General features: G+C 41.9%; 55 protein-coding genes and 1 pseudogene (2 of these 56 cut by a window edge). 27 read left to right on the top strand and 29 right to left on the bottom strand.

Annotated elements, in window-relative coordinates; genetic code table 11:
* On the bottom strand, positions 1 to 884 hold the 5' portion of the coding sequence (purM, locus tag AACQ38_RS06315; RefSeq protein WP_011146980.1) for a phosphoribosylformylglycinamidine cyclo-ligase. Its footprint begins 157 nt before the window's first position; 884 of the gene's 1,041 nt are visible here — the first part of the coding sequence; the start codon lies at positions 882 to 884; its stop codon lies off the left edge, out of view.
* A 226-nt stretch (positions 885 to 1,110) separates the two neighbouring features.
* On the opposite strand from purM, the gene upp reads away from it, so the two are divergent.
* Positions 1,111 to 1,737 carry a uracil phosphoribosyltransferase gene (upp, locus tag AACQ38_RS06310; RefSeq protein ID WP_011146979.1) on the top strand — a complete coding sequence of 209 codons (627 nt, stop codon included), beginning with the start codon at positions 1,111 to 1,113 and terminating at the stop codon, positions 1,735 to 1,737.
* A 67-nt stretch (positions 1,738 to 1,804) separates the two neighbouring features.
* A complete protein-coding gene (gene uraA / locus AACQ38_RS06305) occupies positions 1,805 to 3,097 on the top strand; it encodes a uracil permease (protein ID WP_165577692.1) in 1,293 nt (430 codons plus the stop codon).
* A gap of 129 nt (positions 3,098 to 3,226) precedes the next feature.
* On the opposite strand, the gene AACQ38_RS06300 is transcribed toward uraA, so the two are convergent.
* The 8 genes from AACQ38_RS06300 to AACQ38_RS06265 all read right to left on the bottom strand — a co-directional run bounded on the left by AACQ38_RS06300 (position 3,227) and on the right by AACQ38_RS06265 (position 7,993).
* Positions 3,227 to 3,475, bottom strand: coding sequence for an AbrB/MazE/SpoVT family DNA-binding domain-containing protein (locus AACQ38_RS06300; protein ID WP_113025623.1), 249 nt, complete (start codon positions 3,473 to 3,475; stop codon positions 3,227 to 3,229).
* Positions 3,476 to 3,477: 2 nt separating this feature from the next.
* Positions 3,478 to 3,645, bottom strand: coding sequence for a hypothetical protein (locus AACQ38_RS06295; RefSeq protein ID WP_207631795.1), 168 nt, complete (start codon positions 3,643 to 3,645; stop codon positions 3,478 to 3,480).
* A 174-nt stretch (positions 3,646 to 3,819) separates the two neighbouring features.
* Positions 3,820 to 4,167 (bottom strand): type II toxin-antitoxin system HicB family antitoxin, encoded by a 348-nt coding sequence (locus AACQ38_RS06290; protein ID WP_011146978.1) that lies wholly within the window; start codon positions 4,165 to 4,167, stop codon positions 3,820 to 3,822.
* Positions 4,164 to 4,412, bottom strand: a complete 249-nt coding sequence (locus tag AACQ38_RS06285; protein WP_036777623.1) for a type II toxin-antitoxin system HicA family toxin — start codon at positions 4,410 to 4,412, stop codon at positions 4,164 to 4,166. Before AACQ38_RS06285 ends, AACQ38_RS06290 begins: the two co-directional genes overlap by 4 nt.
* A gap of 217 nt (positions 4,413 to 4,629) precedes the next feature.
* Entirely contained in the window at positions 4,630 to 5,937 is a 1,308-nt protein-coding gene (locus tag AACQ38_RS06280) for a 6-phospho-beta-glucosidase (protein WP_165577690.1), read from the bottom strand.
* On the bottom strand, positions 5,934 to 6,311 hold the full coding sequence (locus tag AACQ38_RS06275) for a PTS lactose/cellobiose transporter subunit IIA (protein ID WP_207631794.1): 378 nt from the start codon (positions 6,309 to 6,311) through the stop codon (positions 5,934 to 5,936). The genes AACQ38_RS06280 and AACQ38_RS06275 overlap by 4 nt, the downstream gene beginning before the upstream one ends.
* Positions 6,312 to 6,329: 18 nt before the next feature.
* Positions 6,330 to 7,658 (bottom strand): PTS cellobiose transporter subunit IIC, encoded by a 1,329-nt coding sequence (locus AACQ38_RS06270; RefSeq protein WP_011146975.1) that lies wholly within the window; start codon positions 7,656 to 7,658, stop codon positions 6,330 to 6,332.
* A gap of 29 nt (positions 7,659 to 7,687) precedes the next feature.
* Positions 7,688 to 7,993: a PTS sugar transporter subunit IIB gene (locus AACQ38_RS06265; protein WP_011146974.1), complete on the bottom strand. Its 306-nt coding sequence runs from the start codon at positions 7,991 to 7,993 to the stop codon at positions 7,688 to 7,690.
* A gap of 280 nt (positions 7,994 to 8,273) precedes the next feature.
* Between AACQ38_RS06265 and AACQ38_RS06260 the strand changes: the two genes are divergently transcribed.
* Positions 8,274 to 8,879, top strand: a complete 606-nt coding sequence (locus AACQ38_RS06260; protein WP_165577739.1) for a hypothetical protein — start codon at positions 8,274 to 8,276, stop codon at positions 8,877 to 8,879.
* 276 nt (positions 8,880 to 9,155) lie between these two features.
* Entirely contained in the window at positions 9,156 to 9,863 is a 708-nt protein-coding gene (gene hda, locus AACQ38_RS06255) for a DnaA inactivator Hda (protein ID WP_011146972.1), read from the top strand.
* A gap of 154 nt (positions 9,864 to 10,017) precedes the next feature.
* Here hda and arsC read toward each other — a convergent pair whose 3' ends face one another.
* Both arsC and AACQ38_RS06245 read right to left on the bottom strand, forming a co-directional pair.
* On the bottom strand, positions 10,018 to 10,374 hold the full coding sequence (gene arsC / locus AACQ38_RS06250; RefSeq protein ID WP_165577689.1) for an arsenate reductase (glutaredoxin): 357 nt from the start codon (positions 10,372 to 10,374) through the stop codon (positions 10,018 to 10,020).
* Between the two features lie 9 nt (positions 10,375 to 10,383).
* Positions 10,384 to 11,847, bottom strand: a complete 1,464-nt coding sequence (locus AACQ38_RS06245) for a beta-barrel assembly-enhancing protease (protein ID WP_165577688.1) — start codon at positions 11,845 to 11,847, stop codon at positions 10,384 to 10,386.
* A 136-nt stretch (positions 11,848 to 11,983) separates the two neighbouring features.
* Here AACQ38_RS06245 and AACQ38_RS06240 point away from each other — a divergent pair, with 136 nt between their 5' ends.
* A complete protein-coding gene (locus AACQ38_RS06240) occupies positions 11,984 to 13,063 on the top strand; it encodes an AI-2E family transporter (RefSeq protein WP_011146969.1) in 1,080 nt (359 codons plus the stop codon).
* Between the two features lie 125 nt (positions 13,064 to 13,188).
* Here the strand turns inward: AACQ38_RS06240 and bcp are convergent, their stop codons facing one another.
* On the bottom strand, positions 13,189 to 13,659 hold the full coding sequence (gene bcp / locus AACQ38_RS06235; protein ID WP_011146968.1) for a thioredoxin-dependent thiol peroxidase: 471 nt from the start codon (positions 13,657 to 13,659) through the stop codon (positions 13,189 to 13,191).
* A 26-nt stretch (positions 13,660 to 13,685) separates the two neighbouring features.
* A complete protein-coding gene (locus AACQ38_RS06230; protein WP_011146967.1) occupies positions 13,686 to 14,231 on the bottom strand; it encodes a glycine cleavage system transcriptional repressor in 546 nt (181 codons plus the stop codon).
* A gap of 383 nt (positions 14,232 to 14,614) precedes the next feature.
* On the opposite strand from AACQ38_RS06230, the gene dapA reads away from it, so the two are divergent.
* From dapA to AACQ38_RS06175, 11 genes are all read left to right on the top strand, one after another.
* Positions 14,615 to 15,514, top strand: a complete 900-nt coding sequence (gene dapA / locus AACQ38_RS06225; protein ID WP_011146966.1) for a 4-hydroxy-tetrahydrodipicolinate synthase — start codon at positions 14,615 to 14,617, stop codon at positions 15,512 to 15,514.
* A 16-nt stretch (positions 15,515 to 15,530) separates the two neighbouring features.
* Positions 15,531 to 16,580 (top strand): outer membrane protein assembly factor BamC, encoded by a 1,050-nt coding sequence (bamC, locus tag AACQ38_RS06220; RefSeq protein ID WP_165577687.1) that lies wholly within the window; start codon positions 15,531 to 15,533, stop codon positions 16,578 to 16,580.
* A 267-nt stretch (positions 16,581 to 16,847) separates the two neighbouring features.
* Positions 16,848 to 17,291 (top strand): type III secretion system chaperone, encoded by a 444-nt coding sequence (locus AACQ38_RS06215; RefSeq protein ID WP_165577686.1) that lies wholly within the window; start codon positions 16,848 to 16,850, stop codon positions 17,289 to 17,291.
* Positions 17,278 to 18,444 (top strand): VopS family T3SS effector adenosine monophosphate-protein transferase, encoded by a 1,167-nt coding sequence (locus tag AACQ38_RS06210; RefSeq protein WP_165577685.1) that lies wholly within the window; start codon positions 17,278 to 17,280, stop codon positions 18,442 to 18,444. Before AACQ38_RS06215 ends, AACQ38_RS06210 begins: the two co-directional genes overlap by 14 nt.
* Positions 18,445 to 18,680: 236 nt before the next feature.
* Positions 18,681 to 19,394, top strand: coding sequence for a phosphoribosylaminoimidazolesuccinocarboxamide synthase (gene purC, locus AACQ38_RS06205; RefSeq protein ID WP_011146964.1), 714 nt, complete (start codon positions 18,681 to 18,683; stop codon positions 19,392 to 19,394).
* A gap of 260 nt (positions 19,395 to 19,654) precedes the next feature.
* On the top strand, positions 19,655 to 19,777 hold the full coding sequence (locus AACQ38_RS06200; protein ID WP_255562911.1) for a hypothetical protein: 123 nt from the start codon (positions 19,655 to 19,657) through the stop codon (positions 19,775 to 19,777).
* Positions 19,778 to 20,015: 238 nt separating this feature from the next.
* Positions 20,016 to 21,731, top strand: coding sequence for an ABC transporter ATP-binding protein (locus AACQ38_RS06195; RefSeq protein ID WP_228956915.1), 1,716 nt, complete (start codon positions 20,016 to 20,018; stop codon positions 21,729 to 21,731).
* A complete protein-coding gene (locus tag AACQ38_RS06190; protein ID WP_165577684.1) occupies positions 21,728 to 23,383 on the top strand; it encodes an ATP-binding cassette domain-containing protein in 1,656 nt (551 codons plus the stop codon). Before AACQ38_RS06195 ends, AACQ38_RS06190 begins: the two co-directional genes overlap by 4 nt.
* A 91-nt stretch (positions 23,384 to 23,474) precedes the next feature.
* Positions 23,475 to 23,741: an antitoxin of toxin-antitoxin stability system gene (locus AACQ38_RS06185; protein ID WP_088374396.1), complete on the top strand. Its 267-nt coding sequence runs from the start codon at positions 23,475 to 23,477 to the stop codon at positions 23,739 to 23,741.
* Between the two features lie 169 nt (positions 23,742 to 23,910).
* On the top strand, positions 23,911 to 24,012 hold the full coding sequence (locus AACQ38_RS06180) for a type II toxin-antitoxin system RelE/ParE family toxin (RefSeq protein WP_242685529.1): 102 nt from the start codon (positions 23,911 to 23,913) through the stop codon (positions 24,010 to 24,012).
* A 16-nt stretch (positions 24,013 to 24,028) separates the two neighbouring features.
* On the top strand, positions 24,029 to 25,204 hold the full coding sequence (locus tag AACQ38_RS06175) for an alpha/beta hydrolase (protein ID WP_165577683.1): 1,176 nt from the start codon (positions 24,029 to 24,031) through the stop codon (positions 25,202 to 25,204).
* An 11-nt stretch (positions 25,205 to 25,215) separates the two neighbouring features.
* On the opposite strand, the gene AACQ38_RS06170 is transcribed toward AACQ38_RS06175, so the two are convergent.
* From AACQ38_RS06170 to AACQ38_RS06125, 10 genes are all read right to left on the bottom strand, one after another.
* Positions 25,216 to 25,446, bottom strand: coding sequence for a phosphopantetheine-binding protein (locus tag AACQ38_RS06170; RefSeq protein ID WP_011146958.1), 231 nt, complete (start codon positions 25,444 to 25,446; stop codon positions 25,216 to 25,218).
* Positions 25,447 to 25,480: 34 nt separating this feature from the next.
* Positions 25,481 to 26,704 (bottom strand): ABC transporter permease, encoded by a 1,224-nt coding sequence (locus AACQ38_RS06165; protein WP_011146957.1) that lies wholly within the window; start codon positions 26,702 to 26,704, stop codon positions 25,481 to 25,483.
* A gap of 2 nt (positions 26,705 to 26,706) precedes the next feature.
* A complete protein-coding gene (locus tag AACQ38_RS06160; protein WP_165577682.1) occupies positions 26,707 to 27,372 on the bottom strand; it encodes an ABC transporter ATP-binding protein in 666 nt (221 codons plus the stop codon).
* Positions 27,356 to 28,513, bottom strand: a complete 1,158-nt coding sequence (locus tag AACQ38_RS06155; RefSeq protein WP_165577681.1) for an efflux RND transporter periplasmic adaptor subunit — start codon at positions 28,511 to 28,513, stop codon at positions 27,356 to 27,358. Before AACQ38_RS06155 ends, AACQ38_RS06160 begins: the two co-directional genes overlap by 17 nt.
* A 24-nt stretch (positions 28,514 to 28,537) precedes the next feature.
* Positions 28,538 to 32,929 (bottom strand): condensation domain-containing protein, encoded by a 4,392-nt coding sequence (locus tag AACQ38_RS06150; protein ID WP_165577680.1) that lies wholly within the window; start codon positions 32,927 to 32,929, stop codon positions 28,538 to 28,540.
* Between the two features lie 17 nt (positions 32,930 to 32,946).
* Positions 32,947 to 33,441 (bottom strand): hypothetical protein, encoded by a 495-nt coding sequence (locus AACQ38_RS06145; RefSeq protein WP_165577679.1) that lies wholly within the window; start codon positions 33,439 to 33,441, stop codon positions 32,947 to 32,949.
* Positions 33,438 to 34,448, bottom strand: coding sequence for a hypothetical protein (locus tag AACQ38_RS06140; protein ID WP_011146952.1), 1,011 nt, complete (start codon positions 34,446 to 34,448; stop codon positions 33,438 to 33,440). The genes AACQ38_RS06145 and AACQ38_RS06140 overlap by 4 nt, the downstream gene beginning before the upstream one ends.
* Before the next feature lie 35 nt (positions 34,449 to 34,483).
* Positions 34,484 to 34,654: a hypothetical protein gene (locus AACQ38_RS06135; RefSeq protein WP_165577678.1), complete on the bottom strand. Its 171-nt coding sequence runs from the start codon at positions 34,652 to 34,654 to the stop codon at positions 34,484 to 34,486.
* 536 nt (positions 34,655 to 35,190) lie between these two features.
* Positions 35,191 to 36,255, bottom strand: a complete 1,065-nt coding sequence (locus tag AACQ38_RS06130; protein WP_011146951.1) for a radical SAM protein — start codon at positions 36,253 to 36,255, stop codon at positions 35,191 to 35,193.
* Between the two features lie 17 nt (positions 36,256 to 36,272).
* Entirely contained in the window at positions 36,273 to 36,428 is a 156-nt protein-coding gene (locus AACQ38_RS06125) for a hypothetical protein (protein WP_158538096.1), read from the bottom strand.
* A 205-nt stretch (positions 36,429 to 36,633) separates the two neighbouring features.
* Between AACQ38_RS06125 and AACQ38_RS06120 the strand changes: the two genes are divergently transcribed.
* The 5 genes and pseudogenes from AACQ38_RS06120 to AACQ38_RS06100 all read left to right on the top strand — a co-directional run bounded on the left by AACQ38_RS06120 (position 36,634) and on the right by AACQ38_RS06100 (position 42,463).
* On the top strand, positions 36,634 to 38,253 hold the full coding sequence (locus tag AACQ38_RS06120) for a (2,3-dihydroxybenzoyl)adenylate synthase (protein ID WP_165577676.1): 1,620 nt from the start codon (positions 36,634 to 36,636) through the stop codon (positions 38,251 to 38,253).
* 22 nt (positions 38,254 to 38,275) lie between these two features.
* Positions 38,276 to 38,896 (top strand): annotated as a pseudogene (locus AACQ38_RS06115) (isochorismatase family protein); the annotation flags it as partial.
* 76 nt (positions 38,897 to 38,972) lie between these two features.
* Positions 38,973 to 39,743 carry a 2,3-dihydro-2,3-dihydroxybenzoate dehydrogenase gene (dhbA, locus tag AACQ38_RS06110; protein ID WP_041380111.1) on the top strand — a complete coding sequence of 257 codons (771 nt, stop codon included), beginning with the start codon at positions 38,973 to 38,975 and terminating at the stop codon, positions 39,741 to 39,743.
* A gap of 213 nt (positions 39,744 to 39,956) precedes the next feature.
* Positions 39,957 to 40,409 carry a DUF441 domain-containing protein gene (locus AACQ38_RS06105; protein WP_165577738.1) on the top strand — a complete coding sequence of 151 codons (453 nt, stop codon included), beginning with the start codon at positions 39,957 to 39,959 and terminating at the stop codon, positions 40,407 to 40,409.
* Positions 40,410 to 40,414: 5 nt separating this feature from the next.
* Positions 40,415 to 42,463, top strand: coding sequence for a tRNA(Met) cytidine acetyltransferase TmcA (locus AACQ38_RS06100; protein ID WP_165577675.1), 2,049 nt, complete (start codon positions 40,415 to 40,417; stop codon positions 42,461 to 42,463).
* Here AACQ38_RS06100 and AACQ38_RS06095 read toward each other — a convergent pair.
* The 5 genes from AACQ38_RS06095 to AACQ38_RS06075 all read right to left on the bottom strand — a co-directional run bounded on the left by AACQ38_RS06095 (position 42,414) and on the right by AACQ38_RS06075 (position 45,654).
* Positions 42,414 to 42,602 carry a YpfN family protein gene (locus AACQ38_RS06095; protein ID WP_058588387.1) on the bottom strand — a complete coding sequence of 63 codons (189 nt, stop codon included), beginning with the start codon at positions 42,600 to 42,602 and terminating at the stop codon, positions 42,414 to 42,416. The two genes, AACQ38_RS06100 and AACQ38_RS06095, sit on opposite strands and share 50 nt — an antisense overlap.
* Positions 42,602 to 43,279, bottom strand: a complete 678-nt coding sequence (locus AACQ38_RS06090) for a D-alanyl-D-alanine carboxypeptidase family protein (protein WP_165577674.1) — start codon at positions 43,277 to 43,279, stop codon at positions 42,602 to 42,604. Before AACQ38_RS06090 ends, AACQ38_RS06095 begins: the two co-directional genes overlap by 1 nt.
* Positions 43,276 to 44,403 (bottom strand): succinyl-diaminopimelate desuccinylase, encoded by a 1,128-nt coding sequence (gene dapE, locus AACQ38_RS06085; RefSeq protein WP_165577673.1) that lies wholly within the window; start codon positions 44,401 to 44,403, stop codon positions 43,276 to 43,278. The genes AACQ38_RS06090 and dapE overlap by 4 nt, the downstream gene beginning before the upstream one ends.
* Position 44,404: 1 nt before the next feature.
* Positions 44,405 to 44,788, bottom strand: coding sequence for an ArsC family reductase (locus tag AACQ38_RS06080; RefSeq protein WP_041380902.1), 384 nt, complete (start codon positions 44,786 to 44,788; stop codon positions 44,405 to 44,407).
* A gap of 230 nt (positions 44,789 to 45,018) precedes the next feature.
* Positions 45,019 to 45,654, bottom strand: a complete 636-nt coding sequence (locus tag AACQ38_RS06075) for a response regulator (protein ID WP_011146941.1) — start codon at positions 45,652 to 45,654, stop codon at positions 45,019 to 45,021.
* A 687-nt stretch (positions 45,655 to 46,341) separates the two neighbouring features.
* On the opposite strand from AACQ38_RS06075, the gene maeB reads away from it, so the two are divergent.
* The 5 genes from maeB to AACQ38_RS06050 all read left to right on the top strand — a co-directional run bounded on the left by maeB (position 46,342) and on the right by AACQ38_RS06050 (position 55,272).
* On the top strand, positions 46,342 to 48,621 hold the full coding sequence (maeB, locus tag AACQ38_RS06070) for an NADP-dependent oxaloacetate-decarboxylating malate dehydrogenase (protein WP_011146940.1): 2,280 nt from the start codon (positions 46,342 to 46,344) through the stop codon (positions 48,619 to 48,621).
* 101 nt (positions 48,622 to 48,722) lie between these two features.
* Entirely contained in the window at positions 48,723 to 49,598 is an 876-nt protein-coding gene (locus AACQ38_RS06065) for a ChaN family lipoprotein (RefSeq protein WP_165577737.1), read from the top strand.
* A gap of 278 nt (positions 49,599 to 49,876) precedes the next feature.
* The gene (locus tag AACQ38_RS06060) at positions 49,877 to 50,677 is read left to right on the top strand and encodes an energy transducer TonB (RefSeq protein ID WP_058588390.1); all 801 of its coding nucleotides are present in this window, start codon (positions 49,877 to 49,879) and stop codon (positions 50,675 to 50,677) included.
* A gap of 131 nt (positions 50,678 to 50,808) precedes the next feature.
* Positions 50,809 to 52,866, top strand: a complete 2,058-nt coding sequence (locus tag AACQ38_RS06055) for a S9 family peptidase (protein ID WP_165577736.1) — start codon at positions 50,809 to 50,811, stop codon at positions 52,864 to 52,866.
* 129 nt (positions 52,867 to 52,995) lie between these two features.
* Positions 52,996 to 55,272 carry a TonB-dependent receptor gene (locus AACQ38_RS06050; RefSeq protein ID WP_165577672.1) on the top strand — a complete coding sequence of 759 codons (2,277 nt, stop codon included), beginning with the start codon at positions 52,996 to 52,998 and terminating at the stop codon, positions 55,270 to 55,272.
* An 87-nt stretch (positions 55,273 to 55,359) separates the two neighbouring features.
* Here the strand turns inward: AACQ38_RS06050 and xseA are convergent, their stop codons facing one another.
* On the bottom strand, positions 55,360 to 56,733 hold the full coding sequence (gene xseA / locus AACQ38_RS06045; protein ID WP_165577671.1) for an exodeoxyribonuclease VII large subunit: 1,374 nt from the start codon (positions 56,731 to 56,733) through the stop codon (positions 55,360 to 55,362).
* 172 nt (positions 56,734 to 56,905) lie between these two features.
* On the opposite strand from xseA, the gene guaB reads away from it, so the two are divergent.
* On the top strand, positions 56,906 to 57,671 hold the 5' portion of the coding sequence (gene guaB / locus AACQ38_RS06040) for an IMP dehydrogenase (RefSeq protein ID WP_011146934.1). Its footprint extends 701 nt past the window's final position; only the first 766 of its 1,467 coding nucleotides appear in the window; its start codon is at positions 56,906 to 56,908; its stop codon lies beyond the right edge, outside the window.

Raw genomic sequence — 57,671 nt, 5'->3', positions numbered from 1 at the left:
TACATTTCATGACGGCTGACATTGCCTGTCTGTTGCAGCCAGTTAAATATGGCCGGCCATTGCCAACTGGATTCGTTAATCTGTGCTTGGGTATTTTCAGGCAGGACACGCGGAATATTTTCCCAGAAACCGCCACCGGTTAGATGAGCAATAGCGTGAATATCAACCTGTTCAATCAAGGATAAAAGGGATTTCACATAAATTTTTGTCGGGGCGAGTAGGTGATCTGCCAATGATTTACTTTCAAGCTCGGTTGCTTCTGGATCGGTGTTGCTGACGGCCAGAATTTTGCGTATCAGAGAATAGCCGTTTGAGTGAGGGCCACTGGCGGCGAGGGCAATCAAGGCATCACCCGCCTGAACTTTACTGCCATCAATGATTTCTGATTTTTCAACCACGCCAACGCAGAAACCGGCAACATCATAATCTTCACCGTGGTACATTCCCGGCATTTCTGCGGTTTCGCCGCCAACCAGAGCACAGCCGGATAATTGACAGCCTTCTGCGATACCGCTGATAACGCTGGCAGCCGTATCAACATCCAGTTTCCCGGTTGCATAGTAATCAAGGAAAAACAGGGGTTCCGCACCTTGAACAACCAGGTCATTGACGCACATTGCAACTAAGTCAATGCCGATAGTGTCATGGCGTTTGAGATCCATTGCCAGACGCAACTTGGTGCCGACACCATCAGTACCAGAAACCAGAATTGGCTCGCGGTATTTTTGTGGTAATGCACATAAAGCGCCAAACCCACCTAAACCGCCCATTACTTCTGGGCGACGGGTCTGTTTTACAACACCTTTAATACGGTTGACTAAGGCATTACCGGCGTCGATATCGACACCGGCATCTTTATAACTGAGAGAGGTTTTGTTGGTCACTCGAAGCCCCCAAGGCGGTTGCGTTTGATAAATTAAGACAGAATAGTAGCAATTCTAACAGTCTAAGCAAACGTTTGCGAGACTCTTGTTTAGGATCTCGGTTCTCGGCAATTAGGGCTATGTTTGATGAAAATCAACGGATTGGTAGTGGTGTTATGGGTAAAAGACGGTATAATCTCGCCGTTTTTTTGTCTGCTGGCGACATGACATACAGTAGGAGAGGTCCATGAAGATCGTTGAGGTGAATCACCCACTTGTTAAACATAAACTCGGTCTGATGCGAGCGCATGATATCAGCACCAAACGCTTTCGTGAACTGGCCGCAGAAATTGGAAGCCTTTTGACTTATGAAGCAACTGCTGATTTAGAAACAGAAAAAGTCACTATTGATGGCTGGTGTGGTCCGGTGGTAGTTGAGCAGATTAAAGGTAAAAAAATAACTGTCGTACCTATTTTGCGTGCGGGATTGGGGATGATGGATGGCGTATTAGAGAATGTTCCCAGTGCCCGGATTAGCGTCGTAGGGGTTTATCGTAATGAAGAAACCTTAGAACCTGTCCCTTATTTTCAGAAGTTGGCTTCCAATATTGATGAACGTATGGCGCTGTTGGTTGACCCGATGTTGGCAACCGGTGGTTCCATGATTGCAACTATCGATTTATTGAAAAAAGCAGGCTGTCAGTCGATTAAAGTGCTAGTTTTGGTGGCTGCTCCTGAAGGTATTGCCGCGTTGGAAAAAGCCCATCCTGATGTGGAACTGTATACAGCTTCTATTGATGAGAGACTCAATGAACAGGGATACATTGTGCCCGGCCTGGGGGATGCAGGCGATAAGATATTTGGTACGAAATAATAAGTTAGCCGACTGTTGAGTCGGCTTTTTTTGGTCCTGACGCGATAATATTAAGAGGATAAATAAGATGACCCGTCGCACGATTGGGGTAGATGAGCGGCCTCCTTTTTTACAGACCATTCCACTCAGCTTCCAACATCTTTTTGCTATGTTTGGTGCGACGGTATTGGTGCCGATTTTGTTTAAAATCAACCCGGCGACAGTTCTGCTATTTAATGGTATCGGTACATTGTTATATCTGGTGATTTGTAAAGGAAAGGTTCCGGCGTATTTGGGATCGAGCTTTGCTTTTATTTCTCCGGTCTTATTGTTGTTGCCTCTAGGATATGAATTAGCCTTGGGCGGTTTTATTTTATGTGGCGTACTGTTTTGTCTGGTTTCACTGATTGTTAAGGTAGCAGGGCGAAGTTGGATTAATGTGCTGTTTCCACCTGCGGCAATGGGGGCGATTGTTGCGGTTATCGGTCTGGAACTTGCCGGTGTTGCTGCAGATATGGCGGGTTTGCGTCCGGCGGAAGGTGCCGATATTGATTCAACAACATTGACTATTTCTCTGGTAACGCTGGCGGTAACCATTCTTGGTTCAGTGATGTTCCGTGGATTCCTGGCTATTATCCCGATTCTTATTGGCGTATTGGTAGGTTATGCGTTGGCGTTCCTGATGGGGGTAGTTGACCTGACGCCGGTACGTGAAGCACCGTGGTTTGCATTGCCAACTTTTTATACACCACGTTTTGAATGGTTCGCTATTATGACGATCTTGCCTGCGGCGCTGGTGGTTATCGCTGAGCATGTTGGTCATTTAGTTGTAACGGCGAATATTGTGAAGAAAGATTTGCTAAAAGAGCCGGGTTTGCACCGTTCTATGTTCGCAAATGGTTTTTCAACCGTGATTTCCGGTTTTTTTGGTTCAACGCCAAATACGACTTATGGCGAGAATATTGGTGTCATGGCAATTACCAAAGTTTACAGTACCTGGGTTATTGGCGGCGCTGCGGTATTGGCGATTCTGCTCTCCTGTGTCGGTAAATTGGCGGCGGCCATTCAGGCCGTACCGGTTCCGGTCATGGGCGGTGTTTCTCTGTTGCTTTATGGGGTGATTGGTGCATCAGGTATTCGGGTGCTGATTGATTCCAAAGTAGATTACAACAAAGCACAAAATCTTATTCTGACTTCCGTTATTCTTATCATCGGTGTCAGTGGGGCGAAAATTAATATCGGTGTTGCTGAACTTAAAGGTATGGCGCTGGCAACGATTGTTGGTATCGGTATGAGTTTGATTTTCCGCTTGGTCACGGTTTTCCGTCCCGAAGAACGGTATATTGAATCTTCTGTTGGGTCTGTTAAGCAAAATAATTAATTGAAGCAATAAATTCGATTCATTTCCCCGCTTTGAATGATTTAATCAGGGCGGGGATGGGTTGAGTAATTAATCTTATTCCGTGGAGGAGATCAGGAAAGCAAATACCACCACGTTTAGGTACGAACATCAGTAATTAAGTTCCTTGTGATTCGGAGCTGCCAGTTCATCAGCATGCGCAGTGTAAGCGGATAAGCCATTTAATAAATCAGACTCGGTCAACCGTTTCTTGACGGCTTTTTGAATAACTAATCCTTCTTCACTGATGTTAATGTTTACGATATCACCCGCTTCAAAATTAGGTATCGTTTTCAGATTTCCCGATAATCGCAGAGCAATACTGTTTCCCCATTTTTGCAAAACTGCTTGAGTGCGCATATCTATGCCTCCATAAATGCTTCTTCATGTCTAGTAAATATATACCCGTCATCTTTCAAGTTGCTTCTTTGTTGGCTGCACTCACTCACCCCGGTCACATAGTTATCTATGCTCCCGGGGATTCGCTCCCTTGCCATCGCGATGCATCTTGAAATCCATAGGGTATACATTATAACCGTATGAGTATCTACTAAGTAGATACAAAAGAAAGCCATTATCTAGGGTATCAGATTTGTTTAGTGTGGGGTCTTTTAGTATATCAAGATACCCATTTTCCAGTTTCTCTATTAGATCAAAGAATTGGTCCCGATAGCTAGACTTTTATCATTAATCCGATGGGGCTATTAAGGCCCTACATAATGTTTACTGACTTCATTTTCTAGCGCTTGATTCACGAAAGCGTTAATCGTCACATCTTCTTCAAGTGCTAGTTCTGCAATTTTTCTATGCAATTCTGGATTAACTCTAACATTAAAAATCCCTTTATATGGTATATCAGGATTCTTATTTAATTCCTTGCAGTCTTGCAAATACAAATCAACCGAGATTTTAAATTCATTTTCCAATTCTGCAATTGTTTTTGCTTCATAAGTCACTAAATCGCGGATATATTCCAATTTACCAAAAAGAGTATTGTTTTCCAGGTCAAATTCAATTGTACCTAAATAACCTTTATATTTTAAATATTTCATATCAACCCCACTTCTTTTAAAGTCTGTTTCACGGCTTTTAGTGTACCACCTTTAATGTAATTTTCAGGATGAGGGCGGTGCATTAAAATCGTGTGATTCAATGATTCATTGAAGAATCGTACCCTCGAACCTTGCTTTTCTTGTTTCTCATAGTTTAATAGGCTTAATAACACAACAAGTTCAGACCATTCAAAAGTTTTTTGGCTATTAAGAAACTTTTCTATCAGTTTCTCTGCTTTGCTCATGTACTCTTCCTTTCCCTCAATAATGTAACTAACAGTAGTTACAAATATCAAATAAGTCAAGTTTCTTGTGCATTAATGTGAAAGATAAATGCGTACGGCGCCGCAAAAAAAAGAGGTTACAAAGTCAGTTAGCGATATCTATTAGTCAGAAGTAACAGATATCGCTTTAATTTTATGTTTGTTCTGATTTCAAATTAACTGATCAGGTACCGCTTATTCATTGAAATTGTGGCAGATAATCACGGTTTATCGTTAATACGTCATCCAATAGTGGTGAAGCAATGTCTATATCGGCAACCAGCGGGTTGGTGATCAGTGCCAACAGTGCAGCATTGCGATCGCCATGAATCGCTGCTTTGATCGTTAAGCGTTCATAGGTTTTTATCTGTTGTGTTAGAGCATACATACTGTCAGGCAGGCGGCCGAACGTCAGCGGGTGGGCACCTTCTGCATTAATAATACAATTAGTTTCAATGACAGCATCGTCCGGTAAACCTCGAATAGCGCCGTGGTTTGTGGTATTGACCACCAATTGACTATTGAGATTGTTATGGATGGCGCAAATCAGATCCAGTGCAACCTCAGAATAGAATGCACCACCGCGGAAACTGAGTTGTTCTGGCTTGTGATCGAGTTCTGGATCCGCATACAGTTCAAATAGTTCCTGTTCTACTTTCATGACCTGTTCTGCTCGTGTGCCTTGCTCGAACGCAGCCTCGCGCTCCTCCTGTAACATATTGCGGGTTTGGTAGAAGTAGCGATGATAAGGGCAGGGGATGGCGCCTAGTGCCTTGAGTAGCGGCGGGGGCCAGGGTGCTTCTTGAATATTATTCATGGTTAAGATTGCACCATTGCATAGCATATCAAGTACCTGTTGAGTTTTATCCTGACCTGAAACCAGTACTTGATGTACCCAGACCATATGATTCAGCCCGGCAAAGTGTAACTGCACGTCCTGATAAGGGCGTTGTAGCATATTCGCTATCATGTGATGCATGGTAACCGGGACATTACATAGGCCGATAATTTTTGCTTTGCTATAGCGGGAAATCGCTTCGGTAACGATCCCGGCTGGATTGGTGAAGTTAATAATCCATGCGTCGGGTGCAAGTTGCTCAACTTTATGGGCAATATCTAGCAATACGGGGATGGTGCGTAATGCTTTGGCAAAGCCACCTACGCCAGTAGTTTCCTGACCGATCAAGCCATATTTTAGCCCCAGACGCTCGTCCGCAACGCGAGCCGGAAGCTGACCGACCCGTAGTTGAGTTAAAATAAAATTGGCACCGCGAATGGCGTTATCTGGTGTGAAATGGACGCTGACAATAACGTGTTCCATGCCGTAACGAGCTAACATACGGCGAGTAAGCGCGGCGATAATTTCTACTTTCTGTTTTCCACTGTCAATGTCAACTAGTGCCAGTTCAGATAGTGGAATCTCTTTTTTATGTTGAATAAGCCCTTCGACTAATTCAGGTGTGTAGCTGCTACCGCCACCAATAATGGCTATTTTGATTTGTTTCATGTTTTTTCCTCTTGTGATGACATTCGGCGATAGAGTTCAATCATATCGCTGGCAAGATCTTGAATAACCATTGCGTTCATTAAATGATCTTGCGCATGGACGGTGATGAGATTGACAGGTAATTTACCGCAGCCTTCATCTAATCCAATTAGGGTAGTCTGAATGGTGTGTGCTTCTTTGATCGCCTGTTGAGATTCAGCCATCAGTGTTTGTGCTGTTTGAAAATCACCGTTTCTGGCATGTTGTAATGCCATTAGTGCATGACTGCGTGCGCTTCCGGCATAAACCAGCAGTTCTACAATAGTTTTTTCTAAATCAATAGTTTTTTCTAAATCAATAGTTTTTTCTAAATCAATAGCTTGTTCTAAATCCATGTGTAAATCCTCCGAAAATTAGGGTTGGGATTGAGTTTCTACACCTGTGGATGCTGTGTTTTCTTGCTGTTTATTTTCTTCGTCGATCAATTGTTTTTCATAAATTTTGAAGAAGGGATACCAGATAAAGAGATCGATTATCGTGAGTATGATAACTAGCACTGCCGCCCGATAATCCCAAGCGGCGGAAATCATTGCGCCGATGGGTGCCGGCGTAGTCCAGGGCGAAATGGCGACCATTTTATGCACCAGATCAAGATGCAGGACGCTGTAGGACAATACTGCATTGACCAGTGGCACAACCAATAGTGGAATAAATAAGGTCGGATTCATCACAATCGGTGAACCAAACAGCAGTGGTTCGTTAATATTGAATATGGATGGAACCACGCTCAATTTTCCGATAGTACGCAAATGTATAGAGCGGCTGCGCAGATACAGAATCGCCAGAACCAACGTAGAACCAGAGCCGCCAATACAGATATAAAACGCCCAGTAAGGATCGGTGAGAATTTGTGTTGCAGCAGTACCGTGGGCCATTAATGTTGCATTGGTAGCAATATTTGCCATAAAAATAGGGGCCATCAAGCCAGTGACAATGTTGGCGCCATGAATACCGGCAAACCACAGTAAGTTAGCAATGAGTAGCGCCAGTATAATGGCAGGCAGAGTATCACCGACGGAAATGAGGGGTTGGAACATCTGCATTATGGCTGCGGGAATAAGTAGATTGAATTCACTCTGTAATAGCAAGCTGGCAGGATAAACGGTTAACAAGATACCTATGACTGGATATAGAAGTTCAAAAGAACGGGCAATGGCTGGTGGCACTTGTGTTGGCATTCGGATGGTGATGTTATATTTTTTTAGTAAACGTGTTAGTTCAACTGACCAGATAGCGCAAATTAATGCGGTAAATACACCTGCGCCACCGAGGAAATCGAGTGCTATTTTGTTTTCTATTTGTGGTGCTGCTGCTAGCAAAAACGCCATGAGTGATAGTAAAGCCGAAGTTAACCCGTCCAGACCGTAGGATTTAGCTAAACTGTAGGCGGTACCGACCGAAACAAAGACACTCATTAATCCCATCGTCATAAAGTAAGGCATTGTGATGGTGTCCCAGTGAGTTTTGGCAAAGGATAACCAAGCCTGGCCGAATGAGGATGTAGTCTGTAAATCGAAGGGGGGATTTGCCACAATTAACATCATGCTGCCGATGATCAAAAATGGCATGGCTGAGATAAAGCCGTCACGCATTGCTGTAATATGCCGCTGGTTACCGATTCGCCCGGCAAACGGGATAATGTGGTTTTCTAAGACACGCATAAAAGAGGTATAGAGACTCATGAGGGTACTCCGCGTGATGATGAAATTGTTTATTCCAACAGGCTTAATGCCTTATCGAGAACCTTATCACCACGAAGAGTGCCATAATCCATCATGTCAATAACGTCTATTGGTTTACCGAGTGGTTTGGCAATAGCGGAAAAATGGGCCAATTGATATCTCACCTGTGGGCCGAGTAAAATAACGTCAGCGTCGGCTATCAGGTGTTCTAATTCAACCGTGGGAACAGCCTTGATCTCAATGTCCAATGCCCGTTTTATCACTTCTGCCTGCATGCGTTGTACTAGCATGCTGGTGGACATACCGGCCGCACAACACAATAGGATTTTTTTCATTGTTCAGTCTCCAGTTTGTTATATCGTTTCTTATGGGATAAGTGGTTGATGAGAACTTTCACTGTTTATTAAGACTAGCAACTTATGTTAAATATGTTGCGATTTTGTTCGCATATTAATCAAGAATAGTTTAAGGAATAGCGATAGAGTGTGATCTTCGTTTGTATTGTACAGAGTGTGAAAATTTTAGGTTGTATAGGATGTTGCAGCGAGATTTTTCACTGATGGAATAAGGGTGAATGTTTGGATACAGTAAGTATTGGCAACTAGTGATGAAGCAATGCTAAAGTTAATCTCTGAATCAGATTTCGATATCAAACTTAACATGACAGAGAAAAATGTAGAACACACCCAAGCTTTCATTGAACGCGGGGTGCAAGACTTTTCTCTGCCTGGATTTGTTACGCCATATGGTTACCGTTTGCTGGCATCTGTTTCTGGCAATCAATATAGATTGGTGACTGATGCAGATATGCCGGAGACGGTTTACGTGGTAAAGCTCGAATTCATGGAACATATTGTTCCATCGAAGAAAACATGCACACAGATACTGGTGTGGTGTACAGTTCTTCCTCAACATGACGGGGCAGTGAGAGGTTTGCCACAAGAGTTTTTTAGGTTTTTCCTTGAAAGATACTCCATCATTGTGTCTGACAGTGAGCAAACGCTAGATGGACGTAGGTTTTGGGAACGTATGATTGCTTGGGCTATCAGTATTAATGGCTATCATGTGTATGTTTCTGATGGCACCAAAGAGGAGCGTCCACTGAGCCTGATTACCTCATGGGATGACTTCTATGTAACCTGGGCTAACTATTGCTGGGGCCATGACAAGGATTATCACTATCATCGCCTTTTTGTTATCAGTAAAGAGCGATTACATTGATCTCTGCTAAGAATGAATAAAACTCACTATCTGATAGCTTTTTCTTAAATAACATAGGACTGAAAACTTAAATTTTTCATGTTGTTACATGTAGAATATTTTATAGGCGTTTGCGGTCTGTTCTGTGCTATGACGAGATATTATGCGCTTCTGAGCCTGAAAAGGATTTAACTTATTGAATCCTAAAAATAGTTTTTTTATTATTTACCTATACAGTTCATTTACAACTATTTTCTGTGATAAACTTGTTGGCGTTTATTACCAGCTCTGTTTGAGGTGCTTCTGAACACACCATCGCAGCTTTCGTTACCTTTGTATCTTCCCGATGATGAAACTTTTGCCAGTTTCTTTCCGGGGGAAAATGCCACCCTGTTAGCTGCAATCAAATTGGCCATTAATCAGCCGCATGGCAGCTATATTTATTTCTGGTCCCGTGATAGTGGGGGCCGAAGTCATTTGTTGCATGCCGCCTGTGCTGAATTGTCCCTGAAAGATGAAGCTGTGGGTTATGTTCCGCTGGATAAACGTGCCTATTTTATCCCTGAGGTGCTTGATGGCATGGAACACTTATCACTGGTTTGTATCGATAATATTGAGAGTATTGCTGGTGATGAAGAGTGGGAAATGGCGATTTTTAATCTTTATAATCGCATTCTGGAGATTGGCCGCACTTGTTTGCTTATTAGCGGCGATCGGCCACCTCGCCAGATTAATCTTAAGTTACCTGATTTGGCTTCTCGTCTGGATTGGGGGCAAATTTATAAATTACAACCGCTTTCCGATGATGAGAAATTACAAGCCTTGCAATTGCGAGCGAAGTTACGCGGTTTTGAATTGCCGGAAGATGTAGGGCGCTTTTTACTGAAAAGATTAGACAGAGAAATGCGGACCCTGTTTATGGCATTGAATCAGTTAGATCACGCTTCGATAGTGGCCCAGCGCAAGCTGACGATTCCATTTGTGAAGGATATTTTGCACCTTTAAAGGTGATGGTGATATCACATCTATACCCGTCATCTTTTAAGTTGCCTCTTTGTTGACTGCATTCGCTCACCCCGGCCACATAGTTATCTATGCTCCCGGGGATTCGCTCCCTTGCCGCCGCGATCCATCTTGAAATCCATTGGGTATATTCTTATCAATCAAGAATTTCTTTTACTTTTTCCGGTGGGCGTCCAAGTCTGGCTTTATCACCGCAAACCACGATTGGGCGCTCAATCAGTTTAGGATTGACAATCATCGCTTTCAGTAAATCATGCTGAGTGAGTTTTTCATCAGCCAGATTCAACTCCTTGTATAGATCTTCTTTCGTTCTCATCAATTGGCGTGCATCATGAAAACCAAGCTGTTCTAGCAGAATGGATAATTGCTCTACCGTGAGAGGAGCCTCCAGATAGAGAATAATCTGTGGCTTAATTGCCCGTTCTTCAATAAGTGTCAAAGTTTCACGGCTTTTTGAGCAGCGGGGATTATGATAAATCGTCACCTGTTGCATGAGAATTCCTTAACGTTTGTATTGACTGTAACGCTGTTGTAGCTGGCGTAATTGATCGATACGAGCATCATAACGTGCTTGATCGTAACTACCTAATTTTACGAGTGCACTGGCACTGCTGAGGTATTTGATAGCATTGTCAAACTGACCGCGAAGTGCCATTTCTTCAGCTTGTGCTGATAATTCTTCATGGCGTTTACCTTGTTTGGCGGCGGCTTCGGCTATCAGGTGCCAACCGTTGGGATCATCTGGATTATTGAATGTATAGCGATGAAGTAGTTTTAAAGCCTGTTGATATTGTTTTGCGTGAATAAGTGCATTAGCGAGATTGATTTGCAATACCAAATTGTCCTTTTGTTTCTGCAAAGCGTTCTGTAACCGGGTGATAGCCTGAGCAATTCGGTTCTGTTCAATGTCGATATCAGTCATTGTGTCAATGAACCAGACATTATCCGGTTGTTTTGCTAACAGTGGTTCTAAAATAGCCCGTGCCTCAGGGTATTTTTTATCTTGAGAAAGCAAGATTGCCCGGCCATAAGCAGCGGCAAGTTGCTCTTTAGCTGTGCCTCTACGGTAGTTTTCTAAAATTTGCTCAAGATAGCCGCGTTGCTCGGTGGTGTACATGCCCATAACACGAACTCTGGCGAACAGAAAATCTTGAGATTGTGGAATGTTTTGGGCCGGGTATTGATTAGCACGGTTACGTGCATCAGCAAGGCGGCTGTCCGGTAACGGGTGAGTGAGTAACATTTCTGGTGGCTTAGAACTGTAACGGGTTTGATCTACCATGATCTGCATAAAATCTGGCATACCTTGAGGATCAAAGCCAGCTCTACGTAATGTCTGCATGCCAATACGATCAGCTTCTTGTTCATTGGATTGAGTAAAACTGATCATGCCTTGTTGTATACCGGCAATAGTGCCGCTGAGGGCTGCCATCCCTGCTTGTGGGCTCGCCATTAGCAAAAGAATAGAACCCAACGTACCCGCCCAGGCTAGCGGTGCTGTACGTTGCTGATCTTCCATCATTCGTGCCAGGTGGCGTTGAGTAACGTGGGAAATTTCGTGAGCCATTACCGAGGCAAGCTCGCTTTCATTACGACTATAACGAAAAAGTGCAGCATGGAGTACGACATTACCGCCAAAGAAAGCATAAGCGTTGATATTCGGGTTATCAATCAGATAGAAATGGAAAGGCGTTTTAACTGAGTCTGCATGAGCTACTAGCCTTTGTCCAAGGGCATTAATGTATTGTGTCAATAATGGGTCATAAATCAGCGGAGCGTTGTTACGTATCTGGCGAACGTAGAAATCGCCCATTGCCAGTTCCTGATTGATGCTCAGGATTGAACCTGCCGTGGTACCGATATCCGGCAGTGAATCTTCAATAGAGGCGCTGAGAACAGGGGAGCTTGTTAGCAATAATGTGCTGATTAATATTGCTGTCAGAGATTGATTAGACATTATTTTCATGAAACAAAAATGCTCTCATTTGACCATCGTTTTAGATAATGCGTGTATGATAAACAAGGGTACCTTAAAATTAATCAATTAGTACAATTTTTAAGAAAAATAGAAATATGAATATTGCTATCAAGGAGCCTGGTCAATGCTGGATATGATTATACAGTGGTATCGCCGTCGGTTTACTGATCCGCAAGTTATTGCGTTATTTGTCATCCTGTTGGCAGGGTTTTGCATTATTTATTTCTTACATGGCATTTTGACACCTTTGCTGGTGGCGATTGTTCTTGCCTATTTGTTGGAATGGCCAACGGCTAAACTTGAAAAACTGGGGTGTTCGCGCACAGTGGCTGTTTGTATTGTGCTGATTATTTTTTCCAGTATTAGTTTGTTGGTCATCTTGATTGTGGCGCCAACTGTATGGCAGCAGGGAATTAATCTGTTGTCAGATATACCCAATATGCTTAATCGGTTTAATGAATATGCTCAGACATTACCAGCCCGTTATCCGGCGTTGGTTGATGCTGGCATTATTGATATGATGGCCGAAAATTTGCGCAGTAAGATTTCAATTGCCGGAGAGTCTGTAGTGAAATTTTCGGTGGCTTCGCTGATTGGTCTGTTAACGCTGGCTATCTATCTGATTCTTGTGCCACTGATGGCCTTCTTCTTGCTAAAAGATAAAAACCAGATGTTGCAAGCATTGCAACGGGTCCTGCCACGTAACCGCATTTTGGCCGGGCAGGTATGGCGCGAGATGAACCAGCAAATCACTAACTATATTCGGGGTAAAGTCACCGAGATGGTGATCGTCGGTATTTGTACCTACGCGGTGTTTGCATTTCTTGGATTGGATTATTCATTGCTGCTTTCTGTTTTGGTTGGGCTATCAGTGTTAATTCCTTATGTGGGTGCGTTGATTGTCACGATTCCTGTTGTACTGGTTGCGCTATTTCAATGGGGAGTCGGAACAGATTTCTGGACTTTGATTATTGCTTATTTGGTTGTTCAGGGGCTGGATGGTAACTTGCTGGTGCCGATTTTATTCTCTGAAGCCGTAAACTTACACCCGTTGGTCATCATTCTCTCTGTGATTACTTTTGGTGGTTTGTGGGGGTTTTGGGGCGTATTTTTTGCTATTCCGCTGGCGACGCTGATTAAAGCGGTGATCCAAGCCTGGCCGGAAGAGATCGTTATAATAGGAGACGATGAAATAAAAGAGTAAATTTATTTTTAATGATGCTGGTACCCGTTATTAGAGGAAGCACGGGTGGTGATATCCCTCCCGTACTTGCCCCTGGCATCTTGAGCTGTTAAATGAGCGTGATTAAGTTTTGAGTCATTTTCTATTTAAGGGTGCAGTTTCAGATAATCCACCACGATTTGGTGATGATCACTGGTCTTAAATTTATCAAAAACGTGCTCAATATTACCGTTGGTATCAATCAGGAAACTGATACGGTGGATACCATCGTAGGTTTTTCCCATAAATTGTTTCTTGCCCCAGACACCAAACTGTTCAGCAACTTGGTGATCCTCGTCGGACAATAATGTGAAGTTCAGCATTTCTTTCTCCACAAAGCGTGACAATTTACTTGGGCTATCTGTGCTAATGCCTAGCACTTCTACACCTGAATCCTTTAATGTATCCATTTCATCGCGCAGACCACAGGCTTGTACAGTACAACCAGGAGTCATTGCTTTAGGGTAAAAATAGACTAAAACACGCTGGCCTTCGAAATCAGATAAATTGATTGTTTCTCCATCTTGGTCAGGAAGGCTGAACTGAGGGGCCTTATCACCGGCTTTCAATGGGTTCATCCCGTATTCTCCGTTTAATCTTTCAACTAAAGTGGTTCAAGAATACTAATACTGCCTTGTGCATTTAGATCTGTACATAACTTATTAAACGCCTGCTTAATAATTATGCCATCATCCTCTAATAGGCTGTGGGCGGTAATTTGGATTTGCAATCGAGCAGGGATATTGCCTTCTGGTGGATGTGTTTTTGATACCAGTTCAGCAATATTAAAATCCTGTGTAGTAAACAGATTAGTAAACTGCTCAACAATACCGGATGAATCATCAACATCAACCTTAACGGAAACCGTAGCAGGAAATGTTGTGTGGGTATCGCACTTTGTGCGTTTCATGACGATAAGAAGATCGAGCTCGGCCCCTTTCTGTGGCAGTGAGGATTCAATCATTGTGATAGCGTTCCAGCTACCGGAAAGTAGCATAATGAAGGTGAATTCCTCGCCAAACATGGCTAAGCGGCTGTCTTCAATGTTACAACCACACTCACTCACAAGACGAGTAATGGTGTTGACGATACCAGAACGGTCAGCACCTAAAGCGGTTATAACGAGAAAATGTTGTTCTGATTGTGGCAAAGTCACTTTTCCTTCTCTACTGTGGTTTCGTTAAGGTAAACATAAAAAGGCTATGCTGCCAAGGTCAATTGCATCAAAGTTGCTCTATACCCGTTATCCTTCAAGTTGCCTCTTTGTTGGCTGCACTCGCTCACCCCGGTCACATCGTTTGCTATGCTCCCGGGGATTCACTCCCTTGCCGTCGCGATGCATCTTGAAATCCATAGGGTATATGGTATTCCCATTCTCTATCATTGAATTTCAATAAATTACTTTGGTTATCACATCTTTTTAACAGAGGTTATCTGGTATTAACAAAATTCATTGAAATCCTGTGTTAAATAGTTTCCTTCTGAATGACTAAAAAGTACCATGGAGCTCTTGTTTGTATAGGGGGTTATGTAATGTCTAGCGGGAGATTTGAATTTACAGGTAGCATTGTTGCGCTGGTAACACCAATGGATGCGAGTGGTCAGGTTGATAAGGCCAGTTTGAAAAAGTTAATCGATTACCATGTTGCTAGTGGGACATCAGCGATAGTCTCGGTAGGGACAACCGGAGAATCTGCCACATTGAGTCATGATGAGCACGGTGATGTTGTTTTGACAACCATAGAATTGGCTGATGGGCGTATTCCGGTTATTGCCGGAACAGGTGCAAATGCGACTGCTGAGGCAATATCCCTAACGAAACGTTTTGAAAACAGTGGCGTTGTTGGTTGCCTAACGGTAACGCCTTATTATAATAAGCCGTCGCAGGAAGGTTTATATCAGCATTTTAAAACGATTGCTGAAAATACGGATTTACCACAAATTTTGTATAATGTGCCTTCTCGTACCGGGTGTGATCTGCTGCCATTAACTGTAGCGCGTTTGGCGAAGATTAAAAATATTGTCGCAATTAAAGAAGCTACAGGGAACTTAAATCGTGTTAGTCAAATCCAAGAATTGGTTAATGATGATAGTTTCATCTTATTAAGTGGTGATGATGCAAGTGGGTTGGATTTTATTCAGCTCGGTGGTAAAGGGGTTATTTCTGTTACTGCAAACATTGCAGCGCCTGACGTTGCTAAGTTTTGTGAATTGGCATTAAACGGCCAGTTTGCAGAGGCGCGTAAGTTAAATAATCGCCTGATGGATTTACACCGTCAGCTATTTGTTGAACCTAATCCGATTCCAGTTAAATGGGGATGTCAAAAATTGGGTTTGATTGCTGATGACACCGTGCGTCTGCCGATGACGCCATTGACGGATGCAGGAAAAGTCTCAGTTGAAAAAGCCTTGAAAATGGCCGGATTATTGTAAAATTTAGGGAATTTTAATGGCAATATTGTTGCAAAAATCGAAGGTGATGACGGTTGCTGGTATGTCACTTGTCATGTTATTGGCAGCTTGTTCCAGCGACCAGAGCTATAAGCGCCAAATCAATGATGATGAGACATATCTTGAAGCACCTCCCCGAAAGGCGTTGAAAGTTCCTGCGGGTATGGTATTGCCATTGCAGAATGGTGAATATGATATTCCAGCAATAGCCTCTCAAGGGCAGGTTGGGAAAGCGCTTGATATTCGCCCGCCATCTCAGGCACTAGCCCTATTGAGTGGTTCCCGTACTGAAAACAGTGCAAAGAGCAGTAAGTTGCTACTTGAAAGCACTCCTGAGAATAGTCATCTGTGGTCACAGATTAACAATGTGCTATTGAAAAAAGGTTTCCAAGTTAGCCAACGTGATGATGCTAGCCAGACATTGACAACTGATTGGATCGATTGGCTGCGTGCAGATGAAAATGTTCCATATCAGGCTCGTCATCGTATTAGTGTTGCACGCCAGAGCTATCAGATTGAATTATCCGTTACTAATGAAGGGCTGAGACAAGGTGATCATCAGATAACTGATCCTCTTGAAATCCAACGTTATAACACACTGATGCTCAATGAATTAATTGAAGGTGTGAACCAGCAGCGTGAACGTATTAGCGATGACTCTGTAGCGCGTAATCTAGGTTCATTGGATGTACAGAGTGGTGGTGATACATCTGGATTACCTCAGATGATTGTTCGGGCACCCTATAATATTGTTTGGGATAGATTACCGGCAGCACTGGAAAAAGTCGGTATGAAAGTGGGTAGCCGCAGTCGTTCAACGGGCTCTATTACTGTAACTTATAAAAGTCTCAGTTCATCTAGTTGGAAATCAATGGGTGTTAATGAACCATCCATTAGTGAAGGTGATTACAAATTACAGGTTGGTGATTTGAATAACCGGAGCAGCTTACAGTTTATTAGTGATAAAGGTAAGCCGTTGACCCAATCACAAAATGATGAATTGGTTGCAGCGTTGAAGGCGGCTTTCAGCCAGACCACAGGATCATAGATCTAGGAAAGCCCCTCATATTATTGACAAAGCGCTGGCTGTTTAGTGAGCGCTTTGATTTCATTAAAAATTCGTACGAAAAATGAGCCCGGCGCAAGGTTAAGAAGACTTCCTACAGCGCAACTCCTTCCCAAAAGGTATCCCCTGAAAAGGGGGCGCTTTTAATATCGGCTGTTAATATACAAAAGACAGACTAGATCTGACAGCCAGCATATTACTGAAAGCTTAAAATCCAACCATCAAAATCATTGGATTTTCTTTCCCACTATGAATGATTATCTCACTAATATATTAATGACCGAACTGGCAGCCAAATTGGGTATGGATGGACTCTCTTTTGATGAAGAGGGAAATTGCTTCTTACTCATCGATAACGCTATGCCTGTTATTTTGCGTCGTCAGGAAGACTATTTAGTCATTATTGGCCAGATAGATATGGTACTTCCAGATTCAGCCGATGCTGACACTCTTCGTTATTTGCTCAATATAGCACTTAATCCATTAAATAATCAGTTACCTGGTGTTGGTTGGCATCAAGAGCTTGGGGTCGTTGCGTATAGAATATTACCCTTGCTACATCTAACGGCCAATAAGTTGGAGCATGAATTGTCTGAGTTTATTACTTGGGCAAATACATTTCCATCATCACTATCACAGAAAAATACCTTGCCGTCGTCTTATGACAGGAGAATAATTTATGATCGAATTTAAAAATCTTACCGCATTACAACATGCCTCATCACAAATACAAGAGCAGGTTCGTAACGAAGGTAAATTGCAAATTGCAGGCCATGAATACCATATTAATGCAGATCTGCAACAAGTTTTGCGTACGCATCCAAAAAGCAATCAACTTGCCCGTTTCTTTGAGGGGGTAAGTAAATTTTTCTTGCATGGCAGTAGTGCCTCAGTGGCTAAAGAGGTGACTAAAACTCTCTTTTCTACCGAAGGGGCGCAACAGCAGCGTCTACAGAGCACAGATTCGGTTAGCCATGCTCGTATGTTGTTTAAGGATGGTAGTTTGCAGACTCCAGAACAGGTACTAGAGAAATTAAGGACAGTAGACACACATAAAATGACAGAAGCCATGTTGGCTGAACATACGCTTTTGCTACAGCGAACTATGTCAGAGTCGCTACAAAATACAGAAACCGGTAAAAAATTACAGGATCTGATGGGACATCAGGCAACAGCTCAATTGACCGACAAATTGGTTGCCCCTAAACAGGAGTTTGTCAGTCTTGAACAATTGCGTAAGCAACCTTCGGCTGCTAATGCTGTTGCCAGCCTTGAGCCAGTTTTGATGATGGAAGAGAAGAACTTGCTGGCAGCTCAACATCATCAAGAAGTAATAAGAGGGCAAGATCTTAATCAGGGCATTTATGCAGAAATTCTTTCTGAAGAGTCTTATAACCCAAATAAGCTAACTGATAATGCTGACCGCGCTGCCGCTTGGATCCTTAAGGCATCCAGTTCAAAGGGGAATGAATGGAGTAACTTCACCGCACTACTCAAGGAGTATACCCATAATGGAAAAGATCTCACTGATAGCCAAGTCCTTAAGGAGCTTCATCATAGATTGGTTCCAAATATAGAGCGTGATTATCGTGGTCCAGCAATTAGCGGTGGGAGCCTTCCTTCCAGTATAGGCGGTGCAGCAATGCTGGCACATCATTTAGAGACATTGGATAAGGCAGATCCTCAGATTGGGAAACAGCTCTTTGCTGCTGTCGTCGGTTTTCACGGTTTCACTGATGGTAATGGCAGGATGGGACGTCTCCTCTATGCGCTGACAGAACTGAGAGCGGGTCAATTTTCGCCCCTTTCTCTCCAGACAGAAAATGCTTTGCATGGAATCAAGTGAAAAGAGGCCTGCGTATGCAGGCCAACTTATTGATAGGGCGCTTTTTTTTAAATCAGTGTTTGATCGCTAAAATCTCGGATAAAAAAACAAACTAGCGTAGTGTGAAGAATATCCTCTCCACATCATTTCTTTTCGATATAGAAAAAATCGGCCCTTTGGGCAGGATTTTGTCAGCAATCTGTTTTATTATTTATCTTTGGTATTTGTATAGTAGTAATATCTCTGGAGTATATAAAATGCAAAAAAAAGCTGAGTTGTATCGTGGAAAGGCAAAAACGGTGTACACCACGGATGATCCTGATTTGCTAGTGCTGGAGTTCCGTAATGATACATCAGCATTGGATGGCGAACGTATTGAGCAGTTTGATCGTAAAGGGATGGTGAATAATAAATTTAACCATTTCATTATGAGCAAATTGGCAGAAGCAGGGATTCCGACGCAAATGGAACGACTATTATCGGACACTGAGGTATTAGTTAAAAAGTTGGATATGGTGCCGGTTGAATGTGTTGTGCGTAATCGGGCTGCGGGTTCATTGGTCAGACGCCTTGGTATTGAGGAAGGTTTGGTATTGAATCCACCGCTGTTCGATCTGTTTCTGAAAAATGATGCTAAGCACGATCCAATGGTGAATGAATCTTATTGTGAAACTTTTGGTTGGGTTAGCAAAGAACATTTGGCTGAGATGAAAGAATTGAGCCTCAAGGCCAATGAAGTATTGAGCAAATTGTTTGATGATGCGGGTTTGATTTTGGTTGACTTTAAACTGGAATTTGGTTTGTTCAAAGGGCAGATAGTTCTAGGGGATGAATTCTCTCCTGATGGTAGCCGTTTGTGGGATAAAGAGACATTGGACAAAATGGATAAAGATCGCTTCCGCCAAAGTCTTGGTGGCCTGATTGAAGCGTATGAAGAGGTAGCACGCCGTATCGGTGTTATTTTGGACTAATTACGCAAACGATTACCTGGGCCGAAAGGCCCTTTTATTTGCACGAGCTATTTGAGATGCGTTAATATTGAATAGGAATTCATTTATATAGTCGCGATATATTTGTGAAAATCATTATAATTCGGTGGAATTATTGCTATTTTTTACTCCATTTATGATTCATTGATTGGAATAAGTTATTTATTGTTCATTATACCCTATGGATTTCAAGATGCATCGCGGCGGCAAGGGAACGAATCCCCGGGAGCATAGACAACTATGTGACCGGGGTGAGTGAGTGCAGCCAACAAAGAAGTAACTTGAAAGATAACGGGTATATTCATATTGAGAATGTTTTTGATGATAGGTTGTTAAATGACCTAATAAAGGGATTGACATGGTAGAATAAGCTATTAATTTTATTTTTTGGCTATTTTCTTGTGATAGCGTTTATAAACATTTCAATCAGATCGTGATAAATGCGGGTATTCTGCGATAATTGCACATTCGCTAAATGTGAACCAGATCTTGCTGTTGTGAACGATCTGTTATTAATAACTTTGATGTTGGCTGCATATACTGATGTTGCAAATAACATTTTTAATTTGAATGAGGTGCCATAACCTAAAAATGAAAAGCGTCATGTCAAAGAATTTAACTGTATGGCGGATACTGCTACAGAGTGCCGTACCATTTAAGGGGACAGTTGTATGTGCGTTTTTGGCCTTAACCGTTACATTATCGTGCGATCTAAGCGGCCCTTATATTATCAGGAATTATGTTGATAAGGCGACATCAGGAACGACTGTTGATCAGCTTATCATGTTGGCAATCATTTATGTTTTTATTGCGTCGATTGGTGTTATCGGTAGTCTGGTAACCAGTTACATGAGCACCAAGGCTGGTTGGGGTATTGCTGATACCATTAGATATAAGCTCTTTCACCATGTGATGACAGTTTTACCTGTATTGGAAATAGAACGGCGATCACAGGGAGAATTGCTGGAAAATATCGAAGGTAATGCTGATATTATAGGAAAAACGATTTCTAAAGCAGGCTTTAAGGCTATTGCTAATGTAGCGCTGACATTAGGGACATTGGTCATTATATTCAGCGTCATGCCTCAGGCTGGTATTGCCATAGCAATCGTCGTCATACTCGTGGCGTATGTGTTGATTCAATTAACCAGACTTTCTGTTCGTCGCTGGCTAATTGCACGAAATGAAAAAGCCCGAATCTTTGGTTTTGTCGGTGATTCATTACATGCAATGGATGATTTACAGCCATTGTCGCAGGCGCATTGGCCTGCCATTGCATTTCGTAAAATGTTGTCAATGTTGCTCAAATTTGAACGCAGTGCTTATATTGGTGGCCGGGCTTTTTGGCCAATTACCCAGATCTTCTTTGCACTCTGTTTCGGTATAGGTTTTGGTTTTGGGCTTCAATTACTTGGTGAGAACAGCTTAAGCATCGGCACATTAACGATGGTTTATCTTTACGTTGATAAACTGCGGGAGCCGGTGGAGGATATGTCATCAGAAATAGAGCTAATACAGAAATTATTTGCTGCTTTATCACTTTCAGCAAAAATGTTAAATGAAGGCACCCCAGATAAATCATCGGATAATTTATTGCCTGATGGTCCTCTCTCTATCCATTTCGATAATGTTGATTTCAGTTATAACGGAGAAGAAACGCAGGTTTTGCACGGTGTTAATTTTTACGTCGCTCCGGGGAGTAAAATTGGCATTATTGGTAGAACGGGGGCGGGGAAAAGTACCATTCTTAATTTGATGTGTGGATTTGCGCGACCCGATTCAGGAAGAGTGACCATTGGCAATGTCGATGTTTCAACGATTAAGCCGGAAGAGTTTGCGAAAAAGATTGCTGTTCTTAGTCAACGGTCTCATCTGTTTTCCGCAACATTGCGGGAGAATTTAACGCTTTTCAGTAATGAAATATCTGACGATCAAATTTGGGAGGTTCTTCAAGAATTAGATGCGCTTGAATGGGTTAGAGCACTGCCAGATGGCCTTGATACACAGGTTGGTACTAATGGTCTGATGCTATCAGCAGGAGAAATTCAAATGATAGCGGGAGCCAGAGTGATGTTACAGCATTGCTCGTTGGTGATTATTGATGAGGGAACTTCTCAACTTGATCCCCGAACAGAAGAGAGTTGGCTGAAATTGCTTGAAAAGTTAAGTCACAATTGCACGGTTGTGATGGTCGCACATCGCCTTCACACACTTTCGGTCGTTGATGAAATTATCATTATCGATGATGGGCGGATTCAACAGCGAATCCCTGAAACAGAAATCGCAATGTTAACGAGTAATCATGGGCTCATGGTATGACTATATCCAATGTATCAACTAAAGTTAAAATGTTACCGGCCTTGACTGAGCTGATAAAAAAGTTTGCTCCTCTCTATTTCATTACCATGTTTGTGTGGACATTGATGCATGGTTTTCCTCTGTTGATTGGTTACCAAATCAGCAAATTACTCGATAGGGCGATGAATGAGCCAACTAACCCTGTGGTCTGGTGGTTGCTTGCCTCTGCGATTGCTACAATGGTCTTGCGATCACTATTTCTGTTCTTGGGGTTAACCTTTGATTTTACGTTAATCTTCAAAGTCAGCGCTTACCTGAAAGAGCGGGTTTTATGGGGAGTAAGCCACTGTTCCCGCAATCAGAGACAGACTTTTTCTCAAGGCGATATTCTGAACCGTATTCGTGATGATAGTGATGAAATTGCGGAGTTTCTAAGTTGGACCTCTGATTTTATTTACCGCGCATTACTTTTAATTATCGCATTGGTTGTGCTTATCAACACTGACATAATAACCACACTTGCTCTTATGCCTATGATTGTGGGCCTTTGGGTTGGAGCGATACTTAAACGCAAGGTAGGGAATTTACAGAAGAGTAAACGTCAATCGCAAGGGGATATTGCCGGCAAGATTACTGACGTCTTAACGGGTATACGCGACTTGCGCCTTGGCAACAAAATGGAAGGGCAGATTGAGCGATTATCGCAGAAATTTGTCAGTCGACGGGCGATTCAAGCCAAACATCAGGTATTTACTGACCTTCTTTCTGGGCTGTTCAAAAATATTGTCATACTTGGGACGTCGGCTGTTTTATTGATAGTGAGTAAACGGATCGTTGATGGCAGTTTTACTGTAGGGAATCTGGCACTATTTTTGACCTATATCGGTTGGATCAGTGAACAGATACTCTTCTTTGGTCGGTCAGTTGCCTATTATAAAAATGCTGATGTGTGTTATGGGCGAATCAGACAGTTTCTGGCAAATAATAAAGTAGATAAAAAAGAGACCAAAGAATATGAGCCAGATGAAATTCTGCATAAGTTAAGTGTTAATCATCTCGCTTACTCAAAAACTCAGCCCCCAGTTTCGTTTGAGGCAACGGCTAATCAGGTTATTGGCATTGTCGGTGATATTGGTTCGGGTAAAACCACTTTTTTGCGTTACTTGATTGGTCTGGAAAAATCAAGTTCCGGCAGTGTACTGTGGAATAATCGAGAGGTTTTGGGCAATGAAAACTGGTGGCGGAATCCACGTATTGGATATGCCAGACAGAAAGCCGGTTTTTTTGGTGGAACTGTAAGGCAAAACCTCGCGTTGGGTGATAAGGATATCGATGATGATGTCATGGTACGGGCGCTGGAGGCGGTAGGTTTGACGCCCGGCTCATATGAATTGCCAGACGGGCTCGATACTGTCATTAATTCTGGCCGTGCCGGTCAATTATCTGGCGGTCAGCGTCAACGTTTGGCATTGGCCCGGATGTTATGCCGTCCCGCTGACGTTTATATTGTTGATAACTGCGATTCGTCATTAGATACGGATACGGCCCGTCGTTTATGGACTGTTTTACCTGAGCATTGGCCTGGTTTGTGGATTGTTGTCTCGCATAATGCCGATCTTCTCGCTAAAGCGGATCATATTGTTACCGTTCAACAGCGGAGAGAATTAGCATAATCCATTGGATATCCACTCCTGGCTAAGTCGGTAGGAGTGGATGTCAATAATGAAATGGTATATATTTTTTTATATCAAACGAGGAGGGACTATGGGTAAACAAGCTGTTTTTACTATGAAACTTGAATCAGATCTGCGTGATCACTTTATGGCTGCTACGGCAGCAGAACACCGCCCAGCTTCTCAAGTTGTCCGTGAACTGATGCATGAATATGTCCAGCGTCATAAATATCGTGCTTTCCTTCAGGAAAAGGTTGATATCGCACGCCAATCTGTAAAAGAGGGTAATGGTGTTGAACATAGCGACGTAAAAGCGATTTTTGCGGCTCGAAGAGAACAGGTTAAGGCTCGTAAGTGAACGTAATTTGGACACCTCAGGCGCTTTGCGATAGCGAGGCAATATGGGAGAGTACCTTATTGTAAGAAATCCGGACGCTGTACTCAAAATGGACGAACTGTTTGAGTTAGCGGCTGATTGATTAGCAGATTTCCCTTATATCGGTCATGCCGGAGAGATCTCTGGTACTTTGGAGTTTTTTCCACACGAACACTATCGACTGGTTTATGAGATTAGTAGTGAAACTGTCTGGATTTTAGCTTTAGTGCATACATCACGGTTGTGGCCGTAGGAAGTTGAGTAATTACATGCTTATTAAGAAATTAATTGCCACATTGGAAGGTGAAATACAGATATTAATAACCACATTGCTTAATGAGCAATGGGAAGCCGCTAGGGAATTAATGAATGAATCATTGCGTATGGCGGCTGATGATTTAGCTTTAACTGTATTGGCAGACAGTTTGTGTAACTCAGATATCGATATTATTTATCAGCAGCAAGGTGCTTGTCATCTGCGGCTAAATACTCTCAATGGAAAGTTCAATCTTTATATTGGGATTAAAGATCGGCAAATTGATTCGCTCACGTTATCTCGATGCCCAATACCTGATGCATATACAAAACAGGGTATTTTTATCGAAAAAACGTTAAAGACGTTTGGTCTTAGAGATGTCCCGGATGGTTTGGTCTGTTTGCCATCACCACATAATGATGCCAAAGCACTTGTACTATTGCTTGCAGGTTCTGGTCCTCATTCGATGGATTATGATGTTGGGCCTAATTCACTGTTTCGTATGCTGGCACATGAATTAAGTCAATATGGAATTGCGAGTGTACGTTTTGACAAACGCTATTACCGTATCCGGCAGAGAAATATGGACCCTGAGGTTGTCGATCTCAATACGGAAATTGTTGACGATGCTTGTAATATACTGACCGGTTTAATGGGACATATTGAATTTCACGATGTGCCAGTATTTCTGGTTGGGCACAGTTTCGGCGGATATGTCAGCCCATTAATTGCAGAGAACTTACAGCAAAAATCGGGTTTAAATGTTACGGGTATTGCGATGTTAGCGGCGCCTTTCCGTAATTTACTCCGGGTGATTTTATCCCAATTACCCAGTGGGAAAGAGCAAGATACGATATCTCTTGCGAGCTTTTTATCAGTGCCGGATAGTTATCTCAAACAGATTGAGAATTATCATGCATTTGACTGCTTAAACAGCTTGCCTGCCATGCCGTTATTTTTTGCTCAGGGAGATCAGGATTTCCAGATTTTGCATGATGTTGATTTCACGATGTGGAAAACTGCACTGCAAAATAATAGGCAGGCAGAGTTCAAACTCTACACTGGATTGAATCATATTTTATTGCCCACAATGGGGTGCGATGGTGGAGAGGATTATCTGCACCCAGGTCAGATCCCGGTGCAGGTAATTGCAGATTTGACTGCATGGATCATCCACCATTCGTCATGAAATAGGCAGCGCTATTCATTTTTTGCGAGCAGCTTGACCCAATCATTGATTGTCGGCCAGCGGGCTAAATCTGCAAAGTTAATTGGATACCCCACATCATTTAGCCGATCAACCAGCATCAGCATTTTTACCGAATCGAAACCGATATCAAAAAGGTTTTCATCCTCCGGTATTGTCTCTGCTTCTGGATGAAGCGCTTTGATTTCTCGATGTAAAATTTCATAGATAAGCTGATTTTTCATTGTGCCTCCAAAAAGTTTTATGAAACAAAACAAACTACAATTCTCTGATACCTTCGATTGGCGCTGATGCGGCTGCACGATGTGATGGATATACACCAAACACGACGGTAATAAAGCAGGCTGCAAGGGAAGCGAGTAAAAAGGAATAGAAAGAGAAGCCAACCGTAATATCAAATAGTAATAAAATTCTGAAACCGATAAATGAAAATAACAATCCTAATAATGTTCCCAATAATGAAATCAAAAATGCTTCGGTAAGAAACTGGTAAAAAATGTCGGAATAACTGGCTCCTACGGCAAGCCGTATACCAATCTCTCTTCTACGTTCTCTAACACTAATGAGAATGGTATTCATGACACTGACACCCGCAACAAAGAGAGTCACTGATGATATTGATAAGAGGAAAAGGTTAATTTTTGATTGGGTTTCATGCAAGGTTTTCAACAATTCGGTGGTATTACGTATCTCGTAACTTTGTTGATGTTTAAACCGTGACAACCGTTGTTCAATAGCGTATTTAACCGGTTCAATATGAGAGGCATCTTTGGCTTTCAACACCATGCCACTAGGCGGCGTATGACCGAACAGCCGTACCAGATAGCTGTTGCTTGGCAAAAATGCGGCATCATCTACCCCTGCGTCCATACCTTCGCCTTTCTGTGTCAGGATACCGATAACTTGCATCGAGATGTCGTTAATCTTGATGCTCTGCCCAAATGCGGTTTCTTTTTGCGGAAAAAGTCTCTCGGCCAGAGATGCTCCCAAGACAACGACATTTGCTAGGGCAGTATTGTCTTGTGGTGTGTAAAAACGTCCACGATCAATCACCAGATTACGGATAATCGCGATATCTGCATTGGCACCAATTAATTGAACATCAGCAGAGCCTTGTGGAGAAACGATTGTTCCTGGCGCAGTATAAAATAGAGTGCTGTGGCTAATATGGGGATTACCTGAAAGTGACGTTATATCCTCTTGTGTCAGATAATCATGATGGGAATCGAAAGCGCCGTTTTCTTGTCCCTTATATTTTACTGAAATGATATTACTTCCCATTGAGGAGACCATCTTAACAATATGATGCTTGGTTTCTTCGCCGATTGCTTGCATGATCACAATCGAAGCTACGCCGATGGCAATGCATAATAGCGTCAGGAAGACTCGTGTTTTATGGGCGGCAAGAGAGCGTACTGTCATCTTGAGATTAAATAGGATGACGGTTGAATAAATATTAAATTTTAAAGTTATTTTACTCATGCTCATTGAGCCACCAAAGAACCACTGTCCAGATATAGTCGGCGTTTGGAATATTCGGCAACAACTTGGTCATGTGTTACTAGAATGATGCCGCATCCATTATGATGTAACTCAGTAAAAAGTTGCATGAGGTTGGTCGCATTAGTGGTATCTAATGCGCCGGTAGGTTCATCGGCAATAATAAACTTTGGATTGTTGATCAAAGCGCGAGCGACAGCAACGCGCTGCTGTTCTCCTCCTGATAGATGGCGCGGGTATTTATCTAATAAATTGTCAAGCTGGAGACGATCGATTAAGTAACGGAAATGTTCTCTGTCATAATCGAAGTTTCTTTTTAAGTAGTACATGGGCATCAAGATATTTTCATCAATGCGGTAGTTTTCCAGCAGGTTATAATTTTGAAAGACAAAGCCAAAATATTTTCGCCGTAAAAGCGCCAATGAGTGAATCTTTTGCTGAGTTACCGTGAGATCATTAATAAGATATTCTCCCGCACTGGCGATATCCAAAAGTCCTATTATATTCAATAAGGTACTTTTCCCTGAACCGGAGCGACCAAGAATAGCAACATAATCATTTTGGTCTATGGTTAAGCAAATATCTTTCAGGACAAGATGTTGTTTACCCTCATTACCATAGGTTTTGCAGATATTATTTAGCGTTATCATTTTGGATCTTCCCAAGATTATCTTGTTTGGAAAGTACAACGATCTGCTCGTTATTCTGCAATCCGCTGACAACGACTGAACGCCTTCCATTGTTATGACCGATCAATAATTGTCTTACTACGATGTTTCCATCTTTCATCTCACGTAAAAAATAGGTAGTTAGATCATCGTTCAAAGGTTGATGCCGTTTATTATTCAGTATATCACTGGGTATAGTCACTACTCCGGTGCTTTCGTGGGTCACAATAGTGACATCCGCACTCATACTGGGTTTAAGCAGGAAATTATCATTAGGGACATCAAATAGCACAGTATAATAAACAGCATTATTAATGAGATCGGGTTTATACATAATCTTCTTAACATTACCGTGCCATATATGCTGATTTGTACTATAGATCTTGAAGGAAGCTTTTTGCCCTGTCACGATTTGGTTAATATCTGCTTCGGAAACCTTTGCATAAACCGTCATATTTTTGAGGTCGGCAATTTGCATGAGAACCGGTGTCTGTTGATTGACATTTAGTGTTTGCCCGGGGTCAACATGAATTGCGGTCACGACGCCAGCAATAGGCGAATAGATTTGGCTATAACTGAGGCTGACTTCTTCACTGTGCAAAATATGTTCATTTTGCCTGATGTCTGCTTTGAGACTTTCAATTCTTGCCTGACTTTTTTTGACGCCAAAAGCAGCCTCATCCAGCAGTTGCTGGCTGGTTGCGGAACGCAGGTTAAGCTCTCTTTGGCGTTTTTCCGTGATGACCAGAAGTTGATAAGCGTATTGTTCTTCTTGCAACATGGCTCGCAATTTTTCCAGTCGCGCTCGGCTTGCCTCAACTTTAGTACGATAAAAAGTATCATCAATGCTAGCGACCAGCTTACCTGTTTCAACAATATCCCCGACTTCAACATATAACTTGGTTAACTGGCCTGAAATTTGGCTACCAACATTGACTTGACTGGTTGGTTGTACAATACCGGCAGCATTAACCGTAGTAATAACATCACCTAACGTTCCGGTGACGATTTGTTCTGTCATCACCGTAGATGTCTCTTTTTGGCTAAAGTGGTTATAAGCCACGGCAAGAAAAGCGATCATGATGATGGTGATAACAACCCATTTCTTTTTTTTGACCAGCACAATCAGCACCCATTTTACGATTTGTTATCGTTCCGTATCGCCAGGCATCAAGTCATGCTGAGCGCCTATGCAATCCAATAAATCAATCAAAAACAGCCCCATGTCGCTGATGATATCTTCAGAGAAAATATCATCATCGTAGAGCCATTCCAGACCTATTCCAGTTGGCAAATTGATTAGTTCGAGCGCAATATCTCCTTTAGGCTTAAGCCCCTTGATTTTTTCTTTGGTGCAACGGGTTTCACCAAGATATAAACCGGTTTCAAACCCTATTTGAGAAGAAAAATAATAAGTGACTTCTGGCAATTGCATACCGTGATGGTGATGAAGATGTTGTTTTAAATAGGCCAGTGAGATATTGGAATGAGTATTCGCGTCGGCCAGAAATTCGCGGACATATATGGATAGGTTAATCAGCGAAGTTTCCGCAGTAACGTAGGGCAGCAGTAGTGTGGTTGCGAAGCTACCAACACTGTCAAACGATATGGGAGGAGCTCGGTTGGCACAAGGAATACCGACGATAATCTCATCTTTATTGAGTAATGAATTAATGGTCATCAGAAATGCGCCAATCATAATATGTTCCAGAGTCACCGCATATTTTTTCTGCGTGCTGGATAGTTCGGCCATTAATTGTGGAGGCAACGGCATTGAATAACGTCGGCCTCGGACCCTAAGATGAGTTTCCGATGACTCATTATTCTGTCCGACAACCGAAAGGACGTTGAATAATTTTTCTGTCCAAAAATTTAATGTTTCGTCTGACATGCGCTGATTAATGACATTAATGCCTGTTTCCGTCGCAGCTTCAATCTTCGGTACATTATCTGCGTAAGCGGAAGATAATTTTTGCAACACATGAGCAATCGACATCCCGTCACAAAACGCATGATGGAAATTTAATAAAAGGTAGTGCTCATGTTCTGCTATTTTTAATAACTTAAAATATACCGGTGGATTATCCTGTAACGCCATCGGCTTAAATGCCATATCATTTAAGATTTTGCGGAATGAAATTTCAATATTAATGCCGGTAGCATGAGTTAAATCAATATATTCGAAAGGCAGGTTCTCTTCAATAGCAGGCGAGAAGGTTAAAGAGAGCTGCCCATCTATTATGGTGACTCTTTGGCAGAGAGCAGGGAAATATTGCATGATATACAGCAAAGCGTAACGTAATTTCTTTAAATCAATCTCGCCGATCAGATGATAATATAGCGGGATATTATGAGCGCCGGAACGATTAGAGATAGTATCGATGATCCAATAATATTGGTCGTGTTGTTCTGTCAGGCAAGTACTATTTTTATCGATTAAAACCGGTATTTGCCCTTGTTGAATGACAGATTGTAATAGATAACCTAATCTAGGGGCGTGATAGAAATCTTCCAGGTGAATAGAACAATTAAAACGTTGCTGGATCTTGTTAATTAATAATAATGCCTTAAGCGAAGTACCGCCGGCATCAAAGAAATTAGTCTCTTCATCAACAATGCCGTCGCTATCGCCAAAAACTTCCCGCCATAAAGTAAAAAATATTTCTCGTTTTTCTCCTTTAATCTGCGAAATATTATCTTCTTTATTCAATTCTGATATTGGAGCAGAATTGTTGGATGATGATAATTCGACAATAAAAGGTACCTGCAATTTTGGATAACATCCACGCAAGAATGAGACGATTTCGTGACGTGTAATTGAGCATGATCTATCAGGTATAAATATATTAATATATTGGTAGCCAGTTTCATTTTCTTTTATCGCTAAATGAATGTCATCAATATTAATCGCCGCCGTAAGTAATTTTTGCATTTCATCCAGATCGACACGTTTCCCGTCAATTTTATGTTCTTTATCCAGACGGCCAATGAAATTTAAATTCCCTTGGGCATCATAAAATCCACGGTCTCCGGTTAAATAATAGATTTCTCCATCGTTCAACTGTAAGAACCTACGTGAAGTTGACTGATTATCGTTAATATATCCGCTACAGATAGAATCGCCACGGATGCATATTTCTCCATTACTGCCATTAATGATCTTATTAGTTCCATATTCCCGAATAACGATATTGGTATTGGCTAGTGCTTTACCAATGATATTACCGGGTTGAAATTTATCAGCTATTTTGTGACTGCTAGCCACAACGCAACATTCTGTTGGGCCATAAGAGTTAATCAGAGAAATACCACATCCGACTTTTTCCAACCAATGATGAATGGCTTTATCCATTGCCAGATCGCCACCGATAATTGTCATTCTAATTGAAGGTGCGAGTTCTTTAATGGCTGCATGTAGGAAAAAGACAATTTGATGCCAATAATTGGTAGGAAAATTAACTATAGTGACCGATTGTGCATGGCAAAATGAAAACAGTGTCTCAAGTTCAACGATCATATTATCGTTGGCAATGGCTAATGTGGCACCTTGATAAAAACATCCGAACACTTCTTCAATATAAGCATCGAAAACGGGTGTGCTGAAATTGAGAATAACGTCATCTTGTTTAATATCATACTGCTCTGTCATTGCAGCCAAATAGGCATAAAGCCCCTTAAACGTTATTGGTACTGCTTTCGGTACACCTGTGGTGCCTGATGTGAAAAAGATATAGGCTTCGTCTTCTTGAGTCGCCGGACGTTTTATATCATGCCCCAGAAATATCTCGGAAGGGCGAGTTTCTATATCTTCAATAAAGAGAATATGCGTATTATTAACACCGTTTATTTTTTCATGGTAATGACGAGCAGTGATTAATAAAGAAATATTCAGACTATTTAATATGTTATTTATCTCTTCTTGACCAAATGTCATATTGATTGGGACAAAACATAATCCCGCAGTATGGATTGATAATATAGATAATAAGGAATCCATCCCTCTGGGTAATAATACGGCTACCCTTCGATTTTGTAGTGGGCAGGATAATAGCAATTGACTGAAAGTGAATAATTTGTGGTAAAGTTCACCGTAATTAAGGCAATGCACGGTGTTTATTTCTGTTTGATCTCCATGAATGACTGATTTTTTATCCGGCGATACTGCAACGATTTGTGCTATTCGGGCAATAATATTCTCTTTGATAGGGTGATTAATAACAATATTTTTTGGGTTATCCAGGCTAGATATAATATTATCCGTTGGTTCAATTTCTTTATATTTCACCCAATATGCCTCAACGGTTTCATTAATATTTTCTGCAATCGTACTATAAATATGTAAATAATCGTCGATCAGAGTATGGGCGGCAAAATGACTATACAGGCGGCTCCCCACATCCAATTCAACTAATGCTGATATCCCATCAGGAGAAAACCGGATGTTAATACCATAATTATTGACCGCGCCAGAAGTCATACAACCGCGTATAGCGCGATTATCTTTCATAAGATCATGTTCAAGCTCATGCAGCAAATTAACATAGGGGGCGGCAATGAATTGATCTGCCCGATTGATTGCTTCATCATTCAAATCATTTATATCAATACGGCTATGCTTGCTATGCAGACTAATTTGCGACTGCATTGCTACGAGGATCTGTTTTATGGTTGCCTGTGGGGCCAAAGAAACCATCAGAGGTAACGTGTTCATTGCCGGACGATAATAGCGGTATTCTCCTTTATCACGTCGGTTAGAGAAAGGTAAATTGATGATATTTGTTGATACGCGGCCTCGTTTGCTCATTTGCAGACATAAAGCCAACATCATCATTAATTTATCATTGAAAGTAAAACTATGGTTGTTTGCGGTGAGCGGCCGGCTTACTTTAATTGCTTTTGAGGGAAATAGACGTTTACGGGTATAATCCTCTAATTTGGGCAGTTGGTTGAGGTAATTATTCCAATACTCTTTGTTGTTAGCATAATGCACGTTTGCTTTATATTTAACCTCGTCAAGATAAGCCTGATAGGTAAAGATCGGTGCTGATGTTGGGTGGAATGTTTGTTGTTCATAGCAAGACAAAACATCATGAATCAACTGACCTATGCCCCAATAATCTGTGGCAATATGGTGAGCGATGATTCCCCAGAAACAGCACCCAACATCATTAAAGTAAAGATAATGCCTTATCGTCACACCCTTTTCAGGCGCTAGCGGTTGAGTTGTTCTCTTTGCAAAATCCGCTTTTGCCGCTGGTTCTACTGCTGGATCTGACAGTTTTATTGGTATAACGTCGACCGGCGTAGAGCTCTTTTCCTGAAAAATATTGTGTTCGGCAATACGGTAACGTAAGGAAAAACCATCATTGAATTGATGAATGGTAATAATGGCCTGCTTCAATCTTGCCAGACTAATATTATCACTGAAGCTGACGAATTCACCGACATTGAAGACAGACTTATCGTCAGCAACAGTATTAGCAATAGCTAAGCGGAGCTGTGTATAATTCAACGGCCAATAGTTGTTATTATATTCCATTATTGTGCGGCTCCACGCTATATTTTATCTTGCAACTCGCCCTTTATTTTTTCAAAAATAGATTCATCTATGCATAATCCAATATTACCTTCTGAATTAAAGCAGATCAGAGGGCGTTTGCTTACACGTAGAATGAAATATTTATTTTTTCCCTTGTGATAGTATCCAGACGAATAATGGATAATATGTATACCATTGCTTCGGCTAAAATCTTCCAAGGAAACGCCTGCTTCCCGGCGTAATGAGGAAATAACCCATTCGTGTGAATATACCCCGGACTTCATCAATAATTTTCCTTCCTTGGCCACGGCTTTATTTGATAACAGTTGATAGCCTACAAATAAGGCAATGATGATAAAGAGAGTCGTCGCAATACTTGCCGCCAGCTTGTTGGGATTGCTGTTACTGAGCCAGTATGGCACAGGCAGAAAAACTAAAGCGATCAGGACGAGCATAGCGGCATTCATTAATATGACTTTGAAGTCTGGATTTAATCCCACGATATTATTCATGCTGCTGCCATTCCTAAAGATAATTCGGTAAAGAGATGAATCACTTCTTTACGTTCTTCACGTGTTGCGGGCAGATTGATATAACCACACTTTTGCGCCGCAAACAGGCAAGCGGTGATTTCCCTTCTGACAGCTTCTTTAACCAGTGTATCGACCATTTCTTGGTTGTTATAGAGTCTGGCAAGATGAAGAGAAGCCGTGCCGGCTGAAAGGTCGCTATGATCAAGTTTGGGTAAATAATTTGCCATACATACAGTCACCGCTGTTTGTACCGCGAGGCTTAAGTAGGCTACTACGTTAACTGCCGCCGCCGCATTCACTGCTGCGACAACTCGGGTGCCGACAGCCACGTTGACCGCAGCAACGACATTGGCCCCTACGGCAAGGCGAGCAATCTCAATACTGGTATCATCTTCACTGTTTAAGGGCTCCAGAATTTCTTTCAGCCGGAGAAGAGGAGGACTGTTTGTATCTTGGAGCTGATAGGATTCGATGTTTTCTTTAAAATGTGCGAACAGGCTGGCATCTTGATTGAGATGGTGATTGATTCGGCTTCTCAGACTTGAGCCCCTTTCGTTTAAACCATAGGTTTTTAGGCGGGAAAAGAGCGCTTCATAGTCGTTGATTTTTACCGCATTCATTAAGTCTTTATCATAAGTGATGAATAACAGTAATTCCTCTGCGGAACCGGGGCTAACGATATCTTTGTCTATGCCAAATTCAGCTAACACTTTTTCCGGTGACTCCCGGTATTCTAATGCTAAATTGGGCTGTTGTTGTAGGGTTTCCCAGAATCGGTTATAGGTGATGATCTCTTCCCAAACTTCAACCGGGAGTTTGGCGTTTGACATTGACAACCTTAGCTTATTTTCTTCAACCTCTCCCGGAGAGAGTAATGAACGTGGCACGCCAAACAGGCGGTTGCTATCAGTGCTAGCATTGACGGTGGGTATGACACTGCCAATAGCTGCACCGGCAGCCACGCCAATAAATGTACGTCTTTTCATCATTCGTTCCTTTATAAGTTAACGGAATTCTTTTTTTATTGAGCTTTATACCCGTCATCTTTCAAGTTGCTTCTTTGTTGGCTGCACTCACTCACCCCGGTCACATCGTTATCTATGCTCCCGGGGATTCGTTCCCTTGCCGTCGCGATGCATCCATAGGGTATATATAAGATAATATGTAACCTTTCCTTATTAAGCTTCTTCATTACTGAGATAATTTCATGAAATAATTATCTAACTGATATTTCTTACCTGCTATATTAATTGTAAGTGTATATTGTGATGACCATAACAGTATTTGGGTATATACCCGTCATCTTTCAAGTTGCCTCTTTGTTGGCTGCACTCGCTCACCCCGGTCACATCGTTATCCATGCTCCCGAGGATTCACTCCCTTGCCGTCGCGATGCATCTTGAAATCCATAGGGTATAGAATAATTTACCCTCCGTTCGATTAAAGGTTAGATGGTACTAACTATTAGCTGGATGGTGACATTTTGCAATAGGTTAGTTGATTAAATTTATATTTTGAGCGTTTAGACTAAATATATTTTTCGACAAAATATCCTTATTTAGAGTCCGATCACAAAATAACAAGTAAAAATATTCATAAAGAAGAATAAAATATTTCTTTTCCTTGATTACCACTTCATTCAATAAAAAATTACTAGCCGGAAAAGAGTTATTTTGGCGATATTTGTTAGTAATAACGTTAAAATATGGATTCGATTCTGTTATATTTTCATTCTTCAATTAAGTTAACGGCATTTTTTTCTGCTGAGTAGTAGATGAGATCCAGCCGTTCTTTAGCGTTAAATTTCTTTATTACCGGAATAATTTCTTTGTGATAATTATCTAACAGATTCCGGCGTGTCCTTTCGTCTTTATGCAAATGAGCACAGGCTTGGCAGGGATGAACGATTTTTTCCAGATTAATATTGCTATCCTGCGGGCGATATTTTTTTAGGATGTTGTATGGTCCCTCAGTTCTTAACCAGACTTTCATAAAGTCTTCTTCCTGACCTTTAAAAAGCTGAGATACATCGCCTCCTTGTAAACGGCCAAGTTTCATTTCGGGGATATGTTCTAATGTCAGCCCACAGCAAGCGGAAATTTCACCGTGTGGTGTCAGTACAATATTTTCAAAGACCTGATCGCACCCTTTTGCCAGTTGCTGATCCCGGTTTGGAATATCTTTTCGTTCTTCGCTGGTGTCATAAAACGGCATCCAGGTATTTCGCTGTAAATTAATCTTGTTTTGCTCTTTCAGTCGCTTAATAACGGGATTCTGGGTGATCTGCGTTGCAATGGCGGAATCAAAGGTATCCTGTTCTACTGTAATCAGTGTTGTAATATTTTGTTCGGCCAATGCTTCTGCCGCTGTCACTACGCTATCAAGGGGAATCCATTCACTGTGATCTTTCCCTGTACTGATATTCATCTCTGTGATGCCCGCATTTATTAAATCTTGAGCGATTTTTTGCGCCTTTTCTCTATTTTTCCCCCAATAACCGTTAGTCACGCAACGAGTTAATAAGCCGTGATCTGAGGCAAAGCGAATGGCTTCAATCAGATCTTTACCTAGCAGGAAACACTCCCCGCCACTGAAAACAACTAACTTTAGCCCTGGAAAATTAGCTTTTGAGTGTGCAATAAATTGTTTAATTTCATCCAGGCTTAAACGCGCTTTTACCGAGGGGTTACATTCAAAACAACATTCTTTGCAAGCAGCATTGCAAGTATAGGTTGTGATCACGGTGGCGGTGTTTGGATATTGTTCCCAATATCCAGGAGGGAAGCATGGCATAATTTACCCCTGTTGGATTAAAGGTGATACCCGTCATCTTTCAAGTTGCCTCTTTGTTGGCTGCACTCACTCACCCCGGTCACATAGTTTTCTATGCTCCCGGGGATTCGCTCCCTTGCCGTCGCGATGCATCTTGAAATCCATAGGGCATATACGTTACTAACTATTAGCAATATGATTTTATTTTGCAATGTATTAGGTAATTAAATTTGTATTTTGAGCGTTTGCTCGAAGTATGATTTGTTACGAAATGAATTTATTTAGAAGCAGCTCACAAAATAAGAGTCGAAATATTTCTGATGGGAGATAAAGTAAATATGTATAAACAGTAATCGACGATTGTTCAAGGTATTGAATATTATTGTAAGGAATAAAATCATGTCTATTGAATTTACACCCTGGCCGGTTGAGTTAGCAGAGCGTTATCGTGAAAAGGGTTATTGGCTGGGTAAACCCTTAACTGACATACTTTATAAACAATGTCAGCGACAACCTGAAGCAATAGCTATTATCTGTGGTAACCGTAAATTTAGTTATCATCAACTTGATCAACAATCATCTGCATTAGCCTCAAATTTAACTTTAGCGGGAATAAAGAGAGGTGATACTGCTATCGTACAATTGCCAAATATAGCTGAATTTTATATTACATTTTTTGCGCTACTGAAAATGGGGGTAGTACCTATTAATGCATTGTTTAGCCATAATAAATTAGAGTTACTTTCTTATGCACAACAAATTGATCCAAGTCTGATTGTACTTTCGTCAGAGCATTCACTTTTACAGAATAATGATTTCCTGGAGCAATTAAAAATACATTGCCCACGGTTAAGGAATATCGTCGTTGATGGTCGAAAAATACAATATACCAATGAATTAAAATCGTGGTTAGAGTCAACAAATTTACCTTTGAATTTTGAGGCGACACGTTCAGATGAAGTCGCTTTTTTTCAACTTTCAGGCGGGAGTACAGGGACACCTAAATTAATTCCAAGGACGCATGACGATTACTATTATAGTGTGAGGCGCAGTGTCGAAATTTGTGAGTTGACACAACAGACCCGTTATCTTTGTGCTTTGCCGGCGCAACATAATTATTCTTTGAGTTCTCCGGGGGCGCTTGGCGTATTTTATGCTGGTGGTTGTCTTATATTAGCAACAGATCCTGGGCCTACGACCTGCTTTCCACTTATACGTGAACATAAAGTAACAATGACCTCATTGGTGCCATCGGCTGTTGCGTTATGGATTCAGACGATGAGGAAATACCAATATTCACTAGAAAGTCTTCGGCTATTACAAGTCGGTGGAGCAAAGTTAAGTGAAAGTGTGGCGCGAGTGATACCGAAACTTTTTTCATGTAAGTTGCAACAGGTTTTTGGTATGGCCGAAGGGTTGGTATGTTATACCCGGCTTAATGACGATGATGAGCGTATATTTACCACTCAGGGGTGCCCAATGAGTGAAGATGATGAGGTACGTATCGTTGATGATAACGGCAATATACAAGCGCCAGGTTCAGCGGGGATGTTAATCATTCGTGGGCCATATACATTCCGGGGATATTATAAAAGCCCAGCGCACAATGCGAAGGTATTCGACAAAGAAGGTTTTTATTATACCGGTGATTTAGCCTATATGACGAAAGAGGGTTATATATGTATTGTCGGGCGTGAGAAAGATCAAATTAATCGCGGTGGTGAAAAAATTGCTTCGGAAGAAATTGAATCTTTGCTACTCAAACATGAAGATGTTATCCATAGCGCTTTGGTTTCGATGCCTGATCCTTTGATGGGAGAAAAAAGCTGTGCTTTTATTGTGGTGGCTGATCCGAATATAAACACGTTGCAACTGCGGAAATATTTAAGGGGAATGGGGATTGCTGAATATAAATTGCCTGATCGTTTCGAGATTATTGATGTTATGCCGGTTACACCCGTCGGAAAGATTGATAAATTATTATTAAGAAAACTCATTCGAGACAAATTAGAAAATTAATTAATGACATGAAGGTATTAAAATGACCATTCCATCATTGAAAAATTATATGCTACCTCAGCCAAAAGATTTTCCAGGCAATAAAGCATCTTGGTTATTCGAACCCCATAGGGCAATTTTACTTATTCATGATATGCAGGACTATTTCTTACAGTTTTTCGGTGATAATAGCCCTCTAATCAATAAATTAATTGAAAATATCCATTTGTTGAGAGTCTTTTGTAAAGAAAAAGAGATCCCCATTATATATACAGCACAACCTAAAATGCAAAGTGATGAAGAACGCGCATTACTTAATGATATATGGGGGGCCGGCTTGAATAGATCACCCCATTTACAAAATATTAACCCTGCTTTGGCCCCTAATAACGATGATATTGTGATAGTTAAGTGGCGTTATAGTGCATTTCAACGCTCTTCGTTAGAAAAAAATATAAAAGACTTAGGCCGGGATCAATTAATTATTTGCGGGGTGTATGGACATATTGGTTGTATGATTACTGCGGTTGACGCATTCATGAGAGATATAAAGCCTTTTTTAGTGGGTGATGCGATAGCGGATTTTACGCTGGAAGATCACCTCATGGCTTTAAAATATGTTGCTGAAAAATCAGGAATGGTCATGAGTACTAAAGAAATAATTTCATCGGTAAATTTCGATAAACTGAATTTATAAAAAATGCATAATAAATCGCTATTAAAATTAAAGAAGAAATAAGATGAAAAATAAACAAAATTTACAAATGGATTTTAGCCATAAAACCGTCTGGGTAACTGGGGCGGCACGTGGTATTGGTGAACAAATTGCCCGTGATTTTACCGCGCTGGGCGCTAACGTAATAGGTTTCGATCGCGTATTTGAGCAAGATAATTTGCCTTATAAATGTATACAACTCGATATCAGTGATCCAGAAAAGGTCGAAATGATCTGTTCCCAACAACTGTCTGTCTCAGCCGAATTAGATATTCTGGTTAATGCTGCCGGTATATTGCAATTGGGAAATATTGATGAGCTAAATATTAGTGACTGGCATCGTTGTATTAATGTGAATGCTTCTGGGGCTTTTTATCTATTTCGTAGCGTGATTCCCCATTTTAAACGTCAGCGCGGTGGCACTATTATCAGCGTCAGCTCTAATGCGGCACGTGTTCCACGTATGCAAATGGCGGCTTATTGTGCATCAAAATCAGCACTGACAAGTTTAACGCATTGTGTTGGGTTAGAACTTGCGCCGTTTGGTGTACGTTGTAATGTTGTATCGCCGGGTTCGACGGATACATTTATGCAGCGTTCTATGTGGAAAACCGATGATGATGAAAAAAATACGATTAACGGGTATCCTGAGCGATATAAATTAGGTATTCCCCTCGGTAAAATTGCAAGTGTTAATGAAATTTCACATACCGTACTGTTCTTGTCTTCTGATTTGGCAAGCCATATAACGCTACAAGATATTGTGGTTGATGGTGGTGCGACGTTAGCTTGTTAATTGTTTGAATTAATACGAAAATACCTGTCATTTCTGTAACGTAAGGAAAAATTGCTCTAGCCTAATAGGATTAATACCCTATGGATTTCAAGATGCATCGCGGCGGCAAGGGAGTGAATCCCCGGGAGCATAGCAAACTATGTGACCGGGGTGAGCGAGTGCAGCCAACAAAGAAGCAACTTGAAAGATAACGGGTATAGGGTATTGAAATCTATGAGTCATCTCGATCCTACTTTACTGGTGCTGCTCGTGTTGGCAGCACTGGGTATCATCAGCCACAACATGACCGTCACTCTTGCAATGCTGCTGTTGTTGGTTATCCGCATAACGCCACTGAATCATTTTTTCCCGTGGGTGGAAAAATATGGGTTGACTATCGGTGTACTTATTTTGACCGTGGGAGTCATGGCGCCTATCGCCAGTGGAAAAATTACGGTACAAGCTGTCTTCAACTCGTTTATGAATTGGAAATCGTTGCTCGCGATAGTAATAGGTGTATTAGTGTCATGGCTGGGTAGCCGGGGTGTTTCACTCATGTCTAATCAGCCATCAACAGTTGCTGGTTTGCTGGTGGGGACGGTATTAGGTGTCGCTTTATTTAAAGGTGTTCCTGTGGGACCGCTGATTGCGGCAGGGATTTTGTCATTGTTGATTGGTAAATCATAGCCGTTATGTTGCCAGAATTGAGTGTGATACAGACCGAAATGCAGCAGCAAGGGTTACGTCGTTTGCTGGTGTTGAGTGGAGATGATCATTGGTGCTATTTACAGGCTAATGAATTACAGCGGAGATTTATCGGTGATTGGTTATGGATCTCTCATCGTAAACAGCACGCTGTGTTGCCAGAAAAGGCGGTCAGTTTATTAGGTCAGGAATATCTGCACGGAATATTTGATGCTACCGAAGGTTTTAATGCGGAAGCACTGGCGATATTGGCAGGTACATTGAAAGCTGGAAGTTGGTTGGTGATGATGGTTCCATCTTGGTACCAATGGCGTGATCAACCAGATAAGGATAGCGCGCGTTGGAACGAACAGTTAGAGGCGATTCCAACACCGCATTTTGTTCAGCATATTCAGCAGCAAATTGTTAGCGATCCCCAAGTTTTACTATGGCGGCAAAATGATCCCTTATGCATCCCTGCATTTCCACAATACAGCGCGTGGCAACTGCCTAATGGCAGCCCAACAGCCAGCCAGCATGCCATTTTGGCGCGACTTTTGCGGGCAAGTCAGGGGGTATGGGTCATTACTGCGCCAAGAGGGCGAGGTAAATCGACACTTGCAGGTATGTTAATGCAGCAATGGCAAGGAAATTGTTGGTTAACTGCACCGGCGAAGGCAACAACAGCAGTCATTAGGTGCTATGCGGGGGAAAAGGGAAAATTCTGGGCCGTAGATAATTTGCTCAAATATTGTAGACAAAATAGCGTGTCAGATATTGATTGGTTGCTTATCGATGAAGCCGCTGCTATTCCAATGCCTCAATTATCTGAATTAATCGACTATTTTCCCCGCATATTGTTGACCACAACGGTACAGGGATATGAAGGCACAGGGCGCGGATTTTTACTTAAATTTTGCGTTGGGCTTCCTGATCGTCATGTCCTGAACCTGACGGCTCCTGTGCGTTGGGCGGAAAATGATCCGCTGGAAAATTGGTTGGAAAGCGCTTTACTGTTTGAGGATGCAATTCCTGTCAACAATTCTGATCAGGCGATCAGTTATCAGGTCTATCATCAGCAGCAATGGATTAAACAACCTGAATTACTGAGGCAGTTTTACGGCATATTAACCAGTGCTCACTACAAAACTTCACCTTTGGATTTACGGCGTTTACTTGATGCTAAAGGCATGCAATTTGTTGCGGCTCTTGGAAATAATGCCTTGATGGGGGCTTTGTGGATGGTTGAAGAGGGTGGGTTGACGCTTGAGTTAGCCCATGAAATATGGGCAGGCAGGCGTCGTCCAAGAGGAAATTTGGTTGCTCAATCGTTAGCTGCCCATAGCGGTTTACCGCAGGCGGCGGTTTTGAAATCTCAACGGATCAGCAGAGTTGCTGTACAGGCTAATCATCGCAGGCAAGGTATTGCTCAGGGAATGATCGCGTATCAACGGGAAAGGGCAGAAAAACAGGGGGTGGATTTTATTTCTGTTAGCTTTGGTTATACCGCGGAGCTCTGGGCATTGTGGCAGAAATGTGGCTTCCAATTAGTGCGAATGGGAACTCATTTAGAAGCCAGCAGTGGTTGTTATGCGGCAATGGCTATTTTTCCCCTGAGTGAACAAGGGATTTTGCTGGGGATTCAAGCTCAGCAACAGCTTGCCCGTGATGCATATTGGCTGGAATTGCAGATTGGATTTAGCTTGCCTGTTGATTACCAAACTGACCATCATCTCAATCAACATGATTGGCAGGAACTGTCAGGTTTTGCATTTGCTCACCGACCATTTTCTGCTTCATTACCGTCCTTGCAACGGTTGTTGCTGAACAGTGATTTGCCGTTGATTGCGCTGAGAAATCATCTCCAGCAGGAAATGCGTGTTGAGCAATGCATCACCGTATTGCAGTTGAGTGGATATAAGGCATTAATGCGACTCTGGCGGCAAGAAACCGCACAGGCGTTATCAAGTCTGGATAAGAAACTTGCCAAAGATTGGCAAGAGTGGACTACGGCTTTTTTTGAGGCCAATCATCTTCATCATCCCACTTGCTATTAAGATCCCGATGAGGAGGCAGTTCCGGTTTATTGTCCAGAAATTTTTTAACATCCAGTCGGCGTAACTCTTTAATGGCATTGAGAACAACGCCAACCAATAAAATTAAAATAATCCACCAGTAATCAGCTAACCATTGCATTAGGTTGTCTCCTGCGCAACATGGAGGTAATTTTCAAATATATAGGGTAAGTTAGCAGATAACCAGTCAATGCCGGCGATGTCATGCTGCTGCCATACATCCAGTAACATTTGCTGGGTCAGCAATTTTTCCAATTGCTTGGCGACTGGTTGGTAGCTGATATGCCACGGTTCATCAGCGACACTGCCACGGTTACCGACAAAAGGACGGTAAAAACCGAAATGAGCCATATTCTCGGTCAACCAATGAGTTAATGGTGCGAAATAACCACCATTTTCATATTCCCAAGGTTCGAGTAATAACGTCTGGTTAGCCGGTAGCATTGTTGGATCATAGACATCCAGATCGGTTCCCCAGTGATGACGACTACCACCGGGCAGGGCAGACCAACGAAGAATTGCCTTACAGCGTTCTCCTTCTGATAACTGGGTGATATCCATTGGCTGGCTGTTTTCATCCAACACCGGGCGTTCACCACGGAATTTGCCATTCCAGATAGCTTGCTGACGTTGAAAATCACGGAACGTGCTGGCCGGTTGCAGATTAATTCCGGCCTTTTCAGCGGCTTGTTGCATGGAAAGAAAAGCATTGGCGGCTTCTGGTTGTAATCGGTGATTGCCAAAGAGAGCAATCAAGTGGCCAGTCGCCAGACCGGTTAACATATTTGCTGTGATCACTGGATTAACTGCTCCATAACACGTTGATAAATCCGGCTAAGTTGTTGCAGATCGGCGGCGCTGACGGACTCATTAACTTTATGAATTGTTGCGTTGAGTGGCCCCAGTTCGACAACTTGAGCGCCCATCTGAGCGATAAATCGTCCATCGGATGTACCACCACTGGTAGATAATTCAGGTTGATAGCCACAATATTGGTCTATTGACTGGATGACGGCATTGACTAACTCACCTTTGGCTGTTAGGAAAGGCTGACCTGCCAGTATCCACTCAATCGTGTAATTGAGATTGTGATTTTTGAGGATAGTTTCAACCTGTTCACGGATTTGGCTGTCAGTCAGTTCTGTACTGAAACGGAAATTGAATTGAACTTGCACATTCCCAGGGATCACATTGTGGCTGCCTGTTCCCGCGTGGATATTGGCAATTTGCATACTGGTCGCCGGGAAAAATTCGTTCCCTTCATCCCAATGTGTATTGACCAATGTCTGTAAAGCAGGAAGGACACGGTGGATAGGGTTATCAGCTAAATGCGGATAGGCAACGTGGCCTTGGATACCGTGAACAGTGAGATTCGCCGTCAGGGAACCTCGACGGCCATTTTTCACCATATCGCCAAGACGGTGCTGGCTAGAAGGTTCACCTATCAGGCAATAATCCAATCGTTCATTGCGGGACATCAAGGCTTCAACCACTTTAACGGTGCCGTGGGTGGCTTTCGCTTCCTCGTCTGAAGTAATAAGAAAGGCCAGACGTCCATTATGGTTGGGATGGGCGGCAACGAAACGTTCAGCCGCGACAATCATGGCAGCTAATGATCCTTTCATATCTGCCGCACCCCGACCATATAACATGCCATTACGGATAGTGGGCTCAAATGGGGGATATTCCCACTGAGATTCATCGCCCGCAGGGACGACATCAGTGTGTCCGGCAAAGGCTAACGTCGGGCCTATGCCGCGATAGGCCCAAAAATTGTTTGTATCGCCAAAGGGCATCCGTTCAATAGTAAAGCCAATTGTTTGCAAATGAGCGATCATAATAGCTTGGCAACCTTTATCGTCCGGGCTGATAGAGGGTTGTCTGATGAGTTGTTGTGCAAGTTCAATGACAGGGCAAGTCATTTCAGCGTGCCTCAGCAAAAAATTGCTGATATTCATCCACTTTATAACCTAATAGGTAATCACCTTTTGCAGAAATTAATAGTGGACGTTTGATAATAGCGGGTTGTTCCAACATCAACGCTTTTGCTGCGTCAGCATTATTAATTGTTGCTCGTTGTTGATCGGTCAGTTTACGCCAAGTTGTACCACGGGTGTTAATTAATGATTCCCAACCCAGTTTGTCAATAAATGACTGCAAAAGTGTGGCATTGAGTCCATCAACACGATAATCATGAAACAGATAAGTAATTTCTTGTTCCTCCAGCCAACGACGGGCTTTTTTTATCGTGTCACAATTCTTGATCCCATAGAGAGTAAAAGCGGGTTGAGAAGATTTATCCAATATCATTTAACAGATCCTTAAAAAAAATTTAAATACCTAAACATAATGCTGGAAAATGCCTGTTTTATCCAGATGATATCCTGATTTTTATTATCGGAGATACCAAAACAGGAGACTCAATTTTATTGGCCTGTTCTCATAGGGGGTATTTGCGACATAACATTGACTACATAACAACGATAAGTAAGAGCCGACCCTCGGTAATAAGCTCAAGGAGCGGCTCGGAAGAAATATTAGGCTACTCCATTTTTCCTATGTTGCAAATACATGATGGTTGCAGCCAGGCGGGAACGTACATTCAGTTTTTTTAACAAGTTTCTGATGTGTACCTTCACTGTCTCTTCAGAAATAAATAGGACATCAGCAACTTCCTTATTGGTCATGCCACTGGAAACTTCTTTTAATACATCTAACTCACGTTTGGTCAATTCAGATAAAGGATCAACATGTTTATGACGGTTAGCGAGATGTTGGTATATTTTTTCACTAAATACAGTTTGTCCACGAGCAGCATGGCGAATACTGCTTAATAACGAATCTAAGTCGCTATCTTTAAGTAAGTAGCCATTAGCTCCTGCGTCAATGGCTGCGTAAACATCATTTCGATCATCTGAAACGGATAATACCAGTACATAGGAATTGATCCCTTTTCTACGGATAGATTTAATCGTGTCCACGCCTGAAAGACCATTCATATTGAGATCTATCATAATGACATCAGGTTTCAGCTTGCATGCAATATTTATTGCTTCTTCACCATTGTCAGCTTCCGCTGTCACGGTAAGCGCCCGATCGAGCTCTACAATCTGTTTCAAGCCATGGCGAATGAGAGGGTGGTCATCAACTATCATCACTGAATGGTTATACATTTTCCTTCTCCCTTAAATAAGTAAAGCCACGAAATGCAGACTTTGAATTTGATTAAAAGGCAGTAATGAATGGGTCTGCCCTAAATTAAATTGCTATGAAAAAATTTTATCAAAACCGATTGATTTACAGAATTGATAGCTCTGTAAGTCCAGAAAGCACATCCTGATATAAAAATATAAATAGCGCAAATTAGTTTGATAAGTAAAAAAAGAAGATGAGTAATTTTCACAAAAAACACATAACTTCACTTCTTTTAATGATGTTAAAAATCAATATGTTAAGTTGGTTATTATTAGATTTGTTTTCTTTTATAAAATTTATTTTAATTGAATTTATATTGAGAGTTTTTCCGAGTTATAGTTATTTTGGTTACTATAACTTTAATGATATTGTATAAAGGATAATGTTTCTGTCTTTATTTTCCTAGATTAAGTGCCTATTTCAATAGGCGTAAATAGGCGTAATTGTTGCAGGTCGTTCTTATAAATAAAAGTGAGCACTTGCCTAGGTTCGCTTTTTTGTTCTTTATGGCAAAGAGTGGTATGAGTGGAGAAATTGGCTAGTGCTTTTTATGAGCAAAAAAGTGCTACTTTATTGATAAGATGCGGTCAATGTTATGATTTGACACACAGTACCTATTATACTGCTCCTGCTCTTACTCCAGATTGTATATAAAGGATCCGACGATGGATGAAAAATTAAAACAGAGTGCATTGGATTTTCACCAGTTTCCACAACCAGGGAAAATCACGATTACTCCCACTAAGCCTCTGATAACTCAGCGAGATTTGGCCTTAGCTTATTCACCAGGTGTTGCTGCGCCTTGCTTGGAAATTGCAGAAGATCCATTAGCAGCTTACAAATATACTGCGCGTGGCAATCTTGTGGCAGTGATATCTAATGGTAGTGCGGTTTTAGGATTGGGGAATATTGGTGCACTGGCAGGTAAGCCCGTGATGGAAGGAAAAGGTGTCCTGTTTAAAAAGTTCTCAGGTATTGATGTATTTGATATTGAAGTTGATGAGTCTGATCCTGACAAATTGATTGATATCATTGCGGCACTGGAGCCGACGTTTGGGGGGATTAACCTCGAAGATATTAAAGCACCGGAATGTTTCTATATTGAGAAAAAACTGCGGGAAAAAATGAACATTCCGGTATTCCATGATGACCAGCATGGCACAGCGATAATTTGTACCGCTGCTGTTTTGAATGGTTTGCGGATTATGAAAAAAGAGATTTCAGCGGTTCGCTTAGTTGTTTCTGGTGCCGGAGCTGCCTCAATTGCCTGTATGAACTTGCTGGTTGCGCTTGGGTTGCAACGCAAGAATATTGTGGTATGTGACTCTAAAGGGGTGATTTATCGTGGTCGCGATAAAAATATGGAAGAAACTAAAGCGGCCTATGCGATTGAAGACAATGGCAGCCGCACATTAGGTGATGTTATCCCTGGTGCCGATATTTTCCTCGGATGTTCCGGCCCTGGCGTGTTGACTCAAGACATGGTGAAAATGATGGCTAAAGATCCACTCATCATGGCATTGGCAAACCCTGAACCAGAAATTTTGCCACCCTTGGCAAAACAAGTTCGCCCTGACGCAATCATTTGTACTGGTCGTTCTGATTATCCGAATCAGGTTAATAATGTGCTCTGTTTCCCGTTTATTTTCCGTGGTGCGCTGGATGTTGGTGCAACAACCATTAACGAGGAGATGAAGCTCGCCTGTGTTCATGCGATTGCGGATTTAGCGCTAGCGGAACAGAGTGAAGAAGTGGCTTCCGCTTATGATGATCAGGATCTGTTTTTTGGCCCGGAGTATATTATTCCTAAACCATTTGATCCGCGCCTGATTGTGAAAATTGCCCCGGCAGTTGCCAAAGCAGCAATGGATTCCGGCGTGGCAACCCGCCCGATTAAAGACTTTGGCGCATATATTGAGAAGCTGAATGAGTTTGTCTATAAAACAAACTTGTTTATGAAACCTATTTTTTCTCAGGCTAAGAAAGCGAAAAAGCGTATCGTTTTGGCCGAAGGGGAAGAAGTACGTGTATTGCATGCGACTCAGGAGCTGATCTCTCTTGGGTTGGCTTACCCGATTCTAATTGGTCGCCCTAGTGTTATCGAAATGCGTATCCAGAAACTGGGATTGCATATTGAAGCGGGTAAAGATTTTGAAGTCGTCAATAATGAGAATGATCCGCGCTTCAAAAAATACTGGCAGGAATATCATCACATTATGAAACGTCGGGGTGTTTCTGCTGAACAAGCTCGCCGGGCAGTTATCGGTAATCCCACCCTGATTGGGGCGATTATGGTACTGCGTGGTGAGGCTGATGGCCTGATTTGTGGTACCGTTGGCAGTTACAGTGAACATTACGATGTCGTGAGAAATGTATTTGGTTTCCGTGATGGGGTTCATACTGCTGGTGCCATGAATGCATTGATGTTGCCAAGTGGTAATACTTTTATTGCGGATACTTATGTCAATAATGATCCAACGCCTGAACAATTGGCAGAGATTACCCTTATGGCTTCAGAGACTATCCGCCGTTTCGGTATTGAACCAAAAGTTGCGCTGCTTTCTCATTCAAGTTTTGGTTCCACAGATTGCCTCTCAGCACAGAAGATGCGCCAGACGCTGGAATTGGTGAATAAAATGTCACCTTCACTTGAAATTGATGGTGAAATGCATGGTGATGCCGCATTGGTTGAAAGTATTCGCCGTGACATCATGCCAGATAGCCCATTGAAAGGGGCTGCCAATCTGTTAATTATGCCGAATATGGAATCTGCCCGTATCAGTTATAACTTGCTACGTGTCACCAGTTCTGAAGGCGTTACCGTTGGTCCAGTTCTGATGGGGGTTGCCAAACCGATACACATTCTGACACCAATTTCTTCTGTACGTCGTATCGTTAATATGGTCGCTCTGGCGGCAGTTGAAGCACAAACTCATCCGCTGTAATACCCATCGCCCCTGTTTCCTGTAGGCAGGGGCGGTTTGTTGTAAACGATTCTTATTATCTACATGATGGGCAAAACATTAATAATATGGATATGGACATGATGAAATTTCTCACGACTGTAAAATCTTTTCTGATTATCTGTGGCTTACTGATCTTATCTGGATGTGTATCTGTACAACAAAAAACCGCTCTCCAGGCACTTTCACCGGAACTGACTCAACAAGGGGCTATTATCGATCTTAAAACCGGTCACGCCCTGACCCCTGATGAATTGATCAATCGGCTGGCATCACATCAACGGGTAATTGTGGGTGAAAAACATGATAATCCATATCATCATCAGATAGAGATTTGGTTGGTTCAGAAACTTCCGCTTAAAAGAGAACAGGGTTCGGTCCTGCTAGAGATGATTAATCCTGATCAGCAGCAAAAAGTGAATAAGGTTAAGAGTTGGTTGCAAACTCAGCCTATCGTACGTGAAAGCCGCATAAAAGAGCTTCTGGCATGGCAAGATGGGTGGCGGTGGGAGTTGTATGGTGGATTGGTCATGGAGCTTATGCATCAGTCTTATCCGTTGCTGTCTGCAAACTTAGATCGCAGTGAAATTAAAGCGGCTTATCGTAACCCTCCGGTCCTCCAGGGGAATATTTCTGTTGCTGAAAATGTCAAGGCTCAGATTAAAGAGGTGATCAAAGATGTTCACGGTGGTGAAATAACGGAGCAACAGTTATCTGCCATGACAACTATTCAGCAAATGCGGGATCGCAGAATGGCGGAACAGTTACTTAAAGCGCCGGCTCCTGCCACACTGATTGCGGGTGGATATCATGCAACAAAAGTAATAGGTGTTCCTCTGCATGTTAAAGAATTATCGCCCCAAGAGGACTTTGTTGTGTTGATCATGGCTGAGAAAAGCAATGTATTGGATAGCCAATATGCTGATTATGTCTGGTATACACCCGTAAAAAAACCATAGATATTTTAAACAAATATCCCCGTTATCTTTCAAGTTGTCTCTTTGTTGGCTGCACGCGCTCACCCCGGTCACATAGTTTGCTATGCTCCCGGGGATTCACGCCTTTGCCGTCGCGATCCATCTTGAAATCCATAGGGTATAGTGGTCTTTTCTCTGTATATAAGAGGTCTTGGCACAGGGATGTGCTCAAGTTAACGATAAAGATAAAAATAATTTTCATTAGCATATGAAATTAATTATCATTACTAAATGATAATTAAAATTATGCGCTATCATCCATGTTGACGCTGACACACTCGGCCTTTCAAACGGGTCATTTTAAAAAAGGGCTCGTTTCTGCTATTGCTGCTCACCTCATTTTGGTCGGCTGGATTATCTCCCAGCCAGAAGAAATTGCTGTTGGTGAATTGATGCCACCACCGGCGGTGATGATGGAGCTTTCATTGTTGACAGAAGCGACACATCAGGTACAAAAACAACCTATTGGTCTTGAACAACAACTTTCTGTTGCTAGTCGGCAGCAGGAAAGTGAGGTTAATGAGATTAAGACGCCTGAGCTTATGAAAGATGAACAGGCACAGATCTTGGTACATAAACCTAAAAAACAGAAAAAGCACCACGAAGAGATTAAAAAAACACCCCCGGTGAAACGCCAGCAGGTAGAAGAACAAGAGAGTGAAAAATCTCAAAGTAGCGCGGCTATGGCAAGCAGTACTGCCACTTCTACGAATCTGACTTCGCGGGTTGCCGCTGCTTATGACAGTGATTCAAAGGCCGTTGCTGATGCGGATGCGTTATGGCGAGCGGAAGTTGTCGGGCATTTGAACCGCTATAAACGTTATCCAGAGGATGCACAGAGAAGAAACCGCACGGGTCGTCCTACAGTCAGATTCACTATTGATAAACAGGGCTATGTTACTAACAGTGACTTAGTTCGTCGTTCTGGAACCCATTCTTTAGACCGGGAAGCGAAGCAAATTCTGGCAAGGGCGCAGCCGTTGCCAGTTCCTCCCATTGCCGTTTTAAACGGTAATGAAATTACGATAGAAATTCCGATTGATTTTAGTTTAACTAATTAATACTTTTGAACGACTTAAGGACAGCAAATATGTTAAGGCAGCAAGCGTGGTTTGCCCTGAAAACTAAAGGGCTGTTATTGATGTTTTTATTAAGCGGCTGGTTGAATCCTGTCGCCGCAGAGGAAGAAATTATGCCACCAAAGGCAATGAAACAACCACACCATATAACTACCCACGGTGATACTCGTATAGATGATTATTACTGGATGCGGGACGATAATCGTAAAGATCAAAAAGTCATTGATTATCTGACAGCCGAAAATAAATATACCGAGCAGATGCTAAAACCCGGTGAACAGCTACGTGATACGTTATACGAAGAAATGGTTGGCAGGATGAAGCAGGATGATCAATCGGTACCCTATACTTATAATGGGTATATATATCGGACAACCTATGAAACGGGCAAAGATTTTCCGATTTATCAGCGTAAACCGGTTGATGGCTCATCAGATTGGCAGATACTGGTCGATGGTAATGAAAGGGCTAAAGGGCACGAATATTACCAACTGAGTAATTTTGCCATCTCTCTGGATAATAAACGTATTGCGATTGCTGAAGATACGCAGGGACGCCGTAATTATCAGATCTCTTTTAAAGATATTGCTGATAAACAGTGGAATAATGATGTAATAAAAAATACTTCTGGCAACATGGTTTGGGCTAACGACAACAATACGTTGTTTTATGTGCGCAGGCATTCACAAACGTTACTGCCATATCAGGTATTTCGTCACCAATATGGTAGCAATACCAGTGAAGATCATAAAATATATCAGGAAGAAGATGAGCGTTTTTATTTAAGTATATCTAAGAGCACTTCCCGCGATTATATTATGTTGGCGATAACCAGTAATTCGACTTCCGAATATTTGCTGATTGATGCGAATAAACCACAAGCTGAGCTTCAACTATTCTCTCCTCGTCAGGAAGGCAGAGAGTATTATATTGACCATTTCCGCGATCATTTCTACATCCGTTCGAATCATGAGAATGAAACTTATGGGCTTTATCAGACGGATGCCATCAATATACCGTGGAAAATAGTCATTGCTCCGCGGCAAGATAGTGATCTTGAAGATTTCGATCTGTTTAATGACTGGTTAGTCGTACAGGAGCGAACAAAAGGATTACCGACAATTCGTCAGATTAATTGGCAGACACAGCAAGAAAAACAGATTAAGTTTGATGATCCAAGTTATATGGCATGGATTGATTACAACCCTGAACCCAATACTGATTTTGTCCGTTATGGTTATTCATCCATGACGACACCAAGCTCAACATTCCAATGGAATATGAAAACAGGTGAGCGGGAATTACTTAAGCAGCAGGAAGTAAAAGGTTTTGATAAACATCATTATGAGAGCCAGCGTATTTGGGTGAAGGCCCGTGATGGTGTTGAAGTTCCGGTATCTCTGGTATATCGTAAATCACTGTTTAAAAAAGGCCATAACCCAATACTGATTTATGGATATGGGGCTTATGGTATCAGTATGGACCCTTCATTTAGCTCACCGCGATTGAGTTTATTAGATCGAGGCTTTGTTTACGCATTAGTACATGTGCGTGGTGGCGGTGAATTGGGTAAGAAATGGTATTTACAAGGTAAAGTCGAAAATAAGGAAAATAGTTTTAATGACTTTATTGATGTGACTAAGGCACTGATTGCGCAAAAATATGGTGACAGCAAACGAGTTTATGCGATGGGGGGCAGCGCGGGTGGTTTGTTGATGGGCGCTGTGATTAATCAGGCACCGGAATTATATCGCGGTGTGGTTGCTCAGGTTCCATTTGTTGATGCCGTGACAACCATGCTTGACCCTTCTATTCCGCTGACCGTAGGAGAATATGAAGAGTGGGGTAATCCTGAAAATAAAGAGGATTATTTCCGGATTAAATCATATAGTCCGTATGACAATATAAAACATCAACGTTATCCAAACTTATTGGTTACGAGTGGATTTTATGATTCACAAGTGCAATATTGGGAACCTACTAAATGGGTGGCAAAATTACGGGATATGAAGGAAGATAACTCTATTTTGTTATTAGAAACCAATATGAGTGCCGGGCATGGTGGTAAATCGGGCCGATTTAGTCGATTAAAAGATACTGCACTGGATTACAGTTTTATTTTGATGCTGGATGATGCTAAAAAGTATTTTCCGCAATTAAAAGATAACTGAAATAAATTATAAATAATATAAATTTGTTATTTAAAGCACTGATAATAATTTATCAGTGCTAAACATTTTTATTTTCTAAAGACGGGTATGTGAGCAAATATTGATTTGTATGCATTTGGGATGATTGAAATGAAAATAATGACAAAGATAGCAGGGGCTGGTGTGGTTTTAATTGGGCTTCAAGGGCTTGCTTATGGCGAGGAAAAGCAAGAGAGAAAATCAGATAAGGTGATGAAATTCGGTAGCCTTAAAGTTTCTGGTTCACAGGATGATGCGGAAGTGAGGGCAATGGAAAGGCCCGGTTCATACAGTTCTAAAGGAGAAGATACAAAACTTCAATCAACGGATAGTATATTACGCAGTATGCCTGGGACTTATACGCAAATAGATCCGGGGCAGGGAACGGTGAGTGTAAATATTCGTGGATTAAGTGGATTTGGTCGAGTAAATATGATGGTTGATGGTGTTAGCCAAAGTTTTTATGGCACATCTCCGACGAGTCCTGCTCACGGGACTACTTATAACCAATTCGGTACAATCATTGATCCTAATTTTATTGTAGGAGTTGATGTCAACCGTGGTCAATCTGATGGCTCAAGTAGTGTTAATGCATTAGTAGGTAGCGCTAATTTTCGCACAATTGGTGTAGATGATGTGATATTTGCAGGGAATTCATTGGGAGTACGCACAAAAACAGCTTATGGAAATAATGGTATTGGCTATAATGGCATGATAGCCGTTGCGGGTAAAACCCCCGCTTTCAGTTCTGAAGGTTCAATAGGCGCTATGTTGGCTGTCAGCGGGCATTCAATTGATGCACATTATAAGAATGGCGACGGAGTATTAAGCGATGAGTTTGTTACAGATAAATCGTTTAAGCAAAAACCTAATTCTCAATTAATGAAAATAAAAATTGAACCCAATGAATTTCATGATATGGAACTAAGTGGCCGTAACTATCATAATAAATTTACCCGCCGTCATATTGATAGTCGGGATATTTATTTAAAATACAATTACACTCCATTTAGTGAATGGGTTGATATAAAATTATTGGTCAGTACCAGTGAGAGTCGTCAACGCTATGAAGGTGATTCACTTTTTAAGTTGCTCAATAGTAATGCAAAAAATAAATCAGATGCAATAGATATCAGTAATATTAGTCGCTTCGACTACGGTGATACAAATTTTGAGTTAACATTTGGCAGTAAGTTAATGGAAACCGAATATAGCAGAACAACGAATAGTGTTTATTCTGGTCGAGGTAAAGATGAAAAAGAAAAGCAAGAATATAACAAGAAAGACAGTGAAGTAAAAGAAAATAATGTTTTCGCGCCAAGTGGTAAACAAGATATTGCCAGTATTTATGGTGGATTGAAAATAAATCGTGGAATTTATCAGGCAGATATTACGTTTAATTATATGGATTACCGTGTCAAAGGCTATAAACCGGCTTGTGATCTGCGAATTCCTTGTTTTCCCCAGGGAGCAACCGAATTGGATTTGAAAGAACATGGGTTTAATCCAGGTATTTTACTATCAGCAGAAATTATTCCTGAGTTCCAACCATTCGTCAGTTATGCCCGTTCAATGAGAGCACCCAATATTCAGGAGACTTTTTATAGTAATGAAGGTGGTGGGTCCATGAACCCATTTCTGAAAGGAGAATCATCAGACACTTATCAAATTGGTTTTAACAGTTTCCGCCCAGATTTAATTGTAAAGGGAGATATTTTCCGTCTGAAAGCGGCTTGGTATCATACTAAAGTAAAAAATTATATTCTCAGTGATATCTGGCTTATATGTGGCAATAGGAAAAAATGTAAAGCCGATAGTTCGACAGATTACAATGAAGTCGATCCTAACATCAAAATGTATATCTATCACAATAGCTTGACTCCGGTAAAAATACACGGATATGAAATTGCTGCTGATTATGATGCGGGTATGTTTTATAGCAAATTGGCTTATAGTTGGCAAAAAACGCGTCAACCAACTTCGGCCGCTACCGCGCATTTTGGTGCGGAGCCGTTGTCACAACTACCTGATAGCTTTATGACGTTGGATACCGGTGTTCGTTTATTTAATGAAAAATTCCGTGTTGGTGCGATTGTTAAATATACCGGTGATTCTCATAGGCTGGACCCAGATCAATATAATTTTGATGAAGATGGGAGGGTTGTACAGCAAAAAGAACCTAAAATCCCAACGATAGTCGATCTTTATAGCGATTATCAGATAAATCACAATGTGCTGCTGAAATTCTCAGTACAGAATTTGGCAAATAAAAATTATTCTGAAGCACTTAATCGTGCAAATTCTTCTCCATTAATGACTGAGCAAACTTCGGCTATGCAAACTGCCCGGGGCCGGACTTATATTGTCGGCGCAGAAATTCGTTTCTGATTATACCCGTTATCTTTCAAGTTGCCGTCGCGATGCATCTTGAAATCCATAGGGTGTATAGGAAAAATAAGTGGCAAAGGAATGCCACTATTTCAGATTTGCAGATCGTTTTTTCCGTTCTTTTTTGATTTTCAACACCTCACTTTCAATCCAACCATCTTGTAAACGGGTATTCAAGACATCACCAACATCTACCTGTTTGGTTTGTTTCAGTAATTTTCCATCCGATGTTTGACTGATGCTGTAACCACGGGCCAGTGTTGCCAGAGGGCTAACGGCTTCCATCCGTGAACAGGAAACGGCAAATTTTTCTCTGGAACGGCTGATTTGCCGTTCAATTGCCTGTCTTAACCGAAAATCTTGTTGCTGAATTTGTTGACTATAGTGGTGGATTTGCTGGCTAGGTTCAGCGTACCAGAGCCGTTGTTGTAATTTTTCATAAGCCAGGCTGTTTTGCTTTAAGTACCGTTGCAAGCTGTCAGTGAGTCGCTGGCGTAAATTGACCAGTAAGTTTTGCTGACGCGCTAGTCGTAGATGAGGATGTTGTTGCTGTAAACGATGAGATAACAGACTGAAAATATGTTGTTTCTGGGCAAAGAAATAATCCATTGCCATTTCCAACCGCTGTTGTTGCGACTGAATTTGACGTAATAATTCGAGCTGATTACGGCTAACTAACTCAGCAGCCGCTGATGGCGTTGGGGCGCGTAAATCTGCCACAAAATCAGCAATGGTGACATCTGTTTCATGACCGACCGCACTGACTATCGGAATATCACTGTGAAAAATGGCTCTGGCGACACGTTCATCGTTGAAACTCCATAAGTCTTCCAGCGAGCCACCACCGCGCCCAACAATCAATACATCACACTCACGACGCTCATTAGCTAATTCAATAGCCCGGATAATCTGTAATGGTGCTTCTGCGCCCTGAACCGCTGTTGGATAAATGATGATGGGTAATGATGGATCACGACGCTTTAAAATATTCAAAATATCATGCAGGGCTGCGCCACTGGTTGAAGTAATGACACCAAGCTGTTGAGCAGGGGATGGCAGGGGCTTCTTGTGGCTTTGGTCAAATAATCCTTCGGCATCAAGTTTTTGTTTCAATAATTCAAACTGTTGCTGTAACAGGCCATCACCAGCGGGTTGCATATTTTCAACAATAAGCTGGTAATCTCCTCTTGGTTCATAAAGCGTGATTATCGCGCGAACCAAAACTTGCTGACCATTTTGTGGCCTGAATGTTACCCGTTGATTGCTACTGCGAAACATTGCCGCCCGCACTTGGGCACGCTCATCTTTCAGCGTGAAATACCAGTGCCCGGAGGAGGGGTGAGAAAAATTGGATATCTCAGCGCTTAGCCAAATTCTGCCCATTTCCATTTCGAGCAGTTGTCGAACCGTCTGATTAAGACGACTGACAGAAAAAATTCCAGTATTAAAAGGTAGTGACATGTGAGAAAGATCAAATTTCAAAACAATAACTTAATATGCTGATACTAACGTTCATCATAAAGTAAGCAAGAAATTTTTTAATAAAATGCTGGAGGCAACCGATTACGTTCTGTATAATGCCACGGCAATATTTTATACCTTAAATTTTCAGCAGCTTGGTGAGATATTGCTTATGTTACGAATTAAAAAAGAAGCTTTAACCTTTGATGATGTTCTGTTAGTTCCTGCCCACTCTACTGTTTTACCTAACACTGCTGACCTGTCTACTCAACTGACTTCCTCCATTTGTCTGAAAGTTCCTATGTTATCTGCCGCTATGGATACCGTCACCGAATCCGGTTTGGCTATCGCGTTGGCTCAGGAAGGTGGAATGGGTTTTATCCATAAAAATATGTCCATTGAGCGTCAGGCAGAAGAAGTTAGCCGAGTCAAAAAACATGAGAGTGGTGTTGTGACAGATCCCGTCACAGTGGCACCTGAAACAACGCTGCGTGAAGTTAAAGAATTGACAGAACGTAATGGTTTTGCGGGTTATCCGGTTGTCACTGAAGGAAATGAGTTGGTTGGTATTATTACTGGCCGTGATGTACGTTTCGTTACCGATTTGGATCAGCCTGTTACTGCGGTAATGACGCCTAAAGCGCGTCTGGTGACAGTAAAAGAAGGTGAAGCCCGTGAAGTTGTGTTGCAGAAAATGCACGAAAAACGTGTTGAAAAAGCGCTGGTAGTTGATGAAAACTTTCATCTGCTTGGCATGATCACGGTTAAAGATTTTCAGAAAGCAGAACGTAAACCAAACGCCTGTAAGGATGCACGTGGTCGTTTACGTGTTGGTGCCGCGGTTGGTGCCGGTGCTGGCAATGAAGCGCGTATTGATGCATTGGTTGCTGCTGGTATTGATGTTCTGCTGATTGATTCCTCGCATGGTCATTCTGAAG

The organism is Photorhabdus sp. RW14-46 (assembly GCF_963887965.1).
Lineage (GTDB): Bacteria > Pseudomonadota > Gammaproteobacteria > Enterobacterales > Enterobacteriaceae > Photorhabdus > Photorhabdus laumondii.
This window is presented reverse-complemented; position numbering and strand designations above follow the sequence as displayed.

What these genes read in the sequence shown, in the direction of transcription:
- dapE (WP_165577673.1), bottom strand. Translation starts at nt 44,403, where the DNA reads ATGACTTGCCCTGTCATTGAACTTGCACAACAACTCATCAGACAACCC.
- purC (WP_011146964.1), top strand. Translation starts at nt 18,681, where the DNA reads ATGCAAAAAAAAGCTGAGTTGTATCGTGGAAAGGCAAAAACGGTGTAC.
- dapA (WP_011146966.1), top strand. Translation starts at nt 14,615, where the DNA reads ATGTCTAGCGGGAGATTTGAATTTACAGGTAGCATTGTTGCGCTGGTA.
- AACQ38_RS06105 (WP_165577738.1), top strand. Translation starts at nt 39,957, where the DNA reads ATGAGTCATCTCGATCCTACTTTACTGGTGCTGCTCGTGTTGGCAGCA.
- AACQ38_RS06145 (WP_165577679.1), bottom strand. Translation starts at nt 33,441, where the DNA reads ATGAATAATATCGTGGGATTAAATCCAGACTTCAAAGTCATATTAATG.
- AACQ38_RS06215 (WP_165577686.1), top strand. Translation starts at nt 16,848, where the DNA reads ATGAATGATTATCTCACTAATATATTAATGACCGAACTGGCAGCCAAA.
- AACQ38_RS06150 (WP_165577680.1), bottom strand. Translation starts at nt 32,929, where the DNA reads ATGGAATATAATAACAACTATTGGCCGTTGAATTATACACAGCTCCGC.
- AACQ38_RS06245 (WP_165577688.1), bottom strand. Translation starts at nt 11,847, where the DNA reads ATGAAAATAATGTCTAATCAATCTCTGACAGCAATATTAATCAGCACA.
- AACQ38_RS06280 (WP_165577690.1), bottom strand. Translation starts at nt 5,937, where the DNA reads ATGAAACAAATCAAAATAGCCATTATTGGTGGCGGTAGCAGCTACACA.
- AACQ38_RS06185 (WP_088374396.1), top strand. Translation starts at nt 23,475, where the DNA reads ATGGGTAAACAAGCTGTTTTTACTATGAAACTTGAATCAGATCTGCGT.
- AACQ38_RS06195 (WP_228956915.1), top strand. Translation starts at nt 20,016, where the DNA reads ATGTCAAAGAATTTAACTGTATGGCGGATACTGCTACAGAGTGCCGTA.
- AACQ38_RS06240 (WP_011146969.1), top strand. Translation starts at nt 11,984, where the DNA reads ATGCTGGATATGATTATACAGTGGTATCGCCGTCGGTTTACTGATCCG.
- AACQ38_RS06095 (WP_058588387.1), bottom strand. Translation starts at nt 42,602, where the DNA reads ATGCAATGGTTAGCTGATTACTGGTGGATTATTTTAATTTTATTGGTT.
- AACQ38_RS06135 (WP_165577678.1), bottom strand. Translation starts at nt 34,654, where the DNA reads ATGAAGAAGCTTAATAAGGAAAGGTTACATATTATCTTATATATACCC.
- AACQ38_RS06120 (WP_165577676.1), top strand. Translation starts at nt 36,634, where the DNA reads ATGTCTATTGAATTTACACCCTGGCCGGTTGAGTTAGCAGAGCGTTAT.
- AACQ38_RS06210 (WP_165577685.1), top strand. Translation starts at nt 17,278, where the DNA reads ATGATCGAATTTAAAAATCTTACCGCATTACAACATGCCTCATCACAA.
- AACQ38_RS06260 (WP_165577739.1), top strand. Translation starts at nt 8,274, where the DNA reads ATGCTAAAGTTAATCTCTGAATCAGATTTCGATATCAAACTTAACATG.
- AACQ38_RS06130 (WP_011146951.1), bottom strand. Translation starts at nt 36,255, where the DNA reads ATGCCATGCTTCCCTCCTGGATATTGGGAACAATATCCAAACACCGCC.
- AACQ38_RS06050 (WP_165577672.1), top strand. Translation starts at nt 52,996, where the DNA reads ATGAAAATAATGACAAAGATAGCAGGGGCTGGTGTGGTTTTAATTGGG.
- maeB (WP_011146940.1), top strand. Translation starts at nt 46,342, where the DNA reads ATGGATGAAAAATTAAAACAGAGTGCATTGGATTTTCACCAGTTTCCA.
- AACQ38_RS06295 (WP_207631795.1), bottom strand. Translation starts at nt 3,645, where the DNA reads ATGTATACCCTATGGATTTCAAGATGCATCGCGATGGCAAGGGAGCGA.
- bamC (WP_165577687.1), top strand. Translation starts at nt 15,531, where the DNA reads ATGGCAATATTGTTGCAAAAATCGAAGGTGATGACGGTTGCTGGTATG.
- AACQ38_RS06265 (WP_011146974.1), bottom strand. Translation starts at nt 7,993, where the DNA reads ATGAAAAAAATCCTATTGTGTTGTGCGGCCGGTATGTCCACCAGCATG.
- AACQ38_RS06285 (WP_036777623.1), bottom strand. Translation starts at nt 4,412, where the DNA reads ATGAGCAAAGCAGAGAAACTGATAGAAAAGTTTCTTAATAGCCAAAAA.
- AACQ38_RS06100 (WP_165577675.1), top strand. Translation starts at nt 40,415, where the DNA reads ATGTTGCCAGAATTGAGTGTGATACAGACCGAAATGCAGCAGCAAGGG.
- AACQ38_RS06075 (WP_011146941.1), bottom strand. Translation starts at nt 45,654, where the DNA reads ATGTATAACCATTCAGTGATGATAGTTGATGACCACCCTCTCATTCGC.
- AACQ38_RS06290 (WP_011146978.1), bottom strand. Translation starts at nt 4,167, where the DNA reads ATGAAATATTTAAAATATAAAGGTTATTTAGGTACAATTGAATTTGAC.
- AACQ38_RS06190 (WP_165577684.1), top strand. Translation starts at nt 21,728, where the DNA reads ATGACTATATCCAATGTATCAACTAAAGTTAAAATGTTACCGGCCTTG.
- arsC (WP_165577689.1), bottom strand. Translation starts at nt 10,374, where the DNA reads ATGCAACAGGTGACGATTTATCATAATCCCCGCTGCTCAAAAAGCCGT.
- AACQ38_RS06140 (WP_011146952.1), bottom strand. Translation starts at nt 34,448, where the DNA reads ATGAAAAGACGTACATTTATTGGCGTGGCTGCCGGTGCAGCTATTGGC.
- AACQ38_RS06170 (WP_011146958.1), bottom strand. Translation starts at nt 25,446, where the DNA reads ATGAAAAATCAGCTTATCTATGAAATTTTACATCGAGAAATCAAAGCG.
- uraA (WP_165577692.1), top strand. Translation starts at nt 1,805, where the DNA reads ATGACCCGTCGCACGATTGGGGTAGATGAGCGGCCTCCTTTTTTACAG.
- AACQ38_RS06165 (WP_011146957.1), bottom strand. Translation starts at nt 26,704, where the DNA reads ATGAGTAAAATAACTTTAAAATTTAATATTTATTCAACCGTCATCCTA.
- AACQ38_RS06270 (WP_011146975.1), bottom strand. Translation starts at nt 7,658, where the DNA reads ATGAGTCTCTATACCTCTTTTATGCGTGTCTTAGAAAACCACATTATC.
- AACQ38_RS06065 (WP_165577737.1), top strand. Translation starts at nt 48,723, where the DNA reads ATGAAATTTCTCACGACTGTAAAATCTTTTCTGATTATCTGTGGCTTA.
- dhbA (WP_041380111.1), top strand. Translation starts at nt 38,973, where the DNA reads ATGAAAAATAAACAAAATTTACAAATGGATTTTAGCCATAAAACCGTC.
- AACQ38_RS06175 (WP_165577683.1), top strand. Translation starts at nt 24,029, where the DNA reads ATGCTTATTAAGAAATTAATTGCCACATTGGAAGGTGAAATACAGATA.
- AACQ38_RS06060 (WP_058588390.1), top strand. Translation starts at nt 49,877, where the DNA reads ATGTTGACGCTGACACACTCGGCCTTTCAAACGGGTCATTTTAAAAAA.
- upp (WP_011146979.1), top strand. Translation starts at nt 1,111, where the DNA reads ATGAAGATCGTTGAGGTGAATCACCCACTTGTTAAACATAAACTCGGT.
- xseA (WP_165577671.1), bottom strand. Translation starts at nt 56,733, where the DNA reads ATGTCACTACCTTTTAATACTGGAATTTTTTCTGTCAGTCGTCTTAAT.
- AACQ38_RS06055 (WP_165577736.1), top strand. Translation starts at nt 50,809, where the DNA reads ATGCCACCAAAGGCAATGAAACAACCACACCATATAACTACCCACGGT.
- AACQ38_RS06275 (WP_207631794.1), bottom strand. Translation starts at nt 6,311, where the DNA reads ATGGATTTAGAACAAGCTATTGATTTAGAAAAAACTATTGATTTAGAA.
- AACQ38_RS06160 (WP_165577682.1), bottom strand. Translation starts at nt 27,372, where the DNA reads ATGATAACGCTAAATAATATCTGCAAAACCTATGGTAATGAGGGTAAA.
- AACQ38_RS06300 (WP_113025623.1), bottom strand. Translation starts at nt 3,475, where the DNA reads ATGCGCACTCAAGCAGTTTTGCAAAAATGGGGAAACAGTATTGCTCTG.
- bcp (WP_011146968.1), bottom strand. Translation starts at nt 13,659, where the DNA reads ATGAACCCATTGAAAGCCGGTGATAAGGCCCCTCAGTTCAGCCTTCCT.